This window comes from Atopobacter phocae ATCC BAA-285, assembly GCF_000526675.1.
GTDB classification, from domain to species: Bacteria; Bacillota; Bacilli; order Lactobacillales; family Aerococcaceae; genus Atopobacter; species Atopobacter phocae.
On record NZ_JAGN01000007.1, the window covers coordinates 1 to 51,094 of the forward strand.

Annotated in this window: 54 protein-coding genes, 1 other RNA gene and 1 pseudogene; 45 read left to right on the top strand and 11 right to left on the bottom strand. The window is 33.6% G+C overall.

The features are described from left to right. Positions 1-209: 209 nt before the first annotated feature. The 6 genes from ssrA (at position 210) to L866_RS0102160 (ending at position 4,447) form a co-directional block, all read left to right on the top strand. Positions 210-575: a transfer-messenger RNA gene (gene ssrA, locus L866_RS09220) on the top strand. A gap of 247 nt (positions 576-822) precedes the next feature. Next, positions 823-1,386, top strand: a complete 564-nt coding sequence (locus L866_RS0102140) for a hypothetical protein (protein ID WP_025728707.1) — start codon at positions 823-825, stop codon at positions 1,384-1,386. After that, entirely contained in the window at positions 1,376-1,918 is a 543-nt protein-coding gene (locus L866_RS0102145) for a DUF2179 domain-containing protein (RefSeq protein WP_025728709.1), read from the top strand. Before L866_RS0102140 ends, L866_RS0102145 begins: the two co-directional genes overlap by 11 nt. 1 nt (position 1,919) lies before the next feature. Beyond that, positions 1,920-2,879 (top strand): YihY/virulence factor BrkB family protein, encoded by a 960-nt coding sequence (locus tag L866_RS0102150; protein ID WP_025728711.1) that lies wholly within the window; start codon positions 1,920-1,922, stop codon positions 2,877-2,879. A gap of 6 nt (positions 2,880-2,885) precedes the next feature. After that, the gene (locus tag L866_RS0102155; protein ID WP_025728713.1) at positions 2,886-4,076 is read left to right on the top strand and encodes an FtsW/RodA/SpoVE family cell cycle protein; all 1,191 of its coding nucleotides are present in this window, start codon (positions 2,886-2,888) and stop codon (positions 4,074-4,076) included. 26 nt (positions 4,077-4,102) lie between these two features. Beyond that, a complete protein-coding gene (locus L866_RS0102160; protein ID WP_025728715.1) occupies positions 4,103-4,447 on the top strand; it encodes a glycine cleavage system H family protein in 345 nt (114 codons plus the stop codon). A gap of 44 nt (positions 4,448-4,491) precedes the next feature. Here the strand turns inward: L866_RS0102160 and L866_RS0102165 are convergent, their stop codons facing one another. After that, complete coding sequence (locus tag L866_RS0102165; RefSeq protein ID WP_025728717.1) at positions 4,492-5,214, bottom strand: gamma-glutamyl-gamma-aminobutyrate hydrolase family protein; 723 nt, start codon at positions 5,212-5,214, stop codon at positions 4,492-4,494. A 246-nt stretch (positions 5,215-5,460) separates the two neighbouring features. Between L866_RS0102165 and sufC the strand changes: the two genes are divergently transcribed. From sufC to L866_RS0102195, 6 genes are all read left to right on the top strand, one after another. Further along, entirely contained in the window at positions 5,461-6,240 is a 780-nt protein-coding gene (sufC, locus tag L866_RS0102170) for a Fe-S cluster assembly ATPase SufC (protein ID WP_025728719.1), read from the top strand. Further along, entirely contained in the window at positions 6,240-7,508 is a 1,269-nt protein-coding gene (sufD, locus tag L866_RS0102175; protein ID WP_156919498.1) for a Fe-S cluster assembly protein SufD, read from the top strand. Before sufC ends, sufD begins: the two co-directional genes overlap by 1 nt. Further along, positions 7,498-8,748, top strand: coding sequence for an aminotransferase class V-fold PLP-dependent enzyme (locus L866_RS0102180; RefSeq protein WP_051452841.1), 1,251 nt, complete (start codon positions 7,498-7,500; stop codon positions 8,746-8,748). Before sufD ends, L866_RS0102180 begins: the two co-directional genes overlap by 11 nt. Continuing rightward, positions 8,735-9,184 (top strand): Fe-S cluster assembly sulfur transfer protein SufU, encoded by a 450-nt coding sequence (gene sufU / locus L866_RS0102185; RefSeq protein ID WP_025728724.1) that lies wholly within the window; start codon positions 8,735-8,737, stop codon positions 9,182-9,184. The genes L866_RS0102180 and sufU overlap by 14 nt, the downstream gene beginning before the upstream one ends. Further along, positions 9,181-10,575, top strand: a complete 1,395-nt coding sequence (sufB, locus tag L866_RS0102190) for a Fe-S cluster assembly protein SufB (protein WP_025728726.1) — start codon at positions 9,181-9,183, stop codon at positions 10,573-10,575. The genes sufU and sufB overlap by 4 nt, the downstream gene beginning before the upstream one ends. Before the next feature lie 240 nt (positions 10,576-10,815). Next, positions 10,816-11,760 (top strand): alpha/beta hydrolase, encoded by a 945-nt coding sequence (locus tag L866_RS0102195; RefSeq protein ID WP_025728727.1) that lies wholly within the window; start codon positions 10,816-10,818, stop codon positions 11,758-11,760. 121 nt (positions 11,761-11,881) lie between these two features. Here L866_RS0102195 and L866_RS0102200 read toward each other — a convergent pair whose 3' ends face one another. Both L866_RS0102200 and L866_RS0102205 read right to left on the bottom strand, forming a co-directional pair. Beyond that, positions 11,882-12,142 (bottom strand): metal-sensitive transcriptional regulator, encoded by a 261-nt coding sequence (locus tag L866_RS0102200; protein WP_025728729.1) that lies wholly within the window; start codon positions 12,140-12,142, stop codon positions 11,882-11,884. After that, on the bottom strand, positions 12,135-12,437 hold the full coding sequence (locus L866_RS0102205) for a rhodanese-like domain-containing protein (RefSeq protein WP_025728731.1): 303 nt from the start codon (positions 12,435-12,437) through the stop codon (positions 12,135-12,137). Before L866_RS0102205 ends, L866_RS0102200 begins: the two co-directional genes overlap by 8 nt. 308 nt (positions 12,438-12,745) lie before the next feature. On the opposite strand from L866_RS0102205, the gene L866_RS0102210 reads away from it, so the two are divergent. After that, positions 12,746-13,150, top strand: a complete 405-nt coding sequence (locus L866_RS0102210; protein ID WP_025728733.1) for a YbaN family protein — start codon at positions 12,746-12,748, stop codon at positions 13,148-13,150. A 38-nt stretch (positions 13,151-13,188) separates the two neighbouring features. On the opposite strand, the gene L866_RS08405 is transcribed toward L866_RS0102210, so the two are convergent. Next, positions 13,189-13,470: a helix-turn-helix transcriptional regulator gene (locus L866_RS08405; RefSeq protein ID WP_025728734.1), complete on the bottom strand. Its 282-nt coding sequence runs from the start codon at positions 13,468-13,470 to the stop codon at positions 13,189-13,191. 394 nt (positions 13,471-13,864) lie between these two features. Here L866_RS08405 and nrdD point away from each other — a divergent pair, with 394 nt between their 5' ends. From nrdD to pepF, 9 genes are all read left to right on the top strand, one after another. Continuing rightward, positions 13,865-16,060, top strand: coding sequence for an anaerobic ribonucleoside-triphosphate reductase (nrdD, locus tag L866_RS0102220; protein ID WP_025728735.1), 2,196 nt, complete (start codon positions 13,865-13,867; stop codon positions 16,058-16,060). After that, on the top strand, positions 16,053-16,658 hold the full coding sequence (nrdG, locus tag L866_RS0102225; RefSeq protein WP_245578423.1) for an anaerobic ribonucleoside-triphosphate reductase activating protein: 606 nt from the start codon (positions 16,053-16,055) through the stop codon (positions 16,656-16,658). Before nrdD ends, nrdG begins: the two co-directional genes overlap by 8 nt. A 154-nt stretch (positions 16,659-16,812) precedes the next feature. Continuing rightward, a complete protein-coding gene (locus L866_RS0102230; RefSeq protein ID WP_025728737.1) occupies positions 16,813-17,895 on the top strand; it encodes a M42 family metallopeptidase in 1,083 nt (360 codons plus the stop codon). 24 nt (positions 17,896-17,919) lie between these two features. Beyond that, positions 17,920-18,942 carry a lipoate--protein ligase gene (gene lplA / locus L866_RS0102235; RefSeq protein WP_025728739.1) on the top strand — a complete coding sequence of 341 codons (1,023 nt, stop codon included), beginning with the start codon at positions 17,920-17,922 and terminating at the stop codon, positions 18,940-18,942. 12 nt (positions 18,943-18,954) lie between these two features. Beyond that, positions 18,955-19,971 (top strand): tryptophan--tRNA ligase, encoded by a 1,017-nt coding sequence (trpS, locus tag L866_RS0102240; RefSeq protein WP_025728741.1) that lies wholly within the window; start codon positions 18,955-18,957, stop codon positions 19,969-19,971. A gap of 109 nt (positions 19,972-20,080) precedes the next feature. After that, positions 20,081-20,476: a transcriptional regulator SpxA gene (gene spxA, locus L866_RS0102245; RefSeq protein ID WP_025728743.1), complete on the top strand. Its 396-nt coding sequence runs from the start codon at positions 20,081-20,083 to the stop codon at positions 20,474-20,476. A gap of 218 nt (positions 20,477-20,694) precedes the next feature. Further along, on the top strand, positions 20,695-21,390 hold the full coding sequence (locus L866_RS0102250; protein WP_025728745.1) for an adaptor protein MecA: 696 nt from the start codon (positions 20,695-20,697) through the stop codon (positions 21,388-21,390). Between the two features lie 66 nt (positions 21,391-21,456). After that, complete coding sequence (locus L866_RS0102255) at positions 21,457-22,446, top strand: competence protein CoiA family protein (RefSeq protein WP_025728747.1); 990 nt, start codon at positions 21,457-21,459, stop codon at positions 22,444-22,446. A gap of 78 nt (positions 22,447-22,524) precedes the next feature. Beyond that, complete coding sequence (gene pepF, locus L866_RS0102260; protein WP_025728749.1) at positions 22,525-24,348, top strand: oligoendopeptidase F; 1,824 nt, start codon at positions 22,525-22,527, stop codon at positions 24,346-24,348. A 139-nt stretch (positions 24,349-24,487) separates the two neighbouring features. On the opposite strand, the gene L866_RS0102265 is transcribed toward pepF, so the two are convergent. Both L866_RS0102265 and L866_RS09000 read right to left on the bottom strand, forming a co-directional pair. Then, complete coding sequence (locus tag L866_RS0102265; RefSeq protein ID WP_025728751.1) at positions 24,488-25,201, bottom strand: DsbA family protein; 714 nt, start codon at positions 25,199-25,201, stop codon at positions 24,488-24,490. Positions 25,202-25,237: 36 nt separating this feature from the next. After that, positions 25,238-25,837, bottom strand: a complete 600-nt coding sequence (locus L866_RS09000) for a CYTH domain-containing protein (RefSeq protein WP_025728753.1) — start codon at positions 25,835-25,837, stop codon at positions 25,238-25,240. A 163-nt stretch (positions 25,838-26,000) separates the two neighbouring features. On the opposite strand from L866_RS09000, the gene yjbM reads away from it, so the two are divergent. The 19 genes from yjbM to L866_RS0102365 all read left to right on the top strand — a co-directional run bounded on the left by yjbM (position 26,001) and on the right by L866_RS0102365 (position 45,517). Then, positions 26,001-26,651: a GTP diphosphokinase gene (gene yjbM, locus L866_RS0102275; protein ID WP_035445971.1), complete on the top strand. Its 651-nt coding sequence runs from the start codon at positions 26,001-26,003 to the stop codon at positions 26,649-26,651. A gap of 10 nt (positions 26,652-26,661) precedes the next feature. After that, a complete protein-coding gene (locus tag L866_RS0102280) occupies positions 26,662-27,483 on the top strand; it encodes an NAD kinase (protein WP_025728757.1) in 822 nt (273 codons plus the stop codon). Beyond that, complete coding sequence (locus L866_RS0102285) at positions 27,473-28,387, top strand: RluA family pseudouridine synthase (RefSeq protein WP_025728759.1); 915 nt, start codon at positions 27,473-27,475, stop codon at positions 28,385-28,387. Before L866_RS0102280 ends, L866_RS0102285 begins: the two co-directional genes overlap by 11 nt. Then, positions 28,371-29,756, top strand: a complete 1,386-nt coding sequence (gene mgtE / locus L866_RS0102290; RefSeq protein ID WP_025728761.1) for a magnesium transporter — start codon at positions 28,371-28,373, stop codon at positions 29,754-29,756. Before L866_RS0102285 ends, mgtE begins: the two co-directional genes overlap by 17 nt. A 188-nt stretch (positions 29,757-29,944) precedes the next feature. Next, a complete protein-coding gene (gene mraZ, locus L866_RS0102295) occupies positions 29,945-30,376 on the top strand; it encodes a division/cell wall cluster transcriptional repressor MraZ (RefSeq protein WP_025728763.1) in 432 nt (143 codons plus the stop codon). A 43-nt stretch (positions 30,377-30,419) separates the two neighbouring features. Then, positions 30,420-31,373 carry a 16S rRNA (cytosine(1402)-N(4))-methyltransferase RsmH gene (gene rsmH, locus L866_RS0102300; RefSeq protein WP_025728765.1) on the top strand — a complete coding sequence of 318 codons (954 nt, stop codon included), beginning with the start codon at positions 30,420-30,422 and terminating at the stop codon, positions 31,371-31,373. A 13-nt stretch (positions 31,374-31,386) separates the two neighbouring features. Continuing rightward, complete coding sequence (gene ftsL / locus L866_RS0102305) at positions 31,387-31,773, top strand: cell division protein FtsL (RefSeq protein WP_025728767.1); 387 nt, start codon at positions 31,387-31,389, stop codon at positions 31,771-31,773. Then, the gene (locus tag L866_RS0102310) at positions 31,763-33,901 is read left to right on the top strand and encodes a penicillin-binding transpeptidase domain-containing protein (protein WP_025728769.1); all 2,139 of its coding nucleotides are present in this window, start codon (positions 31,763-31,765) and stop codon (positions 33,899-33,901) included. The genes ftsL and L866_RS0102310 overlap by 11 nt, the downstream gene beginning before the upstream one ends. Positions 33,902-33,929: 28 nt before the next feature. Further along, entirely contained in the window at positions 33,930-34,898 is a 969-nt protein-coding gene (gene mraY / locus L866_RS0102315; protein WP_025728771.1) for a phospho-N-acetylmuramoyl-pentapeptide-transferase, read from the top strand. A gap of 100 nt (positions 34,899-34,998) precedes the next feature. After that, entirely contained in the window at positions 34,999-36,402 is a 1,404-nt protein-coding gene (gene murD / locus L866_RS0102320) for a UDP-N-acetylmuramoyl-L-alanine--D-glutamate ligase (RefSeq protein ID WP_025728773.1), read from the top strand. Then, the gene (gene murG, locus L866_RS08415; RefSeq protein ID WP_035445973.1) at positions 36,386-37,513 is read left to right on the top strand and encodes an undecaprenyldiphospho-muramoylpentapeptide beta-N-acetylglucosaminyltransferase; all 1,128 of its coding nucleotides are present in this window, start codon (positions 36,386-36,388) and stop codon (positions 37,511-37,513) included. The genes murD and murG overlap by 17 nt, the downstream gene beginning before the upstream one ends. Before the next feature lie 14 nt (positions 37,514-37,527). Further along, positions 37,528-38,280 carry a cell division protein FtsQ/DivIB gene (locus tag L866_RS0102330; RefSeq protein ID WP_025728775.1) on the top strand — a complete coding sequence of 251 codons (753 nt, stop codon included), beginning with the start codon at positions 37,528-37,530 and terminating at the stop codon, positions 38,278-38,280. 262 nt (positions 38,281-38,542) lie between these two features. Beyond that, positions 38,543-39,934, top strand: coding sequence for a cell division protein FtsA (gene ftsA, locus L866_RS0102335; protein ID WP_025728777.1), 1,392 nt, complete (start codon positions 38,543-38,545; stop codon positions 39,932-39,934). Positions 39,935-39,955: 21 nt separating this feature from the next. Then, positions 39,956-41,239: a cell division protein FtsZ gene (ftsZ, locus tag L866_RS0102340; protein WP_025728779.1), complete on the top strand. Its 1,284-nt coding sequence runs from the start codon at positions 39,956-39,958 to the stop codon at positions 41,237-41,239. Between the two features lie 80 nt (positions 41,240-41,319). Further along, positions 41,320-41,838, top strand: a complete 519-nt coding sequence (locus L866_RS09005) for a cell division protein SepF (protein ID WP_025728781.1) — start codon at positions 41,320-41,322, stop codon at positions 41,836-41,838. Between the two features lie 21 nt (positions 41,839-41,859). Further along, positions 41,860-42,126, top strand: a complete 267-nt coding sequence (locus L866_RS0102350; RefSeq protein ID WP_025728783.1) for a YggT family protein — start codon at positions 41,860-41,862, stop codon at positions 42,124-42,126. 22 nt (positions 42,127-42,148) lie between these two features. Continuing rightward, entirely contained in the window at positions 42,149-42,934 is a 786-nt protein-coding gene (locus L866_RS0102355) for a YlmH family RNA-binding protein (RefSeq protein ID WP_025728784.1), read from the top strand. A 13-nt stretch (positions 42,935-42,947) separates the two neighbouring features. After that, positions 42,948-43,862 (top strand): DivIVA domain-containing protein, encoded by a 915-nt coding sequence (locus L866_RS09225; RefSeq protein WP_025728786.1) that lies wholly within the window; start codon positions 42,948-42,950, stop codon positions 43,860-43,862. A 230-nt stretch (positions 43,863-44,092) separates the two neighbouring features. Then, on the top strand, positions 44,093-45,517 hold the full coding sequence (locus tag L866_RS0102365; RefSeq protein WP_025728788.1) for a cryptochrome/photolyase family protein: 1,425 nt from the start codon (positions 44,093-44,095) through the stop codon (positions 45,515-45,517). Positions 45,518-45,671: 154 nt separating this feature from the next. Here the strand turns inward: L866_RS0102365 and L866_RS0102370 are convergent, their stop codons facing one another. The 3 genes from L866_RS0102370 to L866_RS0102380 all read right to left on the bottom strand — a co-directional run bounded on the left by L866_RS0102370 (position 45,672) and on the right by L866_RS0102380 (position 48,195). Then, positions 45,672-45,914, bottom strand: coding sequence for a GlsB/YeaQ/YmgE family stress response membrane protein (locus L866_RS0102370; RefSeq protein ID WP_025728790.1), 243 nt, complete (start codon positions 45,912-45,914; stop codon positions 45,672-45,674). A gap of 73 nt (positions 45,915-45,987) precedes the next feature. After that, entirely contained in the window at positions 45,988-47,235 is a 1,248-nt protein-coding gene (locus tag L866_RS0102375; protein WP_084030250.1) for a toxic anion resistance protein, read from the bottom strand. Positions 47,236-47,247: 12 nt separating this feature from the next. Next, positions 47,248-48,195, bottom strand: coding sequence for a 5-bromo-4-chloroindolyl phosphate hydrolysis family protein (locus L866_RS0102380; protein ID WP_084030251.1), 948 nt, complete (start codon positions 48,193-48,195; stop codon positions 47,248-47,250). A gap of 174 nt (positions 48,196-48,369) precedes the next feature. Here L866_RS0102380 and L866_RS0102385 point away from each other — a divergent pair, with 174 nt between their 5' ends. From L866_RS0102385 to L866_RS0102395, 3 genes are read left to right on the top strand one after another with little or no spacing between them, the layout of a single operon-like run. Continuing rightward, a complete protein-coding gene (locus L866_RS0102385) occupies positions 48,370-48,921 on the top strand; it encodes an NUDIX domain-containing protein (RefSeq protein WP_025728796.1) in 552 nt (183 codons plus the stop codon). 8 nt (positions 48,922-48,929) lie between these two features. Beyond that, positions 48,930-49,235: a hypothetical protein gene (locus L866_RS0102390; RefSeq protein WP_025728798.1), complete on the top strand. Its 306-nt coding sequence runs from the start codon at positions 48,930-48,932 to the stop codon at positions 49,233-49,235. 27 nt (positions 49,236-49,262) lie between these two features. Next, positions 49,263-49,808 (top strand): cysteine hydrolase family protein, encoded by a 546-nt coding sequence (locus L866_RS0102395; protein ID WP_025728800.1) that lies wholly within the window; start codon positions 49,263-49,265, stop codon positions 49,806-49,808. Here the strand turns inward: L866_RS0102395 and acpS are convergent, their stop codons facing one another. Next, positions 49,809-50,162 carry a holo-ACP synthase gene (acpS, locus tag L866_RS0102400; protein ID WP_025728802.1) on the bottom strand — a complete coding sequence of 118 codons (354 nt, stop codon included), beginning with the start codon at positions 50,160-50,162 and terminating at the stop codon, positions 49,809-49,811. A gap of 98 nt (positions 50,163-50,260) precedes the next feature. Between acpS and msrA the strand changes: the two are divergent. Further along, a pseudogene (gene msrA, locus L866_RS0102405) lies at positions 50,261-50,752 on the top strand (peptide-methionine (S)-S-oxide reductase MsrA); the annotation flags it as partial. Positions 50,753-50,878: 126 nt separating this feature from the next. On the opposite strand, the gene L866_RS0102410 reads toward msrA, so the two are convergent. Beyond that, positions 50,879-51,094, bottom strand: a 216-nt coding sequence (locus L866_RS0102410; protein ID WP_025728806.1) for an IS3 family transposase, incomplete at its 5' end; no start/stop codon positions are given.

The following is a 51,094-nucleotide window of genomic DNA, read 5'->3' on the forward strand; positions in this document are numbered from 1 at the left end:
CGCTTATAATATACAGGAGATCTGTTCTTTTTTGTACCCTAAAATAAAAAATAGAGTTGAGGCCTTTGGCCATCAACCCTATAAATTATAGAACCCTTTTTTTTAAGTGATTGATTTTAATGAGAAATAGGATTAAATATTCAACAATGATGACCCGATATTTGAAAGCCTGCTTTAAATCTGTTAGAATGGATGTTGTAGGTCATATAGGGGCTGTTACGGATTCGACAGGTATATGACGGTGGATTGATGCAATCCGTAGGTTACGTCTACGATAAAACGTTACCAGTTAAATATAACTGACAAACAACAAACAAATACTTTAGCATTCGCTGCCTAAAAACAGCATGCTAAGATCTAGACGACATCACCCATGTGTCGGGTTCTAGGTCCTATATTAGTGGGTTACGCTTAATTTATCCGTCTGTTAAATTATAGAAGAGACTATCAGGCTCGCTAATCGGAATGCCTGTTTATTGGCTACCGATTAGTTAAATAAAATTAATAGACTATGATTGTAGATTTGGTTCAATCGCGATATTTGGACGCGGGTTCGACTCCCGCCAGCTCCATTTAATTGAAAGTTTTATAAAACGTTGATTTATCAACGTTTTTATTTTTTATTCAAATAACTAATGTAGTAGATTATTAATGGATTCTTGTATTGTTTGAAATAATATTGGAAGCATGGTTTAATCTACTTAAATGATTTTTAAAAGATGAGTAACGTCCTATATTTTTGGAAATAAATAAATTACAATAGGAATAGTATAAAGTGGCAATAATTTTAAAGAATGAAGCCAAATGAAAGAGTGAGTCAGATTGAAAAAATTAAAATGGGTCATTATGAGTGGGATAGCCTTATTAGCGATGGGCTGTAAAGAAACGAATCAAACGGTGGATACGAAACATACAGTCACGATTGATGAAAATCAAACCAATAAAGCAAATAAATCAGAAGACAAGAAACATGATAATGCATCTTCTGACGCCAAAAAGGATAAGGAAACGGTCGATTTAAAAACGATTGAAGCACAAAGAATTACATCTTCTACAACGTTAAGTGATGGTGTTCAAAAAGCACTTGAAAAGATTACACATTTAAAAAATCAAGCCATTACTATGGAGCAATATTATTTTATCCTAGATGAAGAGCGTAATGGAGCGATTTTTCTAAGAGTATTCGAGCAAGAGTCAAATGAACAAGAAGAAAATGATGAACCTAAACAAGATCAGAAGGAAAATGATCAGCCTAATAAATCAGAGCAGGTTCACTTGGTCACTATTTATAAATATGATCAAGCACTCGATCAGTTGTTTCAACGAGCGCCAATGGAAAAAGAATTTTCGTTAGTTGAACAAAAGGAGAACACAGATGAAAATTGAATTCGCTGTACTTATTCAAATTTTTGTTATCAATTTTTGTTACATTACTTTGAATACTGTACGCTTTATGTTAACTATGAAAGGATATCGTTATCTTGCGCCAATAGTGAGTTTTTTCGAAATAATCATTTATATTCTAGGCTTATCATTAGTTATGAATAGTCTGAATAATATTTGGAACGTCGGAATGTATGCTTTTGGATATGCTGTAGGAATTAGTTTTGGTATCTTTTTAGAAAATCGAATGGCCCTTGGTTATAGCTTACAACGAGTTGTTTTACCAAGTAGTGATCATCAAAACTTAGTTAATTTTTTGAGAGATAAAGGGTATGGGGTAACTGTATGGACTGCCAATGGACGTGATGGAGAACGATTAGTGATGGAGATTCTCTCTAAACGTAAAGATGAACGTCGGTTACGTGAATTAGTGCTAGAACAAGCCCCACAAGCGTTTATTGTCATGAGTGAACCTAAATATATACACGGTGGATTTTGGTCCAAACGTGTAAAAAAAAGAATTGGGAGGAAATGATTTGAAAAATAAAAATTATCGTACGCGCCTAGCCGAATTTATGACAGTATTTAAACGGAATTGGCAATATGTTAATTTGTCACAACAAGCATCGACTATGGCATTTTTCGCTTTGCTTGCCTTATTTCCTTTTTTATTAGCATTAGCCAATTTAATACCTCTTTTACCAGTAGATAAAGGAGAGTTATTCGCTGTGATGAAAACAACTGTGCCATCGGATGTTTACAATGTCGTTCAACCCATTTTAAGTTCTTACTTAAAGCAATCAACTGGTGGTGCATTGTCGCTCAGTTTATTAATTTCATTTTGGCCTGCTACAAAAGGTTTAAGTGCGATGCAAGAAATGCTAAATCAAGTATATGATGCACAACCACGTGCTAATTTTATTTTGACGCGAATTATGTCATTTGTCATTGGATTGGCATTAGCGGTATTAACAACTATCGTTTCATTTATTTTTGTGTTTGGAAACCAAATCATTGAATTTTTAGAACAACAATTCAATTTTAATGTTATTTCGTTGGCGTCATTTGACTTATATAAATGGATTATTGCATTCATGTTTATGTTTTTAGTAGGTGTTCTAATTTATACGATTGTACCAAATGTCAATTGGAGTTTAAAATATTCAGTACCGGGAGCAATCGTATTAACATTAGGTTTCTTATTAATTTCGCAATTATTCTCTTTATATGTAAGTTTTGCGAGTCAGTCATTTGGACCAGGAACTTTTGGGGTAGTAATTGTTATGATTATGTGGATGTATATTATTAATATGGTGATTATTATTGGAGGATTTATTAACGTCCTCTGGTATCGATTTAATCATCCAAGAGTTGAAGAAAATCAACAAGTTAATGGATTACAATCAGGTGAATTGGCTTTTTCATCTGATAATATGCAGTCAATTAATCCAGAAACGATTATTTTATCGCATCGAATAATAAAAAGAAAAGGATAATCATTTATGCAAGTATTTCGTTCGTACCAAAAAAAAGATAACCGAATTGATTACGGTATTATTTTATCGATTATTATATTAGCTGCTATTAGTGTTTTAGCTTTATTATCAACTACTTATTTGCAACTACCAGAAGGATCGTTGCGGACGACTATTATGCAGCTGGTGTGGTATGCACTCGGTATTGTTGCTGTTATATTTTTAATGTTTTTTGATTCAGAACAAATGTGGAAAATAGCTCCTTTAGCTTACGGGACAGGACTCGGCTTATTAGTACTGGTGTTAATTTTTCATGATCGTACGATGGCAAATTTAACCGGGGCGAGAAGTTGGTTTAAAATCGGTAGTTTGACATTTCAACCATCTGAAATTGTTAAAATATTTTATATTCTTTATCTAGCGCGGGAAACAGCTAATCATAATGCTAATTACCCTCAACACAAGCGAACTTTAAAGAGTGATCGAAATTTAATTTTCCGCCTAATATTGGTTTCTTTACCGGCGTTAGTTTTAGTACTCGTTCAAAATGATTTGGGAACGACTTTAGTATTTATGGCTATTCTAGCTGGTATGATGATGATGAGTGGAATTTCATGGCGTATTTTGGCACCACTTTTTCTTGGTGGCGCATTGATTGGCGCGTCATTAATTGCTATTGTTGCATGGGATCGAGATCATTTGCTAAGTCTAGGTTTTAAAGATTATCAATTTGCTCGTATCGATTCTTGGCTCAATCCTTACTCAGATCAATCAGGTAGTGGTTACCAATTATTTCAAAGCTTTAAAGCAATAGGTAGTGGTGAGTTATTTGGTAAAGGATTTGGTGTATCAAACGTTTACGTACCAGTTCGTGAATCAGATATGATTTTTTCCACGATTGCAGAAAATTTTGGCTTTATTGGGAGTTGCTTTGTTTTATTTGTTTATTTTGTTTTAATTTATCAAATGGTTCGCGTTTGTTTCTATACCAAAAATGAGTTTTATACATATATTTCGTCTGGTGTTATTTCTATGATTTTATTCCACGTATTTGAAAACGTTGGAATGAGTATTGGATTATTACCATTGACGGGGATTCCATTGCCTTTTATTAGTCAAGGGGGATCAGCTCTAATTGGTAATATGATGGGGGTTGGATTAATTTTGTCCATGCGTTATCATCATGACTCATCTATTTTTAATCGGGAAGAATTATAAAAGATATAAGTTGAAGGAGTGTTATTATGAAATTTTCAAAGGATGGTTTTTGGATTAAAGAGCAAGACGATCATATTGTCATTGGATTTGGTTTAAAGTTACAAGATGATGTAGGAGAAGTTGCTTTTGCTTCATTCCCATATGAAGAAGCACTCAAAAAAGGTGAGCCAATCATCGATGTAGAAGCGAGTAAAGCTGTAACAACAGTAGATAGTCCTTTAACAGGTACTGTTGTTAAATGGCATCGAGAAGTAGAAGATACGCCTGAATTATTAAATGCAGTTGATACGGAATTAAATTGGCTGGTTGAATTATCACATGTACCTAGTGAGGAATTAGAACATTTATTAAATGAAGATCCATTCTTATAAAAAACTGTGGGAACCGAGTTATTGAACTCAGTTTCCACAGTTTTTTATTTTTTTGTTTGATTAACAAAATATTCAAATATTTTAAAAGAAGCATTATCTTCTTTAAAGAGTAATTCGGGATGCCATTGGACTCCCAAGATGTTTAGTGAAGGATCGCTATGTTCAATCGCTTCAATAATACGGTCATCACTCCAAGCGATAGCTTTGAAGGCAGGTGCTAATTCTTTCACTCCTTGATGATGTAAGGAATTAATTTGATGTTTATGCCCCATTATTGGATATAAAACACTATCTCGTTCAACTTCAATTGAATGAGTTAAGATAGTTGGATGACTTTTTTGACTATGTTGTATTTTTATGAGTTCATATTGACTCATTAAGTCTTGATAAAGAGTTCCACCAAAAAAAACATTTAAAAGTTGCATGCCTCGACAAACGCCTAAAATAGGAATCTGTTTATTAATTGCAGCTTGAATGATAGCTAATTCAAATTGATCTCTTTTAGGTAATATATTGCCTAATTGTAAATGAGGTTGTTCATTGAAATGCGACGGATCAATGTCATGTCCCCCAGCCAATACAATACCATCTAAATGTGAAACAAAGGCAGATGCTTTGTCAGGGGAATCAATTGGAACAATTAATGGAATTCCACCGGCTTGACTAATTGCTTCGGCATATGCAGAAGGGATATAACTAAATGGTAAATATTCTAATACGTCTACATATTCTCTTTCACTCGCTAAAATACCAATCACAGGTTGCATAGATGTACTCCTTTCAATCGTTAATAACATTGTATAAAAAAAATATAAAAAATCAAAAGAAAATGATTGAAAAGACTTTTGTACTATTAATAATTATTCTAAAAAAAATACAAGTCAATGATGGATCGTCTAAGCTATAGAACATGCTTTATCTTGTTTTTTTTGATATACTAAAGTTACATTATTGTTCAAAATGAGAATACGGTGTTTCATTTTATCAATGGGGAAGAGAAGGAGAGAAGAGAAATGCATACATTAAAGATTATTGATTTACATGTTGAGATTGAAGGAAACAAAATTTTGAAAGGGGTTAATTTAACTGTTAACTCTGGAGAAGTTCATGCGATTATGGGACCAAACGGAACAGGTAAGTCTACATTATCAGCTGCGATTATGGGGCATCCAAAATATGAAGTGACTCAAGGAGAAGTATGGTTGGATGATGTCAATATTTTAGAATTAGAAGTGGATGAACGTGCACGTGCAGGTTTATTTTTAGCAATGCAATATCCAAGTGAAATTCCAGGAATAACGAATGCCGAATTTCTACGTCAAGCTATAAATGCGAGACGTAATGAAGGTGATCACATTCGTGTCATGGACTTTATTAAAAAATTAGATGAAAAGATGGAAGTACTTGATATGCCAGAAGAGATGGCTGAACGCTATTTAAATGAAGGATTTTCTGGTGGAGAAAAGAAACGTAATGAGATTTTACAATTAATGATGATTGAACCGATTTTTGCATTATTAGATGAAATAGATTCAGGTTTAGATATTGATGCATTACAAGTTGTATCAAAAGGTGTCAATGCAATGCGCGGTGAAAATTTTGGAGCGATTATTATTACCCATTATCAACGTCTGCTTAACTATATTCAGCCAGATGTCGTTCATATTATGATGGATGGAAAAATTGTTAAAACAGGTGGATCTGATTTAGCAAAAGAACTGGAGGCTAATGGATATAAAGGCTTAATGGCAGAACTAGGTTACGCGATTGAAGAAGTGGAGGAGGGTAAATAATGATGAAACAAGCTTCAATGGATTATGCAATGCATCGAGGCTTACCTGAATGGGCATGTGTAGCAAGAGAAGAAGCATTGGCGCTTGCCGATCAACTACCTCTTCCGGTGATTGATCGGGTTCGTTATAACAAATGGCCGATTGAGGAAGTCGCTTACGATATTTCAAGTATTGAGCATTGGCCGACTAATCCGATTGTAGATAAAGAGAATAGTATGGCACGAATTGTTCAAATAGGAAATGAAACGATTTTAGAATCTGTTCACGTTGATTGGTTAGAAAAAGGTGTCATCGTGATGGATTTATGGGAAGCGATGCAAACTCATCCTGATTTAGTTCAAAAGCATTTAATGAAGCAAGTAGTTAAGAGTGATGAAGATAAACTAGTTGCACTTCATTTAGGTCACATGATGAGCGGTATTTTTGTATATGTCCCACGTCATGTGGTGTTAGATTCACCAATTGAATTAGAATTAATAGCGAATAATACACGCTCTGAATCATTATATAAACATATCCTTGTTGTAATGGAAGAAGGTAGTTCAGCTGACTTAATTGAAAATTGGACAAGTTACGGAACTGTTAAAAATACGGCTAATATAATTGTTGAATTACACGTCAAAGATCAAGCGCGTTTAAATTATTCAACTTTAGATTATTTAGGCAGTGAAATGACAACCTATTTAAATCGACGTGCACGAGTTGAACGTGACGCAACAATCAATTGGGCGATTGGAGCCATGTCAGAAGGACATTTAATTGGTGACTTTAACGCAGATTTAGTAGGACAAGGGGCATCAAGTTATGTCAACATAGTTGCCATTGCTAATGGTCGACAAGTAAAAGGAATTGATACACGTGTTACTAATATTGCCCCTCATTCGATTGGCCATATTATGCAACATGGTGTAATTTTAGATCGCGCTACACTTACGTTTAATGGGATTGGCCATATTTTAAAACAAGCAAAACATGCAGATGCGCAACAAGAGAGTCGCATTTTAATGTTATCTGATCAAGCAAGAGGGGATGCTAATCCAATCTTATTAATTGATGAATTTGAAGTAACTGCGGGTCATGCGGCTAGTGTTGGTAAGATTGATGAAGAACAACTTTATTACTTACAAAGTCGAGGGATTGATGAATCAGTTGCGAAAAAATTGGTAATTAGAGGATTTTTGGGTAGTGTAATTTCAATGATTCCTGCCGGTGAAGTTCGTAGTCATTTTATCGAGTTAATTGATCGGAAGTTATATAATGGAAAATAAATATTTAATTCAAAAAATGGAAAATACACGAAATGATTTTCCAATTTTAAATGAAGAGATTAATGGAGAACAGTTAGTATACTTAGACAATGCAGCTACCACACAAAAGCCCAAACAAGTGATTCAGTCTCTAGTGAATTATTATGAACACCAAAATTCTAATATCCATCGTGGTGTTCATACATTGGGTAACCGAGCAACAATTGCATACGAACAAGCGCGTCGTGTAGTTCAACGTTTTATTAATGCTGAAAAAGAAGAAGAAATTATTTTTACAGGTGGGACAACAGAGAGCCTTAATTGGATTGCTACGGGATGGTTAAAGCGTTATTTAAAATCTACGGATATCATATTAACAACACGTGCAGAACATCATGCTAATTTAATTCCTTGGCAAGAATTAATAAAACAAACGGGGGCGCGACTTGAATTTATCCCTTTAACTGAAACAGGTAATGTAGATGTTAAAACCGTGAAACAGATGCTTACCCCTAATCATCGATTTTTAGCAATTAATCATGTATCTAATGTTTTAGGAATCGAAAATCCGATTAAGGAATTATCACAATTAATGCATGCTAACGAAGGTTATATTATCGTGGATGGCGCTCAAAGTATTCCGCATATGCCAGTTGACGTAAAAGCGTTAGATGTAGATTTTTATGCCTTTAGTGCGCATAAGATGATTGCACCAACAGGAATTGGTGTGCTATACGGTAAAAAAAATCTTTTAAAACAAATGACTCCACAGTTATTAGGTGGCGAAATGATTACTCGTGTAGGAGATTATGAGAGTGAATGGGCAGATTTACCTTATCGTTTAGAAGGTGGCACGAGACATATAGCTGGGGCGATTGGTCTAGCGCATGCGATTAACTACTTAAATCAAGTAGGAATGAACAATATACTTACATATGAAAAATTGTTAGTAGATTATATTTATCCACGGCTTAAAGCGATTGAAGGGGTTACGCTATATGGTGGTCAAAAGAATCGATCAAGTGCCTTATTCACGTTTAATATTGATGGTATTCATCCTCATGATGTAGCAACTGTATTTGATGAAATGGGGATAGCTGTACGTGCAGGGCATCATTGTGCACAACCTTTAATGCGTCTACTGAATACACCGTCAACTGTAAGGGCAAGTTTTTATTTTTATAATACATTTGCCGAAGCAGATCGCTTTTTAACTGGTATTGAAGAAGTAAAGGAGTTTTTCAAAGGTGGCATTATCTAGATTAGAGCAGTTATACCGACAAGTTATTCTCGATCATTATCAATCGCCAAGAAATCACGGGCTAACTCGTGCCGCTGAAGCACATGAAATCAGAATGTATAATCCTAGCTGCGGTGATGAATTAGTTATTGAATTAATTATTAACGAAGATGATGTCATTACGTCGGCGCACTTTGATGGAGTAGGTTGTTCGATTAGTCAAGCAAGCGCAAGTATGATGACAGAAGTCGTTATTGGAAAGTCTTTACAAGAAGCTAATGAATTAGCTCATCTATTTAGTCAAATGATTTTGGGAGAAAGCGTTGATACAGATCGTTTAAAAGATGCACAATTGCTTAGTGGCGTTCAAAAGTTTCCGGCACGTATTAAATGTGCGACGCTCGCTTGGAAAGCAATTGAAGAATTTGAAGAGGAAAGAGAGGCGAGCAACAGATGAAAGATGTTCCAGTAGTTAATGAATACCAATTTGGATTTAGTGAAGATGTTGAATCATTATTCGATACCGGAAAAGGAATTAATGAACAGGTTGTCCGTCAAATTAGTGAAATAAAGGGCGAACCGGAATGGATGCTTGATTTTCGATTGAAAAGTTATGAAGCATTTAAGCAACGTGAAATGCCAACATGGGGGGCCGATTTATCTGATATTAATTTAGATGAGATTACATTTTATCGTAAATCAACAGGTGCACCTGCGCGAGATTGGGATGATGTTCCCCAAAAAATTAAAGATACGTTTGAGCGCTTAGGTATCCCACAAGCAGAACGTGCATATTTAGCTGGAGCATCCGCTCAGTTTGAATCAGAAGTCGTTTATCATAATATAAAAGAAGAATTTGATAAATTAGGGATTATTTTCACTGATACAGACACTGCATTAAAGGAGTATCCTGAGTTATTTAAAAAGTATTTTGGTAAATTAGTTCCCCCTTCAGATAATACATTAGCAGCACTCAATTCAGCCGTATGGTCTGGTGGGACATTCATTTATGTGCCAAAAGGTGTTAAATCTGATGTACCATTACAAACATATTTCCGTATCAATGATTCGGGTATGGGACAATTTGAGCGGACGTTAATTATTGTTGATGAAGGAGCTAGTATCCATTACGTAGAAGGGTGTACGGCACCGACTTATTCGGAAAGTAGTTTACATGCAGCAATTGTTGAAATATTTGTTGAAGAAGGCGGTTATTGCCGCTATACAACTATTCAAAACTGGTCGGACAATGTTTATAATTTAGTAACAAAGCGTGCTAAAGCCGAAAAAGATGCAGTCGTAGAATGGGTAGATGGTAATTTAGGTGCCAAAACAACTATGAAGTATCCAAGCGTTATTTTAGACGGTCCTGGTGCACGAGGCACTATGTTATCAGTTGCTTTTGCCGGTGAAGGTCAAGTACAAGATACAGGTGCTAAAATGATTCATCGAGCACCTCACACTTCTAGTTCAATTGTTTCCAAATCGATTAGTAAAGATGGTGGAACAGTTAATTACCGTGGGCAAGTAAAATTCACACGAGAAGCAGAGCATTCCATTTCCCATATTGAATGTGACACGATTATTATGGATGAATTATCAAAATCAGACACAATCCCTTATAATGAAATTCACAATAGTAAAGTGACTTTAGAGCATGAAGCTAAAGTTTCAAAAATTTCTGAAGAACAACTTTTCTACTTAATGTCACGCGGTTTAACTGAATCTCAAGCAACAGAAATGATTATTATGGGATTTGTTGAACCATTTACTAAAGAGTTACCAATGGAGTATGCGGTTGAATTGAATCGACTAATTAGCTATAACATGGAAGGTTCAGTTGGATAGAAGCATAGACTAAAAGTAAATAAAATAATTAAATGCACAAATGAATAAAATGAAAATGAATAAAATGAAAATGAATAAAAATATTAAATCTTTGTGTGCAATTGAATGATTAACAAATTTTAATAAAAACCACTAAACATTGGCAAATGTTTAGTGGTTTTTGTATAATAGAAAGATAATGCATTTATTTAGAAAACAATAGGTTATAAACCTTTACTACTTTTAAGAATAGGTGATGATATGAAAGAACGGTTAGCTAGACGATTGACTTTTTTATCGAATGATCAACGAGAAATCGTAGCATATAAATGGAATCAATTGACTCAACCTGCCAAGGGTGTTGTTCAAATTGCTCACGGTATGGCTGAAACAGCAAGCCGTTATGAACATTTTGCTAAAGCTTTGAATGAAAATGGTTGGATTGTTTATGCCAATGACCATCGCGGACATGGAGAGAGTGCAGATAGTAAAGAACAGCTCGGATATTTAGGAGAAACAAAAGGTTTCGAGCGTCTGGTGTCGGATATGGACATGTTAACAACTATTATTCGAAATGAAAATCCGACTTTACCTATTTATTTATTTGGGCATAGTATGGGGTCTTTTGCATCGCAACGTTATTTAATGGATTACCATAATCGAATCGATGGGGTTATTTTATCCGGTTCAAATGGAGAACAAGGATTACTGACTTTAAATGCTGGTCAGTTGCTTGCTCAACTCGAAATGAGCATTCGAGGAAAAAAAGCAAAATCGCGTCTGATGAATCAGTTGATTTTTGGTCGATATAATCGATTATTTAAACCTAAACGTACCGGATTTAAATGGTTGTCACGTGATAAACATGAAGTTGATAAATACGTTCAAAATCCTTATGCTGGTGGCATTTTCCCAACTAGTTTTTATGTTTATTTAATTAATAATTTGAAATATATTGAAAATCAAAAGAATTTTTATAAAATCCCTAAAAATATACCTATTTTCATTATTTCTGGGTCTGATGATCCAGTGGGTGATTATGGGAAAGGTGTAAAAAAATTATATCAACGATACAAACAGTTATTGGTTAAATCTGTCGAAATGAAAATTTACCACCAAGCACGACATGAATTATTAAATGAAACGAATAAAGATGAAGTAATTGTCGATATTATTAATTGGTTGAATCAACAACAACTGGTTTAATGGCAAATCTTGTTAATAAAAACACATCTGATGAATGATCAATCTCTCCATAATCGTTGGATTCTTCTAGCGACTGGAGTATCATTCAAAAGATGTGTTTTTAAATTATATGATTTAATTGTTATTTTTTTATAATGAGTTGAATGGCTTGTTCCATTCGTTTTAATTGTTCATCGTAATCAGATGTAGGATGTTCCATACAGTGCATTAAATTTTCAGCTACAATCACACCCATAATTCGATCAACACTTGAACGTACAGCACTTAATTGTGTAATTACATCTGAACAGTCTTTTTGTTCTTCAATCATTTTATGAATGCCACGAATTTGGCCTTCCGCGCGTTTTAAACGATTTAACAATTGTTTGTTACAGCTATACATATTCAATTTCACCTTTCCAAAAAGACATTCCTCCCAAAACATTAGTGACATGGTACCCGTGCTGCACCAAAAATTGAGTAGCTTGACTTGATCGAGCGCCAGAACGACAAATAATAAAATAATGCTGTTGTTTATTTAATACATTAAATCGTTCGCTTAACAAGCTCAGTGGCAGATTAGTAGCAGTAGGAATATGCCCGTGATTGTATTCATCTTCCTCTCTCACATCAATGATGTGAATGTCTTTTTTATTTGCTTGCTGATAAAATTCATCAATAGAAATAGAATAATACATGTTTCATCTCCTTTTTTCAAGAGTACTATAAGCGTCAAAAATAAGTTCTATAAAAAGAGCACTAAAAATAAAATACCTATACTGGTATATTCAAGCGTAAAAAGATGTAATAGTCAAGAATTGTTACTTATAAAAATGGAGGATACGTTTTAAAATAGAAATTTTAAATGAATCTAAATAAATGTATTCTCATTCAATGAAATATCTAGTAAACTGGAAGTAATAGTTATCTTAATTAGTTGTCATGTATCAGATTTATTGAAAGAAGTGGGCAAGTCGTATTAATAGAGAAATAGGAGGCGTTATGTTTGGTTAAAAAAATTATATATATTACTTTAGGGTGTATTACTTTTGGGCTTGGGACTTTAGGAATATTTCTTCCTCTGTTGCCTACAACTGTATTTTATCTTTTAACAGCATTTTTCTGGGTAAGAAGTTCAGATAAACTTCATGCAAAATTTGTTCAATCTGAATTTTATCGTGATTATGTTGAACGACCATTTATAAAGAAAGAAATGACTCGCAAACAATTATTAAAAACGTTAGGTATGATGTTTGTAGTATTTTTTGTTTCAGGAATGATTGTTAATAACAAAATTATGCGTATTTCATTAGTAGTAATATACATCTTCCATGTTGTTTTCTTCTATTTTTATTTTAAAAAAGAAAAAACAGTAGATGTTCCAGTCGTCGCTGAAGTAGAAGTTGAATAAAAAAGGCCAACCTCGTTTTAATAGAGGTTGGTCTTTTTTTAATGTGATTGACGATGACGTTTTCTTACTTTAACGTGAATATCCAATGTGCCTCCTGCTGAAGTAACAATTTGATTTAGTGTTTTCAAACTAATATTTTGTTTACCTGTTTCAATTTTTGCAATATAGGATTGATTTTTATTAGAAACTTTTGCTAATTCTTGCTGCGTCAAATGTTTCTTATTGCGTAAATCAAGTAAAACATTAGCTGCTAGTTGATTAGCGTAGGATTCATTATCGAGGTCTGTTTGAGAATATACGTCTGTTGTCTGGTAAACCATTAATAACACGTCCTTTTCTATATTTGAGATCATGACATGAACAGGATCATTGATTGTTTAAAATCATCATAGAGAAATACAGTAAAATAAAATAGTAATAAAAGAAAGTTTTAAATATCTAATAGTTTGATTAGAAAAAATTAATATCTATTTACCTTTATAATAGGCTTTTGTATATAAAAATTCAAGCCTTAATGATGTATTTTAAAATAAATTCTTGGAAAATAATTTATGAAAAAAAGAAATATATTTTTTTTGAATCTTAATTAATTAAGTAACAACACGGTATATATAGTTTTGTGTTTATTTTCACAATACTATATATTGTGTTGTCTATTGAAAGATATTTAAAGTCTGTTAAACTAGAAAGAGGAAATAAAAGGAGGAGATTAGAATGACGAGGTCCGTTGTTAATCATCATGTAAGTAATTTAAATAACCTTGCCAATCAATTAGTCGTAATAAAAAGAGATGGGCGTGAAGTGTCTTTTGATCGAGATAAAATTAGAGCGGCTATTTTAAAAGCGACGGATCAAGTATATGATCAAATAACTCAAACATTATTAGAGGATATTAATCGAGTGATGGAAGATGTTGTTTTAGAAATATCTAATCGCTTCCATCAGGATATAAAAATTTATGAAATTCAAAACATTGTTGAACACATTTTAATTGAACATGGCTTAACTTCATTAGCAAAAAGTTATATTAGTTATCGTACAGAAAGAGATTTACAGCGTAGTCAAGCAACCGATATTAATTACACCATTCAAAAATTATTGAATAAAGATCAAACGGTCGTTAATGAAAATGCAAATAAAGATAGTGAAGTCTTTAATACGCAACGTGATCTAACAGCTGGAACTGTCGCTAAAGCAATGGGATTAAAAATGATGCCAGAACACGTAGCGAATGCTCATTTAAAAGGAGATATTCATTATCATGATCTTGACTATCATCCTTACTCGCCATTAACTAATTGTTGCTTAATTGATTTTAAAGGTATGTTTGAAAATGGATTTAAAATTGGTAATGCTGAAGTTGAATCTCCGCGTTCAATCCAAACTGCAACTGCTCAAATGGCACAAATTATTGCCAATGTAGCTTCGAGTCAATATGGCGGCTGTTCAGCTGATCGAATTGATGAAATTTTAGCACCATATGCACGTATTAATTATGAGAAGCATATGGCTGATGCAGTTGAATGGGTTGAAGGATTGGATAAACAAAAAGCGTATGCGCTCAAGAAAACACAAAAAGATATTTATGATGCGATGCAAAGCTTGGAATATGAAATTAATACGCTTTATTCGAGTCAAGGGCAAACGCCTTTTACAACATTGGGATTTGGATTAGGAACAGATTGGTTTGAACGTGAAATCCAACAATCGATTCTTAAAGTTCGCATTAAAGGACTAGGAAAAGAAAAACGCACGGCAATATTTCCTAAATTAGTATTTACTTTGAAGCGCGGAACTAATTTAGAACCAGCTGATCCTAATTATGATATTAAAGAGTTAGCTTTAGAATGTGCAACGAAGCGGATGTATCCAGATGTTTTAAGTTATGACAAAATTGTTGAATTAACGGGTAGTTTTAAAGTACCGATGGGATGTCGAAGCTTCTTACAAGGTTGGACAAGTGAAAAAGGTCAAGAGGTAAATGCAGGACGAATGAATTTAGGGGTAGTAACCTTAAATTTACCGCGAATAGCTTTGGAATCAAATGGCAATTTGGAACAATTTTGGCAAATTTTCCATGAGCGAATGGGAATTGTTGAAGATGCATTAGTCTATCGAGTAAATCGTGTGAAAGAAGCACGTCCTACTAACGCACCTATTCTTTATCAGTATGGCGCTTTTGGTACAAGGCTAGACCGAAATGATTCGGTAGATGAATTATTTAAGAATCGTCGAGCGACTGTATCTTTAGGCTATATCGGATTATATGAAGTAGCGACTGCCTTTTATGGAGCAGAGTGGGAATCCAATCAAGAAGCAAAAGCCTTCACTATTGATATACTTCGACAAATGAAACAATCAACCGATAAGTGGAGTAATCAATTTGGCTATCATTTCAGTGTTTATTCGACACCAAGTGAAAGTTTAACCGATCGTTTTTGTCGAATGGATCGAGAAAAATTTGGAGATATTAAGGATATTACAGATAAAGAATATTATACGAACTCGTTTCATTATGATGTTCGAAAAAATCCAACACCATTTGAAAAATTAGAATTTGAAAAAGATTATCCACTCTATTGTTCAGGCGGGTTTATTCATTATTGTGAATATCCGATTATGCGCCAAAATCCAAAGGCGTTAGAGGCAGTATGGGATTTTGCTTATGATCGAGTAGGATATCTGGGGACAAATACGCCAATTGATCATTGTTATGTTTGTGATTATGATGGCGAATTTAAGCCAACAGCAAGAGGATTTGAATGTCCTAATTGTGGTAATACAGATCCTAAAACATGTGATGTGGTCAAACGAACATGTGGTTATTTAGGTAATCCACAAGCAAGACCAATGGTACATGGGCGACATGAAGAAATTAAATCACGTGTCAAACATGTGAAAAGTGAGTGAAGAACGAGTGAATAACATAAAAAAAAATCGTCAATTACCGCGTAATCCTCAACCGAAAGAATGGCTAAGTGAAAATTATTCTCGAAATAAAATTGCAGATTACAAACCTTACAACTTTGTTGATGGCGAGGGCGTAAGGTGTAGTTTATATGTTTCAGGGTGTTTATTCGCTTGTCCGGGCTGTTATAATAAAATAGCACAAAATTTTAATTATGGTATGGAATATACAGCTGAATTAGAAGAGAAAATATTGAATGATTTATCAGCCGCTTATTGCCAAGGATTAACTTTGCTCGGTGGCGAACCGTTTTTAAATACAGGAATTACGCTATCTTTGGCGAAAAAAGTACGCGAACGCTTTGGAGATACAAAAGATATATGGGCCTGGTCGGGCTATACTTTTGAAGAACTGTTATTAGAAAGCACCGATAAATTAGAGCTATTAGAATATATTGATATTTTAGTAGATGGACGATTTATTCAATCGAAGATGGATTTAGGCTTACAATTTAGAGGAAGTTCCAATCAACGTATTATTGATGTGAAAAAATCCTTAAAACTTAAGGAAGCCGTTATTTGGTCGAAATTAAATGATTAAACAAAAAGATGACGCTCAATATTTCAATGAAGTATTGAGCGATTCTTTTATACATATCTGATTAATTAAGAGAGATGATAGTAGTTTGATAACAAAAATTATAGTAAGATAGTAACAGTAAAACGTTTAAATAAAGTTAGGAAAGTGGGATGGAATGGAAAAAGAATTATTTAATGACTTAAAGCGAATGACGGAAGTGCCTGGTATTCCTGGACACGAATATGCCGTTCGTGAACTTTTTAATGAGATGACACAAGAATACGTTAATGAATATGTGACAGATGGTTTGGGTAGTCATTTTGCTGTATTAAATAAGCAGCCATCACTTCCAAAAGTACTAATGGGAGCACATTTTGATGAAGTAGGATTCATCGTGTCGAACATTACTGAAAAAGGTTTTATTCAATTCGTTCCTGCAGGTGGATGGTGGAGCCAAGTATTATTAGCGCAGCAATTAACAATTATTACAAATGAAGGTAAACGTATTCACGGAGTTGTTGGATCAAAGCCACCTCATGCGCTATCATTGGAAGCACGCAAACAACCTTATCCATTAGAAGATATGTTTATTGACATTGGTGCCTCAAGTGAAGAAGAGGTTCGCGAGTGGGGTGTACAAGTCGGAGACATGATTACACCGTATATTGAAACTCGTCGCATGAATGGTTCAAAATTTTTATTAGGAAAAGCTTGGGATAATCGAATTGGTGTAATGATTATTGTTGAAGCAATACGACGTTTAAAAGGTAAATCATTACCGAACACAGCATATCTTGGTGCAAATGTTCAAGAAGAAGTGGGATTACGTGGGGCAAAGACAGCAACACATATGATTCAACCGGATATTGCTTTTGCGATTGATACAGGATTATCTGGAGATACACCAGGAATGACGCCAAAAGAATCCAATTGTAAACTGGGAGCAGGCCCTGAATTATTTGTGATGGATCACTCGATGATTGCCCATGTGGGATTACGCAATTTTGTTATAAAGGTCGCAGAAGAATTAAATATTCCTTACCAATTAACAACGACACCAGGTGGCGGAACCGACGCAGGAAGTCAACATTTAAGTTTAAATGGTATACCTAGTTTTGCAATCGCTGTTCCTGTACGCTATTTACATTCACACACATCAATGATTCATGAAGACGATTTTTTAAAAACAGTAGATTTAGTGGTTGCACTATTAGAACGACTAGATGAAGTGACAATTAACGAAATAAAAAATGCTTAATTTATCTTAAAGGAGATGTCAAATATGTATTATGTAAATAATGAACGAAATGGTGAACGTGTTCTTGATGCTGCTACTAACTTAGCATTAGAATATTATTTATTAAATGAAAAGATTTTAGACGAACCAATTTTATTATTTTATACTAATGAGAATGCGATCATCATTGGTAAAAATCAAAATACATATGAAGAAATTAATCAAGATTATATTGATGAGCATGGTATAGAAGTTATTCGTCGCTTTTCTGGTGGTGGGGCAGTTTATCATGATATGGGAAATGTATCATTCTGCTTTATTACCGAAGATGATGGCAATAGCTTCCGTGATTTTAAAAAATTTACACAGCCAGTGATTGAAGCACTTCATAAATTAGGAGCAACGGGCGCGCAACTAGAAGGTCGTAATGACCTGTTAATTGATGGCAAAAAATTCTCAGGTAATGCGATGTATTCAAATAAAGGTCGTCTAACAGCTCATGGCACTTTAATGTTTGATTTGGATACCGATGTGGCTACTCATGCATTAAGACCAAAAGAAGACAAGTTTAAATCAAAAGGAATTAAATCTGTAAGAAGTCGTATTACTAATATTAAGCCATATGTTGATGAAGCTTATCGTGATATGGATATTTTTGAATTCAGAAACTTATTATTAAAAACGATTTTCGATGTAGAAAACGTTGAAGATGTAAAACAATATCATTTAACAGAAGAAGACTGGGAAAAAGTCGATGCATTTAAAGCGCAATATACAGGAAATGATGCTTGGAATTATGGAGCTAATCCAGCATTTGAAATCAAAAATTCAGCACGTACATCTGTTGGACAAATTGATTTCAATTTAAATGTTAAAGATAACCAAATTGAAGCAATTAAAATTAATGGTGATTTCTTTGGGTTAGGTGAAATTAATGATGTGGAAGAAAAATTACTTCATACACCATATAAACGTCAAGATTTACTAAATGTTTTTGATTCAATTGATTTGAATTTTTATTTTGGTAAGATAAGTAAGGAAGAATTAGTTGATTTAATGCTAAGTTAAGGATGTGAACGTATGAATAAACAAGTTTTACTAACGGGCGATCGTCCTACAGGCCAGCTTCATTTAGGGCATTATGTAGGTTCGCTTTTGAATCGTGTCGCTATGCAAAATAGTGGTGACTACGATAGCTTTATTATGATAGCTGATCAACAAGCGTTGACAGACAATGCAAAAAATCCTAAAAAAATTCAAGATAGTGTGTATGAAGTGATGTTGGATTATTTATCAGTAGGAATCGATCCTACTCAATCAACCATATTTATCCAATCGCAAATACCCGCTTTACCAGAATTAATGCTGTATTATTTAAATTTAGTTACAGTAAGCCGTATGGAACGAAATCCAACAGTAAAAAGTGAAATTAAACAAAAAGATTTTGGAAGAAGTGTTCCTGGTGGATTTTTTGTTTATCCAATTAGTCAAGCAGCAGACATTACAGCTTTTAAAGCAAATGTAGTTCCTGTAGGCGACGATCAATTGCCAATGATCGAACAAACACGTGAAATTGTTCATTCATTTAACCAAACTTATAATAAAGAAGTTTTAGTAACTCCTGAAGCTATTTTACCGAAGAAAGGTTTAGGGCGTATTCCAGGTATTGATGGGAATGCAAAAATGAGCAAGTCACTTGGCAATGCGATTTATTTAGCCGATTCGAAGGATATCGTTCAAAAGAAAGTGATGTCAATGTATACCGATCCAAATCACATACGTGTGGAAGATCCAGGTCAAATTGAAGGCAATATGGTTTTTGCTTATTTAGATATTTTTGCACCTAACAATCCGGTAGTTGCCGATATGAAAGAGCACTATCAACGTGGCGGATTGGGAGATGTTAAAGTTAAACGTTTCTTAATGGAAGTTTTAGAAGAAACTTTAGCGCCAATTAGAGAAAGACGTGCTGTTTTTGCTTCTGATCCAGCACAAATTTATCGGATGCTTGAAGAAGGTAGTGAAAAAGCTCGTTTAGTTGCACAAAATACTTTGGATGAAGTTCGAGATGCAATGGGACTAAATTATTTTGGATAGTCAATCGATTTAAAATATAACACCAAATGGACTATATTTTTATCAATGAATAGTGTATAATAAAGAGAGCAAATGATACTTAGGACTTCTTATGAAAAGGAGTGATTTAATGGTAACAATTTTTACCTCTCCAAGTTGTACATCTTGTCGTAAGGCAAAAGCTTGGTTCGAAGAAAACAACATCGCCTACGAGGAACGTAATATTTTTCAAGAAGCGTTGACGAAAGAAGAAGTGAAACTAATTTTACAAATGACTGAAGACGGTACAAGTGAAATTATTTCTACCCGTTCAAAAGCGTATGCTGAATTAGGTGTAGATATTGATTCTTTCCCTTTAAATCAATTAATTGATTTAATTGTAAAAGAGCCAGGTCTATTAAGACGACCAATTATGTTAGATAATAAAAGATTTCAAGTTGGATATAATGAAGATGAAATCCGTCGTTTCTTACCACGATCTGTGCGCCGGTTAGAATTAATGGAAGCAGAACGGATGTCAATGTAATCAAATTTGAGGATTGAATTGAAATGGACACGATATCGTGTCCATTTTTATTTCCTTAAAAATGCTCAATTAGAGACTTTATAAACTCCCAAATAATAAGGGCTTGGAAGATATAAGGTAAAGCTTAGTTGAGCTTTGTTATAAGTGATGACGGGTGACAAAATTCAGCTTTCATGCTATAGTATGTATCACAAGGAAGTGAAGTGAGGTGACAATTAATGGAAATGGAACGAATTAACGATCGGACAGTAAGGGTAATCATAAAAAAAGAAGATTTAGAAAAACGTGGAATTGAATTTTTAGATTTATTAGGAAATCAAAAACAAGTTGAAAGTTTTTTTAGAAGTATACTTGATGAGATTGATGAGGACGGACCTTTTATTGACTCAGATAGTGTAAGCTTTCAAATTATGCCAACTGGCGATGGTCTAGATTTATTAATTTCACATCATCGTACGGATGACGATACAGAAAGTGATCTCGAACGATTTCTTCGCGCAATGCGACCAACTATCGAACAAGACGATCAAGAATCTAAGGATTATGACGAAGCTTTAACGATTCAGGAATTAGAGAAAACAGCAGATGAAATAGAAGAACAAAAGCATGGTGATCAATTTGCTACAAATAAATATACAGTAGCTGTATCGAATGATATCGAGGCTCTGATTGCAATTGCTAAAGAGTTAGATTTAATACCTAATCACTCGGAACTATATCATCATCAACAAGCTTTCTTCTTAACGTTAAATTATGAAGGCTATGAGATTACAAATGCAATGTTTGAAGATATCAACTATCAAATAGCAGAATTCGCCAATGTAAGTTCTGTTTCTACTAGTTGGTTAGACGAATATACAAAAACGCTGATCGAACAAGACGCGGTAGAACAATTACGTAATTACTTTAAATAATAAATAAACTAAAAGCTTGCAATCTTTTGCAAGCTTTTTTGCGTCCTTATGTTTAAGGAGGACAAAATGAAATTAGCATTAACTAAAAACGGTGAATATATTGAACCGCATTTAGCGCAAGTAGGTATAGTATATTATTGTCCAAAATGTTTAAAACCAGTCACGTTGAAGCGTGGTAAAAAAATAGCAGCACATTTTGCACATTGCGCTAAAATAAATAGAATAGCAGAGTCTCAACAACATCGCTATGCTAAAAAACTATTAAAAATGAAAGTAAGTCGTGCAGGGTATGTAGTAAAAGAAGAACAAAGCATTGGAGCAGAACGACGAAGTGATTTACTCATTCAGTTAGAAAATAATAAATGCTTAGCTATTGAATATCAGAAAAGTCATATTCAATCTGATCATCTTTTCGAACGGATTGAATCGTATAAGCGTGCATGTATTACGCAATGGTGGATTAGAGGAAGTGAAGGATGTTTACCTCATAAGCGTGCTGAAAAAAATTGTATGTACTATAAATACCATCCACAATTTGGATTGTATTGTTGGATGTTAGATCATAAAAAACAAGCTTTAGTTTTTCAGTATGATTTAAGTGTTCACCCAATGAATCATCAAATAGTCAAAGGAAGACAGTTCGTTTATCCTATTGAAGAAGGTTTGCCAACATTTTCTCGATTATATTATTACCATTCGTTATTTCAAAAGGGGAAAGATAAGCAATATAATAACGAAAGGCTTTATTTTCTTGCTAAACGCAATAAAGAACATTTTTGTCGATATTTTAGACAATCTCATCGCTTAATAGACCGTCATTTTGCAAAAAAGTTATACGAACGAAGAGAGGTAATCGAAGATGTTCCATTGACTTGTTTTTTACCCCCGTTTTATTTACCATTAAGTAGTTATTCGTTAGTATACTGGCGTTATTTTTACAAAACTCAAGATAAACGATTTAAAGATGTGCTAAAACATTATAAATGGTATGCCATGCCATTTATGAATAAAAAAGAAATTACAAGTATTTTTTTGAGAAAATATGTTAAAAAATAGTAATGGTTTTTCTATATAAATTTAAGTATGGTAAAATAAAATTTGTATAAATATTTAATATACTATGGAGGTTATTATATGACACAAACTAATAAACCAAATACTATTTTAAGTCGTGAAGAAGTTCCATTAGAATTCACTTGGGATTTAACAAGTGTTTATACTTCAGATGAGGAAATGGAGAAAGATTTATCACACGTAAAAGATCAAATTAAAACATTTGAAGAGTTACATACTGATATGACATCGTCTCCTGAACAACTTGCACGTATTCTAGATTTACAAGCAGAGCTTTTACAAGTAATAGAACGCGCATACGTATATAGTTCAATGAAATTTGATCAAGATACTACAAATCCTACTTACCAAAGTTTACGTCAACGTGCATTAGATACGTACATTGCATTATCAAGTGCTACATCATTTATTAATCCAGAAATTTTAAATATGGATGCAGATCAATTGACACAATGGGTTGAAGAATCTAAAGAATTAAATCGCTATAAACAATTGATTGACCAATTATTGAAACAAAAAAATCATGTACTTTCAAGCGAAATGGAAAGTATGTTAGCTGAAGCTGAAGGTATTTTTGGTGGAGCTAGTCAAACATTTGGCGCTTTAATGAATGCAGATTTAGATTTTGGAGAAGTTGAAAATGAAGAGGGAGAAATGGTTCCTCTAACTCACGGGTCATATGGAACATTAATTCAATCAAAAGACCGTGCAACGCGTGAACGCGTGTATCAGCAACTTTATCGACACATAAAAGGTGTTATTAATACATTAGCTCAAACTATTGGAACACAAGTTAAAAAGCAAAATTACTTAGCGAAAATGCATCATTATCAATCAGCACGTGAAGCTAGCTTGAGCAAAAATGATATAACAGAAGAAGTATATGATATTTTAGTTCAACAAGTTAATGAACATTTACCTTTACTTCATCGCTATATCGCATTAAGAAAAAAAGCACTTGGTTTAGAAAAAGTGCGCATGAGCGATATGTATGTTTCTTTAGATAAAGCAACAGATGATAAATTATCATTTGAAGAAGCACGCTCAATAACACTTAAAGCATTAGAACCTCTAGGAGACGATTATCAAGCTATTTTGAATGAAGGATTTAATAATCGTTGGATTGATGTCTACGAAAATAAAGGAAAACGTTCTGGTGCTTATTCATCAGGCGCTTATGATACAAATCCATTTATTTTACTGAATTGGCAAGATGATTTAATGAATTTATTTACGCTAGTTCATGAATTTGGACATTCAGCACATAGCTACTATACGCGTAATAACCAACCATTCATTTATGGAGATTACTCAATTTTCTTAGCTGAAATCGCTTCTACAACAAATGAAAACCTATTGACTGAGTACTTATTAGAGAAAGAAACAGATCCAGTGAAACGATTGAATTTATTAAATAACTACATTGATCGTTTTAAGAGCACGATTTTCAGACAAACTCAATTTGCTGAATTTGAACAATTGATTCATGAAGCAGATCAAAAAGGTGAAGCTTTAACGGTTGATCATTTGTCTAAATTATATGCAGATATTAATAAACGATATTATGGACCAGATGTTGAAGAAGATGCAATGATTCAATATGAATGGGCACGTATACCTCATTTTTATTACAACTTCTACGTGTATCAATATGCAACAGGTATGGCGGCAGCCACTACATTGGCTTCACACATTTTAAATGATGGGGAAGAAGCGGTTGAACGTTACAAAACATACTTAAAAGCAGGACGAAGTGATTATCCAATCGAAATTATGAAACGAGCTGGTGTCGATATGACAACTAAAGACTATTTAGTGGAAGCTTTTGCCGTTTTTGAAAAACGATTGAATGAATTGGAAGAAGTTATTAATGAGTTAAGTTAATCTTTAAAATATAAAATAAATATTACAGATGAGGAAGATGAAGTAACGTTGTTGTTACGTTCATCTTCTTTTTATTATAATTAGCTAAATCTTATTCAAGTGAAGTAATAAAAAAACTATCTTTCATTAAGAAAGATAGTTAAAAATCATATTTTTTTGATTGAATAATTTTAAAAGTTTTGGCAAGTACACATTCTGTTGATTTAGTTGGCGAATTCTTTGTAAATGTTCTTGAAGAATCGGAATAGTTATTGTATAAATCGATGAGATGTTGCTGCGTAATATCTCGTTGAATTAAAATGCCATATTCATCAGTAAAATTATCAAACATTACTAATGAAGGTGTTTCAGTTATGCCCATTTCACACGCGATTTTTAAATCATTTGCGTAGGATTTTTTAAGTTCCTCATACTCATCAGATGGTAAATCAAAAGTAATCGGCATATTTAAATCTTTAGAGATTTGAACCAACAAATCTTTTGTTAGTTCTTGATGTTCTTCGTGAATCATTTTTTGAGTCCGCATTAAAAACTGTCTTCCACGTTTTTGACCGTATTGTAAGGCCATTTTAAATGCAATAGAAAGATGATAGATTGATTTATAAATTTTATTTCTTAGAGCAATATCATTAACATCCAACTGATTTTCTTTCATATACTGTGTAATGGTATTCATGTTATGATAAGTTAGTATTTTAATATTCACTTTACAGGGTGCATTTTTAATAAAGGCCTGTATTTCTTTTTCAACACAATAACAGCGAAAACCAAATGGGTTAATGAATAAATATAAATCAATCACTTGGTGCGGATCAAAAGATGGTTTAGGTTTTTTGTTATAAAATTTATACATCTTTATTCACCTCCGTAGTCAAGTGTCGATTAGTGTTTAAACAATTTTATCTAAGGCGCGAGCTAATTTGTTATCACTAGGTATAAATGGTATGTTTAATTTATTTATAAATTGAGTGATATAACGTTGCCCTTGTTCAAGATCATTTACTTCAAATTCTAATTCATAATCTTTTGATTGGTTATCAAAAGTAACTTCATCTAAAACAATTAATCCCTCTTTGTTCACTAATTCATAGCGCTTCGTATGAATGCTCAATAGACGAGCAAACGTTGTTTCAAAAATATGCCGCGTTTCTAGCACGTGTTTAATTTCTTTTGGAATAGTCAGTAACTGATTTGATAGAATCTGTTGCGCTTCTTCCCATGAAATCGATACATTGTATTCATTTTTTTGGCCTAAAGACACGTTTTCTTTTAAAGTTATTTCGGCTAATTGAACATTTTCATTATTTGATTGGTGTTCGATTAAGCGAAGACGCAAAGCTAAACCTTCTGATTTAAATTGAGGATGATCAAAATATACGTTGTTCAAATGTAATGGTTCGGTTTGATCAAGATTTAAATGTTTAAAAAGTGTAAGATAGTTCTCTTTTGAAAGATTTATTTTAATTTCTTTTTCAATTTCTTTAGTCATTTTTTCGCTCCTCCAACTTGTAACTAGTATATCAGAAAAAACACTTCATGTTCTAGTGATAGGTTTCGTACATAAAATTTCGAGAATAATCATTGATTTAAAGGGATAAATAGTAACGATTATGTTAAAATAGTGAATGGCAAAAGAAAGGGAGTGATGGCAAATGGATACTATAACGAAAGATATTATAGAAGATTGGAATGAATTTCTTGCACCTTATGAACAGGCGGTTGAAGAACTAAAAGTTAAATTAAAAGGTATACGAAGAGAATTCACTAACCAAGAAATCCATGCTCCAGTTGAATTTATTACAGGTCGTGTAAAAACTGAAAAAAGTATTATTGAAAAAATGAATGTTCGTAGCATTGAGCCTAATAATATATTGGAAGAGGTTCAAGATATTGCAGGAATTCGTATCATGTGTCAGTTCGTTGAAGATATTTATGATACAGTTGAATTAATTAAGCAACGAAAAGATTTTGAAGTAATTATTGAGCGAGATTATATAAAAAATGAAAAGGAAAGTGGCTATCGTTCGTATCATTTGGTCATTGATTATCCTTTAGAACGTTCCAATGGCATACATCATGTCTTAGTTGAAATTCAAATTCGAACGCTCGCTATGAATTTTTGGGCAACTATTGAGCATTCGTTAAATTATAAATATCAAGGGGATTATCCGAAAGAATTAAAAGAACGTTTAAAAAGAGCGGGAGAAGCAGCTTTCTCATTAGATAATGAAATGTCTGTGATTCGTGAACAAATTCAAGAAGCACAACACTATTTTCAACGTTCGCGCAAACACATAAAGTAAGGAGAGTTGCATGAAAATAGCATTAGTTTATCACGAAGTTCCACTTTCAATTAAAATAGCGAACCAATTTTTAAATTTGTGTCAGACGAATGAATTAATCTATGATGATACGTCACCAGATGTAGTTATTTCTATTGGTGGTGATGGCACTATGTTAAGTGCTTTTCATCGTTATAGCGATCAGTTAAATAAAATTCGTTTTGCAGGAATTCACACGGGACATTTGGGTTTTTATACGGATTGGTTAAAGGATGAAGTGGACTTATTAATGCATTCTTTATTAAATGATTCAGGTCAAGAAGTAAGCTATCCTTTATTGGAGGTTAAGGTACAACGAAAAGATCATCTAAATAATGATGTTAGATTGTTGGCCTTAAATGAAGCTACTATCAAAAAAATGATGGGGACGTTTATTTGTGATGTGCAAATTAATGGAGAGTTATTTGAAGTATTTCGTGGCGATGGGTTGTGTGTGAGTACTCCAACAGGTTCTACAGGAGCGAATAAATCTTTTGGTGGAGCAATTCTTCATCCTAGTCATAATGCGATTCAATTAGCAGAAATTGCTTCTTTAAATAACCGTGTTTTTCGTACACTAGGTTCACCTCTTATTTTAGGTGATAATGATGAATTAACGGTGTATATTCAAGAGACCGATCAATTAATTTTGACGTATGATCATTTAGGAGAAGATGCGTCAATGATTGAAAAGTTAACATTCCAAGTTGCAAAGGAACGAATTCGATTTTTAAGTGATCGACATATGCCGTTTTGGAAACGAGTAAAAAATGCTTTTATAGAAGCGGACGAGGAAGACAGTAATGGACTTTAAATGGATTGTTGAGGAAGAGGAACCACGTACTTTAAAATCTTTTTTTAAATTAAAAAATGTATCTAAACGTTTATTAGCACATGCTAAACACAATGGCAAATTATATGTAAATCATATCGAGCGAACAGTTCGTTATCAGGTGAAAGCTGGTGATGAAGTTATTTTATCCATTCCGCCAGAAACTGCTGAAGGTGTGATTGAAGCATCGTTTGAACCATTGGATATTATTTATGAAGATCGAGATATTATTGTGATTAACAAACCATCAGGACTAGCTTCAATTCCAAGTAGACGACATCCCCATCAGTCCATCGCTAATCGTTTGAAAGGCTATTATGTCAAACAACAATATGAGAACCAAGCAGTTCATATTGTAACCCGATTGGATATTCATACTTCTGGCTTAGTGATTGTTGCTAAGCATCGATTTAGTCATGCGTTAATGGATCAACAACTTCGGGAAAAAGCTATTCATAAGGAATATATCGCCATTGTTTGGGATGAAAATCAGATAATTCAATCCCATGGATGGATCGATGCAGCGATTGCACGAAAATCAGGTTCATTTATCGAAAGAGAAGTAAGTAATGAGCCAGATGCTAAGCCAAGTTTGACGGAATATGAATGTATTCAACGGGATCATTCAATGGCAGAACTAAAGGTAATTTTACATACCGGTCGAACGCATCAAATAAGAGTTCATTTTAGTCATATAGGATGTCCTCTAGTAGGCGATACGCTATATGGCGGAACGATTTGGCAATTGGTTGATCATCAAGCGTTACATTGCCATTATTTAGAATTTAATCAACCTTTTACAGGAGAGTTACTGCAATTAAAAACACCTTTACCTGAAAAGTTGAACGAGTTAAAGGAGACCATATCAAGTGGAAGAACAAAATAATTTAAATACGGAACATCATTTCGAACAAGAAGAAGCGGTTTTGCAAATTAAGCATGCTTTAGATGAAAATAATAAACAAGAATTTTTAGAGAAATTCCTTGAGAATCATCCGTTTGAACAGATGCAAATATTTTTAGAGTTAACTGAAGAAGAGCAACGCTTAATTAATGATATGTTAACCCCAGCACAATTTGCAGAATTTTTAAATATGATTGAGTCCGATGAAGTTAATATCTCACAATATTTAAAGCAAATGCCAGAAGATTTAGTGGGGAAAATTCTAGGTGAAATGTATACAGATAATGCAGTAGATGTTTTGCGCGAATTAACGATTAAAGAGGCGAAACAATATGTTAATCGGATTCCTGCTGAAGCACGTGATGAAGTAAAACGTTTATTTTACTATGATGAGGAAACAGCCGGTGGGATAATGACCACTGAATTTATTGCATTGAATGAATCCCAAAGTGTGAAAGAAGCGTTGTATTGGATTAAACACTTTGCGCAAGAAGCTGAGACAATTTATTACATTTATGTGGTAGATCAACTAGACCATTTAGTGGGTGTATTATCGTTGAGAGATTTAATCATTTACCCAGATGAAGCCTTACTAAAAGATTTAATGGAAACACGATTAATTTCTGTAAGCATTGAAACAGATCAGTTAAAAGCTGCTCAAATTATTCAAGACTATGATTTACTGGCCTTACCAGTAGTGGATTTGGACAATGAATTAGTGGGTATTATTACCGTTGATGATGTACTTGACGTCTTGGAAGAAGAGGCAAGCAGTGATTATTCCGGTTTGGCTGGGGTTGATGTTGACATTCCTAACTTAACACCGTTAAAAGCCGCTTTAAAACGATTACCGTGGCTAATTACATTACTCTTTTTAGGAATGGGAACTTCGACTTTAATTAGTCAATATGAAAGTTTAATTGCTGAAGCGAGTATTTTATCAGTTTTTGTGACATTAATTACAGGGACTGCAGGTAATGCTGGTACACAATCACTAGCGGTTTCAGTTCGCGAGCTTAGTTTAACAGATGATCATAAACAAACCTTCTTAAAAACATTAATTCGAGAATTGACAACGGGTTTAATCACAGGGATAGTAACAGGCTTAACGATTATGTTAGTAGTCGGAATTTGGCGTGGTAACTTTGCTCTAGGTGCTATTATTGGGTTAGCAATGTTAGCAGCTATTACAGTAGCTACTTTAGCTGGAAGCTTTATTCCACAGTTAATGGAAAAAATCGGGGTGGATCCTGCTGTTGCTAGTGGGCCGTTTATTTCAACATTATCTGATTTAACAAGTGTACTAATATACTTTAGTATTGCAAGTTATTTTTTAAGTTCATTCGTTTAAAATTGATATAATACATATTAATGACCGATTTCCTTTTAAAAGGAAATCGGTTTTTTTATTTAAAATATATGATTATGTGCATGAAAGTATAGAAATTAAATTAAAAAGGGTTTTTAACTACTACAAGGTGGTAGAAAGTGGGGGGATGTGGTAAACTATTATTGAAACTTGGGAAGGTGGGAGACTAGATGTTAATCGGCGAGTATCAACATTCGATTGATTCAAAAGGACGATTAATCATTCCAGTTAAATTTCGTGATGAATTAACCAGTCAGTTTATTTTGACACGAGGTTTAGATGGATGTTTATTTGGTTACCCTAAAAGTTCTTGGGATACAGTACAAGAAAAATTAAAAAATCTTCCATTATCAAAAAAAGATGCTAGAGCATTTGTACGTTTCTTTTATTCTGCTGCATCCGAAGTAGAAATTGATAAGCAAGGACGTGTCAATATTCCCAAAACATTAATAGAATTTGCGAATATTGAAAAGGAATGTCGCATTGTCGGTATTAGTGATCGCATCGAAATTTGGAGCAAAGAGAGATGGCAAAAATTTGCTGAAGAAACAGAAGAGAATTTCGATGATTTAGCAGAACATATGATAGATATTGACTTTTAAAAATTAGTTAATTAGGCAGAAGTGCAAATTGAAAGGTGAAAAAATGACATTTGAACATACAACGGTTTTATTAAATGAAATGATTGAACAATTAAATATAAAATCGGACGGTATTTATGTTGATGCCACATTTGGTGGCGGTGGACATACTCGTCGTTTATTAGATGAAGTGGGGCTAAATGGTACAGTTATAGCATTTGATCAAGATGAACTAGCGATTTCGCATGGGAAACAGAGATTTGATGAGGAAATTACTCAAGGACGTTTAATATTAAAGCATAGTAATTTTAGACAAATGAAAGATACATTAAATGAACTAAATATTTCTGAAATTGATGGATGCTGTTTTGATTTAGGCATTTCGTCTCCACAAGTGGATTTACCTGAACGTGGATTTAGTTATCGCTATGACGCTCCATTAGACATGAGAATGGACCAACGACAAGCTTTAACCGCAGCAACTATTATTAATGATTGGGATTATGCTGAATTAGTTCGTATTTTTTATCGTTATGGTGAAGAAAAGTTTTCTAAGCAAATTGCGCGTCGAATTGAACAGGTACGAGTTACACAACCAATTCGTACCACGCTAGAATTAGTGGACATTATCCGAGACGTTATTCCACAACCAGCGCGTAGAAAAGGTGGGCATCCAGCTAAACGGATTTTTCAGGCTTTGCGCATTGCGGTTAACGATGAATTAGGTGCTGCTGAAGATGGTATTACGGACGCTGTAGAATTATTAGCAATTGGTGGTCGCGTGGGTGTTATTTCTTTCCATTCTTTAGAAGATGGACTAGTAAAACACTTATTTAGAGATTATACAATTGCACCTGAAACACCTAGAAATTTACCAATCTTGCCAAATGAAATGAAATTAGATTATCAATTGGTACATCGCAAACCAATTCGGCCGAGTGATGAAGAAATTACAGCAAATAAACGAGCTCAAAGTGCACAGTTACGGACGATTGAACGAATAGGCAAAGCAAATTAAAGGAAGTGAACAAATGGCGGCTGAACAAGTAAATAGTTGGCATAATGCAGAGTCTGTCGCCAATCGACGTAGCAGTGTGCGTGCCAAACAATCAGTTGAACAAGTGAATCCGAATGTAGTCACCGTATATATGGGATTAAAACTTCAGATGTGGTTGATTATCATTAGTAGTTTTGTTTTTTTAATGATTATTACATTAGGTATCAATTGGCAGTTACATTACGCCAATCGAAATTTATTAAGTGAAGAAGCTCAAATTGAACAACTTCAATTGAAACAAAAAGAATTAGAAGAAGAATTTGATACATTGTCACGTTATGAGCGAATTTCAAAAATTGCTAAAGAGCGTGGAATGGAGTTAAATGAAGAACAGATAAGGACGATTAACCATGAAGATTAACGAGCGGATGAAACGGCAATTAATTATTTTTGTGCTAAGTATCATTTCGCTCGTCTTTTTTGTGGTGGTATGGCTTAACTTCAGCGTAGTGATGATAACGGGTATGTATAAAGAAGTTAATCTTAGAAAAGAATCGGATTCTATATCGACTAGAGTAGAATCGATTCATGCAAGAAGAGGCGAAATAGTTGATCGAGCAAATGAATTAATTGCAGTTGAACAAACAACGTATCGTATTACTGCAACGTTAACAGATGAGTGGGCGATAAGAGGAATGGAGCCAAACTACGTTACCGATAAGAAAGGTGTTGCTCAAGCTTTATCGAGTGTTTTAAAAATTGAATACGATGAAGTGATGAAGCGCTTAAATCAAGATAAGCAACAAGTAGAGTTTGGTATAGCGGGACGAAATATTACACCTGTTCAAAAGAAACAAATTGAAAAATTTAAGTTACACGGTTTAACTTTTACCCCAAAAACATCTAGATTATATCCAAATGGCATATTCAGTAGTCATTTGATTGGTTATACGACAGAAGATGAAAAGACGCCTGATCATCTCATTGGGCAAATGGGTATTGAAAGTTTATTCGATAAGGCACTTAGTGGTGAAGATGGCAAGAGTGTTGGACAAGCATACGGAAATAATAAAATAATTCCTCAAAGTGCACAAATCACTCAAAAATCACACGATGGACAAATTGTACAACTCACTTTAGATACAGCTTTGCAACAATATTTAGAAGAATTAATGAATCAGGTTAATAAAAAGTATGAACCTAAATCGATGCAAGCTATTTTAGTTAATGCAAAGACCGGAGCAATCTTAGCGAATAGTCAACGGCCAACTTTCGATCCCAATACGCTTATAGGTATTGAAGATAATTGGCAACAACTATTAGTTCAGCAAACTTATGAACCGGGGTCAACAATGAAAGTATTATCGTTAGCAGCTGCTATTGATCAAGGGATTTTTCAACCAGATAAACAATATGAATCGGGTTCGCTTAAAGTTTATGATAAAACGGTCCACGATTGGAACAAATCGGGTTGGGGAAGAATAAGTTACTTAGAAGGTGTAGCTCATTCAAGTAATGTATTGTTTGTACAATTGGCTAAAGAATTAGGAAGCGCAAAGTGGAAAAATTATTTAGATCAATTTGGAATTAGTCAGTTAACTAATAGCGGTTTTTCTTCAGAGCAGCCAGGGGCTAATCCATATAGCAATCCTTTCCAACAATTGACTACTAGTTTCGGACAAGGGATATCTGTGACTAGTATTCAAATGTTACAAGCTTTTACAGCAATTGCTAATCAAGGTCAGATGAAGCCTATTCACTTTTTAAAAGAAATCCGAACGCAACAAGGAAAAGTAATTAAAGAAGAAAATCTAAAAACAATTAGACAACCAATTTCTGAAAAAGCAGCGACGAAAACATTAGAGTATTTAACGGAAGTAGTTAACAATCCTGAAGGTACTGGACATGTTTTTAAATCCGATCATTTATCGTTAGCAGTTAAGACAGGTACGAGTGAAATGGTTGATCCAGAAACTGGAACTTACTATCGGGATGGCGACAATTATTTATACTCAGTTGTTGGCTTTGCACCAGCAGAAGATCCGGAATTTATATTGTACGTGTTATTAGAAAAACCAACCACTAATCCAACAGGTGTGACAGGTACTCAAATGTTAAGTGAAGTGTTTAATCCGATGATTGAACGGGCTATTAACTCAAAAACTTCACATGTCGACTCCGTTACAACAAATGATATGCCGTTTATTGTGGGGCAAACAGTAGAATTCGTAAAAAAACAGCTCAACGAAGAGGTTCAACCGAATCTAGTTGTGATTGGAAATGGCGATTCGATTATTCGTCAATATCCAGAAGAAGGGGCACCTATTATGCCTGGACGACCTGTCATTTTAATGACAAGCGAAGAAGCGATAATGCCTAACTTACAAGGGTGGGCACGTCAAGATGTAGAAGGTTTAGCTTCACTATTAAAAGTTGATATTAAACAAACTGGGGTAGGGCACGTTGTTTCTCAAAATGTTAAACCAGGTGTTCCAATTGACCCAACAATTACTTGGAAAATAAAATATCAATTGAAAGATAATGAATGACGATGATAGGTAAAGAAGGAGAAATAGAATGTTAAATCAATGGAGTAGTTATATTTTTTACGGTGTTTTAAGTTTTGCACTTGTTGTAACTTTAATGCCGGGCTATATATTTTGGCTAAAACATAAGCAATTCGGTCAAGAAATTCGAGATGAAGGACCAAAATGGCATCAAACAAAAAGTGGAACACCAACTATGGGTGGTCTTATCTTTATCGTATCAGTTTTTGTTCTAAGTTTAGGATTTTTTCTTTTAACGATGACATTGTCTAAAGAATTTTTACCAACTTTTATCGCTTTATTGGGATTTGGTGCAATTGGATTTATGGATGATTCCATTAAAGTTTTTAAAAGACAAAATGAAGGATTTACTTCCAAACAAAAATTTATCGCACAGTTAATTATTTCATTTGTTGTAACTAGTGTCATTTACTGGATACAACCTAATTGGCAGTTTAATTTTATTTTTGTTCAAATAGCTCATCCAATTATTTTATTTCCAATTAGTATTTTTTGGCTGGTAGGATTTTCAAATGCGGTTAATTTAACAGACGGTATTGATGGTTTATCTGGTACGACAACCACTCTATCTTTTCTTGCGTACTTTATTCTTTCAATTTGGAAAGGACAAGACCAAATTACATTGATTGCTAGTTTAATTATTGGAGGAATTATTGGCTTTTTAATATTTAATATAAAACCGGCTAAGATTTTTATGGGTGATACAGGTTCATTAGCTTTAGGCGGAGTATTAGCAGCGATGTCTTTACAGTTAGGTGAACCATTCAGTTTATTATTGATTGGAATTATTTATGTAATTGAAACAGCTAGTGTGATATTGCAAGTTTGGTCGTTCAAAACACGCGGGAAACGAATTTTTAAAATGAGTCCCATTCATCACCATTTTGAAATGAGTGGCTATAGTGAACCGCGAATTGTATGGATGTTTGCTAGTGTAACGTTAGTTGCATCAGCATTGGCACTGATTTTATTATATTAATAAATAAATCAAGGTGTTTTAATATTGTATCGCTTGCTAGAGCGATACAACATAAAGCATCTAGATAATTTAGATGAAAGAAATAGAGAGAGGGAGAAGAATGCAACGGGTGAATTTAAAAAATAAAAAAATTTTTGTTTTAGGCCTAGGAAAAACAGGAGTTGCGGTTGCTCGCTTACTTCATCAATTAGGTAATCAAGTTACAGTAAACGATTTGAATGATTTATCAGGAGATGAAGCATATGATACATTAAAAGAAGAGTTCAAACAAAAAGAAATTCAATTAATTACAGGGCATCATCCAGTCGATTTATTAGACGATTCATTTGACTTCTTTATAAAAAATCCCGGAATCCCTTATACTAATGTAATGGTTGAACAAGCATTAGCGTTGAATTTACCAGTAATTACGGATATTGAATTGGTAGAATGGTTAGTTGAAGCACCAATTGTTGCAATTACTGGTAGTAATGGAAAAACAACAACAACCGAAATGACAGCAGCGATATTAAAAGAAGCGCTCAATCATCGGTTAAAGTTAGGCGGAAATATAGGCATACCGATGGGCGACATTATTCCAACGATTAACGAGGAAGACACGGTGTTGATGGAAGTTTCTAGTTTTCAATTAGTTGGGACAGAAACGTTTAAACCACATATTGCAGCGATTACGAATTTACATGGTGCACATTATGATTATCATGGAGGGCGTGATCAATATTTACAAGCAAAATATCAAATCACAAAAAATCAAACGTCTTCTGATTATTTAGTTTATAATGCGAATGAATCTGCAGTAATTGAGTTAACAAGTGAATCTAAAGCTATTAAAGTGCCGTATAATGCTTTAGATAAAACAAACAATGGAGCATCGTTTGATGGATCCATGTTCTATTTTAATGGTGAACAAGTCAGCTCACGAGAAGTATTAAAAGTACCGGGACAACAGAACGTTGAAAATGCTCTAATCGCTATTGCAATTGCTAAATTACTTCATATTGATAATTCGATAATTCAAATTGGATTGTCTCAATTTAAAGGAGTAAAACATCGATTGCAGTTTGTTAAACAATGGAAAAATCGTTTAATTTATAATGATAGTAAAGCGACAAATACAACAGCTACCAAAATTGCTTTAGAGAGTTTCACCCAGCCAACAGTTTTAATCGCGGGAGGATTGGAGCGACATGAAGATTTAAGCCGACTTGATAATAGTCTGTCTCATGTTAAACATGCTGTTGTTTATGGTGAGATTAAGAAGCGGTTAGCCGATTATTTTACTACTCATGGTATCCCTGTCACGATAGTTAATAGATTAAATGAGGCGACAGAAGAAGCATTAAAACAAACGGTCGATGAGGATATTTTATTATTATCGCCTTCGGCTGCTAGCTGGGATCAATTTAAGTCATTTGAAGAGCGAGGCGATTGCTTCTTGTCTTATATTGAACAATTAACGAATATTGAAAATGAAGTAGGTGAATTTGATGCAACAAACGAATGAACCCTTACGCATCGTTTTATCTGGTGGTGGAACAGGGGGACATATTTATCCAGCCTTAGCGCTATGTCAACGCTTAAAAGAAACGAATACAAGTGTTGAATTTCTCTATATTGGTAGTGAACGTGGTTTAGAACAGCGTATCGTATCAGAAGCGGGAATACCATTTAAAAGTGTTGAAATACAAGGAATTAAGCGTTCTTTATCATTTGAAAACGTACGAACAATTTATTTAATGTATACAGCGATTCGTCAAGCGAAGAAATATTTAAGAGAATTTAATCCGGATGTTGTCATTGGAACAGGGGGATATGTATGTGCACCTGTTTTATATGCAGCCACTCGTTTAAATATCCCAACAATCATTCATGAACAAAATAGTGTGGCAGGTTTAACTAATAAGTTTTTGGCACGTTATGTTGATCGAATTGCTATTACCTTTGAACGGGTAAGAAACGATTTCACTAAATATAATAAAAAAATTCGATTAGTTGGTAATCCTAGAGCGCAAGAAGTTTATCAATTAGTGGATAAAAATCAACTGAATATTAATAATCTTGAAGCAATTAACCGAGTGAAACAAGTTTTAATTGTTGGAGGTAGTCGAGGCGCTGAACCGATTAATGAGGCCGCATTAAAACAGTATGAGCTTTGGAAGGATAAACCCTATGAAGTAACAGTTGTAACTGGAAGAGGTCAATTTGAAACATTAAATGAAAAATATAAAGAAATTATACCTCACAACGTTCATTTGAAAGAGTATATTTCAAATATGCCAGAACAACTGATGCAAACGGATTTAATTGTTACAAGAAGCGGAGCGACAACATTGACAGAGTTGACAGCTTTAGGTATTCCAAGTATTTTAATTCCAAGTCCATATGTTACTAATAATCATCAAGAAAAAAATGCCCGTGATTTAGTAGATAAACAAGCGAGTCGAATGATCTTGGAGCGGGATTTAACGTCTGAAACGTTGGTGAAAGAAGTGGATCATTTGATGGGACACACGGAACAACGTCAGATGATGGGAAAAAATGCGTTTGAAATGGGGATACGAGATGCAGCGGATCGATTCATTGATTTAATCGATGAATTAGTCAATAACATTTGAAATGAGGGGTCATGGTGAAGAAACAAGTGAACGAAATTGCTCACAAAAATAAAAACAAAAAGACAATGACTTTTTCGCTTTTAAGTATTATTTTTTTATTGATGATCCTTAATGGTGCTTGGCTTCTATCCCCTTATTCTAAAATAAAAAAAATTAATGTGTACAATACTAATGAATTGAGTAGCGAGCAGATTGCTTCAGTATTAAATATTGATCACCGCACAACACCATTGGAAGTATATCGAGAATGGTCGCAATTAGAGAATCGCATTAAACAACTATCTCCACAGATTTTAAAAGCAGACGTTCAATTACATCCATATAATCAACTAAATGTCATAGTTGATGAAGCCACAGTCTTGGCATTATGGAAAAAAGGAGAACGATATTATCCTGTATTAAAAAATGGAGAATTTCTAGAAAGTATTAGTTTAGATGATGCCCCTATATTGCCGATTATTAAAACAGATAAAAATCCCAAAAAAATACAGAAAGTCTTAAATGATTTAGATCAATTAGATCCATCAATTCGTGAAATGATGGTACTAGTACAAGATGCTAAAAGTGACGAACAAGAAGTTCGTTTGCAAATGAGTGATGGTCAATTAGTCATTGGTAAATGGCAAGATATTTTTAAAAAAATGAAATATTATCCAGAAATGAGAACGGTGATTGATCGTAAAGAAGGCATCCTTCATTTAGAAAATGGTGCATATTTTAAAGAAAAAAATGGACAAACAACTTACAAAGTAATGAACGAAGAATAAATATATTAGATTGACATATAATTCAATAAAACTTAATCTAAAAGTTACAACATCACTACTTTTTTATGATAAAATAAAGAAGTATATGTAAGGTGCTACAAAGTTTATTAAAAGTGAAAAATACCTCACTGTTGTTTATCATTTCATCCTATTTTTAAGTAAATTGAGTGATGAACATTGATAGGGTTTGTTCTTAAGCACCTATTTAAGTGAAAACTTTACTTAATTAAAATGAATGAAAAAATGAGGAGGTTTCAATGCTGTGAATCAACAAATTTATGTTAGTTTAGATATTGGAACCACTGCGATAAAAGTCGTCGTAGCTGAATATGTTAAAGGGCAAATTAATGTGATTGGCGTTGGTAGCGAGCCAAGTCGTGGTGTTTCAAGGGGTGTCATTGTCGATATTGATGAAACAGTGCGTGCCATAGAATTAGCAGTTAGACAAGCGGAACAAAAGTCAGGAGTGACCATCCGTGATGTTTATGTAGGCATTCCAAGTAATCAAATTCAAATTGAACCATGTCATGGTATGATTGCTGTTTCTAGTGAAAATAGAGAAATCACTGATAAAGATGTGTTCAATGTGATTGCAGCTGCTAAAGTTCGATCAGTGGCCCCAGAACGTGATATTATTTCGGTATTACCTGATGAATTTATTGTTGATGGATTTGATGGAATAAAAGACCCACGTGGAATGATTGGTGTTCGTTTAGAATTGAACGCTAATTTAATTACAGGACCTCGAACAATTATTCATAATGTTCGTCGATCAGTTGAAAAAGCTGGACTTAAAATCATTGATTTAATTGTTCAACCACTTGCTAGTGCGCATGTTGCTTTATCCGACGGTGAACGTGAGTTTGGAACAGTATTATTAGATATGGGTGGCGGTCAAACAAGTGTATCAGTCTTTCATGATCAATTAATGAAATTTTCTTTTGTTGATCAAGAAGGAGGAGAGTTTGTTACGCGTGATATATCAATTATTTTGAACACTAGTCTAAATAATGCAGAACGCATCAAAAGAGAATACGGCTATGCAGTTTCAAGTGATACATCAGATAAAGAATTTTTCCCAGTAGATACGATTGGCCAAAATGAACCCGTTCAAGTAGATGAGCATTATTTATCTGAAATCATTGAAGCACGTCTTGTTCAAATTTTTCAAACGATTAAACGTGCGTTAGATGAAGTAGATGCTTTAAAACTGCCTGGTGGAATTGTTATTAGTGGTGGCGCCGCAAGCTTACCTGGTATCATACCACTAGCAGAAAGTATTTTTGGGGTAACTGTTAAACCGTATATGCCAGATTATATCGGATTAAGACATCCTTCATTTACTTCAAGTGTGGGATTGGTAAAATATGCAACAAATTTAGGTGAAATTGATCATATTGCTGAACAAAGTAATGCACCAAAAGAAATCGTTAAGCAAAATGCACCACGACCAGCTAAACGTCGTATACCGATTGAACCTAAAAATAAACCACTTGAACCTAAACGAGTAGTTGAAGAAAAGAAAGCGACAACGAAAGAGCCACAAAAACATGAAATAGCAAAACAAATCGCTAATGAGAATGGATTTATTTATAAAGTTCAAGGTCTTTTAAAAAAAGTAACAAACTTTTTCAAGTCGATAATTGAAGAGTAAGTAGAATCAAGGAGGATTATGATGGAATACGAATTTGATAATGCAATGGAACAAGGTGCAGTTATAAAAGTTATAGGGGTTGGTGGAGCTGGAAATAATGCAGTCAACCGTATGATTGAAGAGAATGTTAAAGGTGTAGAATTTATTGTTGTCAATACAGATACACAAGCTTTAAAAGGCTCAAAAGCAGAAATAAAAATCCAATTAGGACCTAAATTAACTAAAGGTTTAGGCGCAGGTAGTGTACCTGACGTTGGTCAAAAAGCTGCTGAAGAAAGCGAAGAGCAATTAAAAGAAGCTTTAGCCGGTGCAGATTTGATTTTTGTTACTGCGGGAATGGGTGGAGGCACAGGAACAGGTGCTGCTCCAATTGTTGCCCGTATAGCAAAAGAACAAGGTGCTTTAACTGTCGGTGTAGTGACACGTCCATTTAGTTTTGAAGGACCAAAACGTGGTCGCTTTGCTGCAGAAGGCGTTAAAGGGATGAAAGAAAATGTGGATACTTTAGTAGTTATTTCAAATAACCGCTTATTAGAATTAGTAGACAAGAAAACACCAATGTTGGAAGCATTCCGTGAAGCAGATAATGTATTACGACAAGGCGTCCAAGGCATTAGTGATTTAATTACTGCTCCAGGATATGTTAACTTAGACTTTGCAGATGTTAAAACAGTAATGAAAGATCAAGGTTCAGCTCTAATGGGAATTGGACATGCTGAAGGCGAAAATCGCATTATCGAAGCAACACGTAAAGCTATTTCAAGTCCATTATTAGAAGTTTCAATTGAAGGTGCAGAACAAATTCTATTAAACATTGCTGGTGGACCAGACTTAACATTATTTGAAGCACAAGATGCAAGTGAAATTGTAGCTGAAGCTGCATCAAGTGATGCTAATATTATTCTAGGTACATCAATTAACGAAGAACTAGGTGATGAAGTAATCGTAACAGTTATTGCAACTGGTATTGATGGAGAACGTCCTCAAGATAAAGTTAAACCAACAGGTAAACAAGCGTCACCTTTTCAAAATCGTACACAAGCACCAACACCAACACCAAGTGTGACTAAAGAAAGTGCACCAGTTGAAAAGAGACCTGCACGTCGTCGCCAAGAAGAACCAGCTTCAAATCAATTGTTTGGTGATTGGGACATTAAACGTGATAAAGAAAAACGTGAGCAAATTGAACCAGCTCCAAGAACAACCGGTTTCGATACAAACATGCCACGTGTAGAAGAAAATCGTTCAAGTGAAGAAGATGCGCTCGATACTCCACCTTTCTTTAGAAAACGTAACAATCGTTAATTAAGTTAAAAGAAGTACATAAGAGGCTGACTAAGATCAGCCTTTTTCAATAATAAGTTTTTAAAAGGGGTAGAGCAAAAATGGGATTCTTTGATGGATTAAAAGAATTTATATTTCAACCGGAAGATGATGATTTTGAATATGAAGAGGAAACAACATGGGAGCAAGAAGAGCCTGTCGTTTCCAATCAATATGAAGAAGAACTGGTAGAATATCAAAATGAAAGACAGCAAATGCCTAAGAGAAGTGAACGATCATCATCCATTGAGCGATACAATTCAAAAGTGCCTGAAAAGAAACGTTCGGGACATGCTGTATCAATTATTCATGTCGTTCATCCACGGATGTATTTAGGAGAGGTAGAAAAAATAGCGGATGAATTATTAGCTGGACAAGCTGTTATCGCTAATTTTGAACAATTACCTATTGATGAAGCAACAAGAATCATTGATTATTTATCAGGAATTGCTTACGCAATTGATGGTGACGTTCAAAAAATAAGAGAAGGCATATTTATTGCAACACCAGCTACGCTTTCAGTTGAAGGTGTATTAGAAGATGAAAGTAATCAAGAAAGATTTTTTTCAAATTTAAGTTAAAAAAGAAGGGGATTTTACTTTATGATCCAATTAGTCTTTAGTGGACTTAATTTTTTAATAACTGTATATATATACATGTTAGTCATCTATGCTTTATTGTCTTGGTTTCCAAATGCTCGTCACTCGAAATTAGGACAATGGATAACACAAATTGTAGCCCCATATTTAGACATATTAGATCAATATATTCCATCATTCGGGGGAATTAGTTTTTCTGTTGTCATTGGAGTGTTATTACTTCAGTTTGCCCAAAGAGGATTAATGATAGTTATGAGTTGGTTTATTTAATAAGCTAGAAGTGAGGAACATTATGGACGTTGATATTTTACAACACTTTAGACCAAGTGAAGAAAATTTTATCCATCAAATTGATGATGCAATGGCACGTGTGTTGGATACATATGCACCAGTTTTACTATCATTTCATGATCCTAGACAACAATTTATTACTGAAAGCGTTGTTGGACGTGAAAATGAATTGAAATTATTTTATAATGGAGGATATGAGGGGAGCGAACGTAAACGTGCTTTGATTGCTCCCAATTATTTCGAACCAACAGAGAGTGATTTTGAATTAAGCTATTTATCAATTAAATATCCTGAAAAATTTGGCGAGTTAAGTCATCCCCAAATATTAGGTAGTTTTTTAAGTAGCGGGATTGACCGGAAGTATTTTGGTGATATAATATCTGACGGAAGCAATTGGCAAATTATTATTGACAAAACTATTCATGATTATGTTCATTTACAAACTTCCCGTATTGGAAAAATGAAAGTTCATTTGGAGCCGATTCATTCGAGTGAATTACTTTTACCCAAAGATTTTTGGGAAGTTCAGGATTTTACGGTTTCAAGTTTGCGAGTGGATGTTTTAATTAGTGGTGCGTTTAATTTGTCAAGACAACGTGCGAAAGTGTTAATCAATCAAGAGAAAGTAAAAGTCAATTGGCGAGAAATTAATCGAACAGATGAAATCATTCATTTGATGGATATTATTTCTATCAGAGGTGTAGGTAGAATTCAATTACAAAATATTCGAGGGAATACAAAGCGTGATCGCATTCGAATCACTTGTGGCATATTAAATAGACAATAAAGGAGAGAAAAGTATGAGTTTAAAACCAATTGATATTCATAATAAAGAATTTGATACACGTTTAAGAGGATATAATCAAGAACAAGTTAACGATTTTTTAGATGAAATTATACGTGAATTCGAAAACTTATTAATTAAACAAGAGGAATTAGAAAAGAAAATAAAATTTAGTGAAGAAAAAATTTCGCATTTCCACAATATTCAAGAGACTTTAAACAAATCAATTATTGTGGCACAAGATGCTGCAGATCGTTTAAAAAAGAATGCGAATAAAGAAGCGGAAATGATTATTTTTGAAGCAGAACGCACAGCGGATAAAATATTAAAAGAAGCTGCACGTAAAGCAACAAAAATTAATCGTGAAACAGATGTTTTACAAAGAGATAGTCGTGTGTTCCGTCAAAAACTACAATTGATGATTGAAACACAACTTGAAATGGTTAAATCAGAAGAGTGGGATCAATTGTTAAATAATCAAAAAGATCCAGAAGTAATTGCACCAACCGTAAAAGAAGTGATGAATGAAAGACGTCGTCGTTTTGGTCATTCACAACAAGATACTGGACGTAAGCAAATGACTCAATCTGTCGAAGATTTAGGTCAAACAAAAGCTTTCACTCCAATTCGTCCTGAACGAGCATTTGATCATGATGAAACTATTCAAATTAATCCGGCAGAAGTTAAAGAAAAAGTGAAAGAAATTCAAGAAGCTGCAAAAAAAGCAACGACTTCAAAACAAGAAGTGAAGGATACAGTTATTCCAACAGTTTCATCTGAACCAACTGAATCAACAATGGAATTAAATGCAAAAGCATTAAAACAACGTATTAAAGAAAAACAAGCGAATAGTCAACATAAAGAAGCTAAGCGTCCAACAATTATTCACGCAAGTAAAGAATTCTCAATTGAAATGCCAGAAGATAATTAGAGAAAGCTGAAGATGAATAGGTGAAGTAACCATTTTGGTACTTTGCCTTTTTTTATATTTTTAAAAAGATGAGATTTTTCATGTATGATCATTAAATGATATATTTTTGTTGATAATAAATATTTATGGATAAGTTGTGACAGTTGTTTAGTTGGAATATAATGATAAATAGTATTATGGACGCTAAACATCAGTCTATCTTAAAACTTAAATAAAGAGGAGAATCGTTTATGGTATCAGTATTGTGGTTTCGTAGAGACTTAAGACTTGAAGATCAAAAAGCTTTAGCACAAGCAATCAATAGTCATTCACCTGTTTTATGCTTGTTTCAATTTAATGAAGAACAACTGAGCTATCCAGCTAGTCGTAATCAATCTTCATTTGTTTCTAGCGTTCTAGCTTTTAAAGAGACTTTAAAAGAAAAAGGAATTGACTTATATATGATGCACGGTGACTTAATTACTTGCTTTAAACAGTTATACGAGGAGCTAGATAATTGGACAGACATTTATTTTAATTACGATGATTCTGGTTTTGGACGTCTACGTGATCAAAAAGCAGCACAATTTTTTAGAGATAAGGGAATTAAAATTCATGCATATCAAGACCATTACATTCATGGTAGTCAAGAAATAAGAAGTCAATCTGGTGACTTTTATAAAGTTTTTACTCCGTACCATAAAGTATGGCAAAGTTTTCCAAAAGAACATCCTGTTTCAGTTGATCTTTCAAAGGGACAGTGGATTAGTTTGAAAACGCCAGTAAAAGTTTTAAAAACGATTGAAAGTTTAAAAAATCCAGCGTTCAATGATGTGTTTACTTCGCAAAAAGGTCTTGAACAGTTAACACGTTTTATAGAAGAGGGATTAGCCCAGTATCATATCGATCGAGACTTTCCTGGAAAAGAAGGGACTAGTTTTTTATCACCTTTTTTACGTATAGGTGCTGTAGGTATTCGAACAGTTTATCATGCTGTTAAACAAGCTCCTAAAAGTCAAGGGCAAGCTATTTTCTTAAAAGAATTGGCGTGGCGAGATTTTTATAATATGATTTATATGGTTAATCCTGATCAAAAAACGATGTCTATTCAAAAACCGTTTCGCCAATTAGAGTGGGATAATCATCCAGATTGGTTTCAAGCTTGGAAAGATGGTAAAACCGGCTATCCTATCGTTGACGCGGCAATGCTTCAATTAGAACAAACAGGCTGGATGCACAATCGCTTACGTATGATAGTAGCCTCGTTTTTAATCAAGGATCTTATGGTGGACTGGCGACTTGGTGAAGAGTATTTTAAAGAAAAATTGATTGACTATGATTCTGCAAGTAATATTGGTGGGTGGCAGTGGGCTGCCTCAACAGGAACCGATGCTGTTCCTTATTTCAGAATTTTTAATCCGGTCACTCAAGGGAAACGTTTTGATGAAAGTGGCGATTTTATAAAAATTTATTTACCTATGTTAGAAAATGTTTCAAATAAATATATTCATGAACCTTGGAAAATGCCAAAGGATGTACAGGGAAATGTGGGCTGTGTGATAGGCAAGGATTATCCATATCCTATCGTTGATCATTCGGAACAACGCAAACGTGCTATTGCTAAGTACGAACAAGCGAAAGAAAATGCAAAGAAAGAAACAGAAGAAACAAATTAACTATTTATCAATATTTTGTGTGACAGTTTTTAATCGCTGTCTTAAATAAAAAATAGAGTTGTGGCTATTGACCGACAACTCTACATGAAATAGAAATAACTAATCATTCGATATGATAAAAAAAATGAATGGAAAATTTCCATTCATTTTTTGTTTAATTATTCATTTTTTTAAGAATAAAGCTAGCAATCATAATAATTAAAATTGCTCCAATCAATGATGGGATAACAGCATATCCACCAATAATTGGGCCAAAGTCTTTAAAGAAATAACCGCCAACCCAAGAGCCAAGCATACCAGCAATAATATTACCAATAATACCTCCAGGGATGTCTTTTCCTAAGATGGCTCCAGCTCCCCAACCGATTAAACCACCAACAATTAATGACCAAATCATTGAAAAACCCTCCTTTAATTAAATCTAAATCAATTATAACATTTTTAACTTTTTAATGAAAATGATATGAAATCTAGCGGTTTCGGGTAGTTAATTGTAGCAATTGATCTTTTAATTGACTTTCCATACGAATTAGTTCATGTTCAGCATTTCGGCGTTTTTGACGCCCCTCTTGTTGAATGCGTATCGTTTCTTCTAACGTTTGAACTAAATTAGATTGAGTAGTTTGTAGTGTTTCGATATCAATAATTCCTCGTTCGTTTTCTTTAGCCGTTTCAATTGCCGATTGTTTTAACATTTCAGAATTTCGTTTCATTAAATCATTTGTTGTTTGAGACACTTGTCTTTGTGCTGCTACTGCATCACGTTGTCGAACTAATGTGAGTGCAATAGCTATTTGGTTTTTCCACAAAGGAATAGCCGTTGTAATAGAAGATTGAATTTTTTCTGCTAAAGCTTGGTTAGTGTTTTGAATTAAACGAATTTGTGGTGCTTGTTGAATGGTCATTTGCCGAGTAAGTTTTAAATCATAATTACGTTTATCAAGACGCTCAACAAATTCATTTAAATCATTGACTGTTTGTACATCCATTTGATCTTGAGTCGATTGTGCCTGTTGAATGGCTTGCGGAATAGTTATTTCTCTCAATTCTTGAATTTTTAATTCACCCGCTGCAATATAAACATTTAAAGCTTCGTAGAAACTTTTATTTTTTTGGTAAATTTGTTCTAATGTTGAATTATCGTTTAATAGTGCATTTTTTTCCTGACCTAATCGTAAAGCAATTTTATCGACTTGATTGCCAACTTGTTGGTATTTTGCTGTGACTTCATATGCAGATTGCTTCGCTTTCCCAAACCATTTTTTTATAATATTGGTCTCAGCAGCAGCTAACTCTTTAGGATTAGTTTCATTTAGTTTAAACATTAATTCGGTTAACGTATCACCTATAGCACCAGTATCTTTAACACGAACATGGCTAAGAATGCTGTGACTGAATTGGCCTAATTGTTTTTGAGCTGCTGCTCCATAGGTAATAACTGCTTGAGCGTTAGTTTCATCAATTTGTTTAGCTAATTTTTGTGCTTGTTGTTGACGTTCCGGTGATAATGAATCGACTAAACGTGGTGCCGGTTGTTGCTGATCAGTCACTGTATCTTCGAATAGTTGGTTATTTAAAGGTTCATTTAATACATTTGGATCTTGAAATGGGTTAGCTAGCAAATTATTTAAATCAGGATCTACTACTAACGGATCAATGTTTTCCTCGAATGTTGAATTTAAATCATCCAAGTTAGTGTTATTTTCAATATTATTCATTATAAATACCTCCTAAAAATTATCGAAATCTTCTTCATCACTTAAATACTTCGCAGTGTTTCTTAATACGGAAGAGGGTTCTTGTTTTTGAATAAGTAATTCTTCAAAACGTTTTTCATCTTCTATTTCTTCAAGCGTAGCTTCGCTAGTTTGTGACATTTCATTAATATCGGGTAAGTCATAAATAGAGGATTGATTCATTTCTAACAATCTTTCCTCTTTTTTTAAACGTTCTTCAACTAACTTTAAGTTAATTTCAATGTCTTCAAAGTCATCAGACATAAACGTTTCATAAGATTGTTTAATATTTTGAACAAGCGCTTCTATCGTAGCGGTTGAACGATTTAATGTTTGATAAGTCAGTTTGGATTTGGCAACGTGTTGTTCAATATCTAAATACTTATCAATAATCTCAACCAAACTCGGAATATAAGAGTAAAGAAACGCTTCTGCTTCAATCATGCGTTTAGGATGCTGTGTAATTGCTCTAAAATAATCTTTTAAAAGAGGTATTAAATCGTAACGATTTGCTATAACTTTTAACTTAGTAGAGAGCTCCATTGATTTTTCAATTGACATAATTTGTTTCTTGGTTTTTTGGAGTTGTTTTCTAAAAAATAAAATATCATCATCATCTAAACCTTCAGCATAATAAAAATTCTGCTTGTTTTCAGACAGTGGTGGTATCTCTCCTTTATATCGATGTTTTTTGTTTCTTTTCCGTCGACTAAGTGACATGTTATTTTTTTGTCCATAGATAAGTCGTGGAGCAATGTATCGAAAATTTATCCAGCCTGAGAAATAAAAAGGTATAATGATAAAAACTAAATGCATAAGTAAAAAATCAGTATCAAAGTTAAGTAAAATGCCCGCAAAAAAATTGATAAATACTAAAAACATTGCACTGCTCCAAAATAATATATTATAATTTCTAAAGGTGAAAAAATTTTTATCTTCCATAAAATCGAGTCCCTTCTATTCAATTCCTATTACTTAAAGTAAGTATAACAAACTACTTTATAATTATAGTCGGTCAAAAGAATGATTTTGACTGGAAAAATTCGTTTAATTTGAAAAGGTATGTTAAGATATGTTTAATTATTACTGAATGATTTTACTAAAGGAGGATACTGAATGGAATTAAATGAGAAGACACTAAGACGTGAAACAGTTTATGAAGGAGTTTTACTCCATGTGGTTAAGGATGATGTTAAACTGCCAGATGGATCAAAGAGTACACGTGAAATGATTTTACATCCAGGTGCTGCAGCAGTTATTCCGTTTACTTCGGACAATCGTTTACTTCTAGTGAAACAATTTCGCAAACCTCTTGAACGCGTTCTTTATGAAATTCCAGCAGGTAAAATTGATGCAACCGATAATAATCCATTAGAAACGATTAAACGAGAGCTTGAAGAAGAAACAGGTTATCAAGCCAGTGATTGGTCATTTTATCGAACAAGTGCTCTAGCAGTAGGTTATTCTAGTGAACTCATACATTTATATATCGCTAAAAATCTTTATAAAGTAGAAGATGCAAAAGAAAAAGATGTAGATGAATTTATAGAAGTAGTAGCTGTAACTTATGATGAATTAAAGCAATTAGAAGCTGATGGTGAACTACTAGATTCAAAAACACAAATGGCATTGGATTATTGGACGAATATACAATTAAATAGGAAGTAGGAAAAATAATGAGAAAAGAGAGTTTAAGACGTTCTCATCAAAAACAACCAACATTTATTCAACGTGTACTTCACAAAGATAACGACAAAAATATTCGAGAAGAGTCAACGTTTGAGTTGGTTAATTCTGCCGATTTAGGTGACACGAGTTATTTAGATTATTTAAAAGAACATGAATTAATAAAAGAAGAAGTGTTACCAAGTCGTTCCAAAGAGCAAAAGCGACTTCAAATATATGATCGTTGGTTAAGTGGAGCAATTGTAATAACGGTTATATTAATTGTTGTATTAATTGTTGTTGCATTTTTTATTTAATACAAAAGTTATCAAAAGGAGAAAAAAATGAAAGCATATATTGTCACTGATTATACAGAAGATTTTATTGCAACAAATGGAAAGTTAACAACTGATGAAGCAGGGCAAAAATTAGAGCAATATATTGTAGAACAGGCAGAAAAACATTTGAATGAAGAAGATTATATTGTTTTTGCAGTCGATATTCATGATCCAAGTGATCAGTTCCATCCGGAAAATAAATTATTTCCCCCCCATAATGTTGAGGGAACATCTGGTAGAAATCTTTATGGTACATTGAATGATTGGTATCAAGTAAATAAAGATAGTGATCAAGTATATTGGATGGATAAACGCCACTATTCTTCGTTTAGTGGTACAGATTTAGACGTTCGTTTAAGAGAGCGTCGAATCACCGAAGTAGTATTAGTAGGTGTCTGTACAGACATTTGCATTTTACATACAGCAGTTGATGCGTATAACTTAGGCTATGATATTACGGTATTAGAACGCGGTGTGGCGAGTTTTGATCCACACGGACATGAATGGGCATTAAACCATTTTAAAAATATTTTAGGTGCTACAATTAAATAATTATAGATCAAATAAAATAACAAAAGCAATCGCATGCGATATTTCGTGTGCGATTGTTATTTTTTGCCCACCGTTAAATGGTGAATAAAGAATGGGTTTGCCACTTGAATCATTAAGTATTTCAATTGATTGAAAACTAAGTGCTTTACCAATTCCTGTCCCGTAAGCTTTAGAGAAAGCTTCTTTTCCAGCAAATCGTCCGGCTAAAAATTCTAGTTGTTTTCTTTCGTTTAAGTGATTAAATAGAAGTAATTCATTAGGTGTTAAAATTCTTTGAGGAAATTGTGGATGCTTTTTCCACACGGAATGTATTCGCTCAATTAAAACAATATCACTGCCAATTTCAAAATTCATTTTTGTTATCTCCTTAATGAGTTAATTGCATTGCGCTGTTTTAATTTAGTATAATGAAGGTCAAATATAAAAGCAACGTGGAATAAAGGAGTGATCACATGAATAATAACCAATCAATTTATTTAGCTGGTGGATGTTTTTGGGGAGTAGAAGGATATTTCAGTCAATTAAAAGGTGTTGTTTCAACATCAGTAGGTTATGCAAACGGTTTAACAGAGGAAACAAATTACAATCAATTAAAGGAAACCGATCATGCTGAAACGATTCATATTCAATATGATTCAAAGCAAATTTCGTTGCAAGAAATTTTAAAACATTATTTTCGGATTGTCGATCCAACAAGTTTAAATAAGCAGGGGAATGATGTTGGGAGACAATATCGTACTGGAATTTATTTTGTAGAAAAAAATGATTTAACTGTAATTGAGCAAGAATTGAAGACGTTGGAAGCTCAAATTAATCAATCAGTAGTAATTGAATTAGAACCACTAAAAAATTATGTTTTAGCTGAAGAATATCATCAAGATTATTTAAAAAAGAATCCTAATGGTTATTGCCATGTAGATATTTCTTTAGCACAAGTACCATTGTCATAAAAAGCAATATCACTTATTAATAAATAGAAAAAGAGCCAATCATTGAACTGCTCCCTGTCAAGTAGACAGGTAAAAAAATAAATTTTATGCACCTATGGTTTTTCATCCATAGGTGTTTTTTTATGCTGGAATAGCTAAACCCATCTTTAATGTGATTCGTTTAGTGTTAAAGAAATGAATATATTGATCAATATCTTTTGTTAAACTTTCAAATGTATCATATTTATTTAAATAATATAATTCTGATTTGAGCATGCCAAAAAAGTTTTCCATTGGACCATTATCGATACATTTTCCTACACGTGACATACTTTGAATGGCTTGGTGATCCTTAAT

Coding starts and splice junctions, on each gene's coding strand:
- L866_RS0102145 (WP_025728709.1), top strand. CDS start 1,376: ATGAAAATTGAATTCGCTGTACTTATTCAAATTTTTGTTATCAATTTT.
- L866_RS0102155 (WP_025728713.1), top strand. CDS start 2,886: ATGCAAGTATTTCGTTCGTACCAAAAAAAAGATAACCGAATTGATTAC.
- L866_RS0102160 (WP_025728715.1), top strand. CDS start 4,103: ATGAAATTTTCAAAGGATGGTTTTTGGATTAAAGAGCAAGACGATCAT.
- L866_RS0102165 (WP_025728717.1), bottom strand. CDS start 5,214: ATGCAACCTGTGATTGGTATTTTAGCGAGTGAAAGAGAATATGTAGAC.
- sufC (WP_025728719.1), top strand. CDS start 5,461: ATGCATACATTAAAGATTATTGATTTACATGTTGAGATTGAAGGAAAC.
- sufD (WP_156919498.1), top strand. CDS start 6,240: ATGATGAAACAAGCTTCAATGGATTATGCAATGCATCGAGGCTTACCT.
- L866_RS0102180 (WP_051452841.1), top strand. CDS start 7,498: ATGGAAAATAAATATTTAATTCAAAAAATGGAAAATACACGAAATGAT.
- sufB (WP_025728726.1), top strand. CDS start 9,181: ATGAAAGATGTTCCAGTAGTTAATGAATACCAATTTGGATTTAGTGAA.
- L866_RS0102195 (WP_025728727.1), top strand. CDS start 10,816: ATGAAAGAACGGTTAGCTAGACGATTGACTTTTTTATCGAATGATCAA.
- L866_RS0102200 (WP_025728729.1), bottom strand. CDS start 12,142: ATGTATAGCTGTAACAAACAATTGTTAAATCGTTTAAAACGCGCGGAA.
- L866_RS0102205 (WP_025728731.1), bottom strand. CDS start 12,437: ATGTATTATTCTATTTCTATTGATGAATTTTATCAGCAAGCAAATAAA.
- L866_RS08405 (WP_025728734.1), bottom strand. CDS start 13,470: ATGGTTTACCAGACAACAGACGTATATTCTCAAACAGACCTCGATAAT.
- nrdD (WP_025728735.1), top strand. CDS start 13,865: ATGACGAGGTCCGTTGTTAATCATCATGTAAGTAATTTAAATAACCTT.
- L866_RS0102230 (WP_025728737.1), top strand. CDS start 16,813: ATGGAAAAAGAATTATTTAATGACTTAAAGCGAATGACGGAAGTGCCT.
- lplA (WP_025728739.1), top strand. CDS start 17,920: ATGTATTATGTAAATAATGAACGAAATGGTGAACGTGTTCTTGATGCT.
- trpS (WP_025728741.1), top strand. CDS start 18,955: ATGAATAAACAAGTTTTACTAACGGGCGATCGTCCTACAGGCCAGCTT.
- spxA (WP_025728743.1), top strand. CDS start 20,081: ATGGTAACAATTTTTACCTCTCCAAGTTGTACATCTTGTCGTAAGGCA.
- L866_RS0102250 (WP_025728745.1), top strand. CDS start 20,695: ATGGAAATGGAACGAATTAACGATCGGACAGTAAGGGTAATCATAAAA.
- L866_RS0102255 (WP_025728747.1), top strand. CDS start 21,457: ATGAAATTAGCATTAACTAAAAACGGTGAATATATTGAACCGCATTTA.
- pepF (WP_025728749.1), top strand. CDS start 22,525: ATGACACAAACTAATAAACCAAATACTATTTTAAGTCGTGAAGAAGTT.
- L866_RS0102265 (WP_025728751.1), bottom strand. CDS start 25,201: ATGTATAAATTTTATAACAAAAAACCTAAACCATCTTTTGATCCGCAC.
- L866_RS09000 (WP_025728753.1), bottom strand. CDS start 25,837: ATGACTAAAGAAATTGAAAAAGAAATTAAAATAAATCTTTCAAAAGAG.
- yjbM (WP_035445971.1), top strand. CDS start 26,001: ATGGATACTATAACGAAAGATATTATAGAAGATTGGAATGAATTTCTT.
- L866_RS0102280 (WP_025728757.1), top strand. CDS start 26,662: ATGAAAATAGCATTAGTTTATCACGAAGTTCCACTTTCAATTAAAATA.
- L866_RS0102285 (WP_025728759.1), top strand. CDS start 27,473: ATGGACTTTAAATGGATTGTTGAGGAAGAGGAACCACGTACTTTAAAA.
- mraZ (WP_025728763.1), top strand. CDS start 29,945: ATGTTAATCGGCGAGTATCAACATTCGATTGATTCAAAAGGACGATTA.
- rsmH (WP_025728765.1), top strand. CDS start 30,420: ATGACATTTGAACATACAACGGTTTTATTAAATGAAATGATTGAACAA.
- ftsL (WP_025728767.1), top strand. CDS start 31,387: ATGGCGGCTGAACAAGTAAATAGTTGGCATAATGCAGAGTCTGTCGCC.
- L866_RS0102310 (WP_025728769.1), top strand. CDS start 31,763: ATGAAGATTAACGAGCGGATGAAACGGCAATTAATTATTTTTGTGCTA.
- mraY (WP_025728771.1), top strand. CDS start 33,930: ATGTTAAATCAATGGAGTAGTTATATTTTTTACGGTGTTTTAAGTTTT.
- murD (WP_025728773.1), top strand. CDS start 34,999: ATGCAACGGGTGAATTTAAAAAATAAAAAAATTTTTGTTTTAGGCCTA.
- murG (WP_035445973.1), top strand. CDS start 36,386: ATGCAACAAACGAATGAACCCTTACGCATCGTTTTATCTGGTGGTGGA.
- ftsZ (WP_025728779.1), top strand. CDS start 39,956: ATGGAATACGAATTTGATAATGCAATGGAACAAGGTGCAGTTATAAAA.
- L866_RS09005 (WP_025728781.1), top strand. CDS start 41,320: ATGGGATTCTTTGATGGATTAAAAGAATTTATATTTCAACCGGAAGAT.
- L866_RS0102350 (WP_025728783.1), top strand. CDS start 41,860: ATGATCCAATTAGTCTTTAGTGGACTTAATTTTTTAATAACTGTATAT.
- L866_RS0102355 (WP_025728784.1), top strand. CDS start 42,149: ATGGACGTTGATATTTTACAACACTTTAGACCAAGTGAAGAAAATTTT.
- L866_RS09225 (WP_025728786.1), top strand. CDS start 42,948: ATGAGTTTAAAACCAATTGATATTCATAATAAAGAATTTGATACACGT.
- L866_RS0102365 (WP_025728788.1), top strand. CDS start 44,093: ATGGTATCAGTATTGTGGTTTCGTAGAGACTTAAGACTTGAAGATCAA.
- L866_RS0102370 (WP_025728790.1), bottom strand. CDS start 45,914: ATGATTTGGTCATTAATTGTTGGTGGTTTAATCGGTTGGGGAGCTGGA.
- L866_RS0102375 (WP_084030250.1), bottom strand. CDS start 47,235: ATGAATAATATTGAAAATAACACTAACTTGGATGATTTAAATTCAACA.
- L866_RS0102380 (WP_084030251.1), bottom strand. CDS start 48,195: ATGGAAGATAAAAATTTTTTCACCTTTAGAAATTATAATATATTATTT.
- L866_RS0102385 (WP_025728796.1), top strand. CDS start 48,370: ATGGAATTAAATGAGAAGACACTAAGACGTGAAACAGTTTATGAAGGA.
- L866_RS0102390 (WP_025728798.1), top strand. CDS start 48,930: ATGAGAAAAGAGAGTTTAAGACGTTCTCATCAAAAACAACCAACATTT.
- L866_RS0102395 (WP_025728800.1), top strand. CDS start 49,263: ATGAAAGCATATATTGTCACTGATTATACAGAAGATTTTATTGCAACA.
- acpS (WP_025728802.1), bottom strand. CDS start 50,162: ATGAATTTTGAAATTGGCAGTGATATTGTTTTAATTGAGCGAATACAT.